The 57,671-nt window shown below is 40.0% G+C and carries 49 protein-coding genes and 1 tRNA gene (1 of these 50 running past the window's edge); 19 read left to right on the top strand and 31 right to left on the bottom strand.

The annotated features are described in order from the left end of the window. From B2O97_RS09080 to panB, 6 genes are all read right to left on the bottom strand, one after another. On the bottom strand, positions 1–504 hold the beginning of the coding sequence (locus B2O97_RS09080) for a TolC family protein (protein ID WP_070561132.1). 798 nt of this gene lie to the left of the window's left edge; only the first 504 of its 1,302 coding nucleotides appear in the window; the start codon lies at positions 502–504; its stop codon lies off the left edge, out of view. Positions 505–511: 7 nt separating this feature from the next. Further along, complete coding sequence (locus B2O97_RS09075) at positions 512–3,595, bottom strand: efflux RND transporter permease subunit (RefSeq protein WP_070561131.1); 3,084 nt, start codon at positions 3,593–3,595, stop codon at positions 512–514. Between the two features lie 6 nt (positions 3,596–3,601). After that, a complete protein-coding gene (locus B2O97_RS09070; protein ID WP_070561130.1) occupies positions 3,602–4,663 on the bottom strand; it encodes an efflux RND transporter periplasmic adaptor subunit in 1,062 nt (353 codons plus the stop codon). Positions 4,664–4,847: 184 nt separating this feature from the next. Then, positions 4,848–5,000 (bottom strand): 30S ribosomal protein THX, encoded by a 153-nt coding sequence (locus B2O97_RS09065; protein WP_070561129.1) that lies wholly within the window; start codon positions 4,998–5,000, stop codon positions 4,848–4,850. An 83-nt stretch (positions 5,001–5,083) separates the two neighbouring features. Beyond that, the gene (locus B2O97_RS09060; protein ID WP_070561128.1) at positions 5,084–5,686 is read right to left on the bottom strand and encodes a hypothetical protein; all 603 of its coding nucleotides are present in this window, start codon (positions 5,684–5,686) and stop codon (positions 5,084–5,086) included. 6 nt (positions 5,687–5,692) lie between these two features. After that, on the bottom strand, positions 5,693–6,508 hold the full coding sequence (panB, locus tag B2O97_RS09055) for a 3-methyl-2-oxobutanoate hydroxymethyltransferase (RefSeq protein ID WP_070561127.1): 816 nt from the start codon (positions 6,506–6,508) through the stop codon (positions 5,693–5,695). 83 nt (positions 6,509–6,591) lie between these two features. On the opposite strand from panB, the gene B2O97_RS09050 reads away from it, so the two are divergent. The 6 genes from B2O97_RS09050 to B2O97_RS09025 are packed head-to-tail and all read left to right on the top strand — an operon-like array spanning position 6,592 to position 12,820. Beyond that, a complete protein-coding gene (locus B2O97_RS09050; protein ID WP_070561126.1) occupies positions 6,592–7,335 on the top strand; it encodes an RluA family pseudouridine synthase in 744 nt (247 codons plus the stop codon). 15 nt (positions 7,336–7,350) lie between these two features. Then, positions 7,351–7,944 (top strand): TlpA family protein disulfide reductase, encoded by a 594-nt coding sequence (locus B2O97_RS09045; protein ID WP_070561125.1) that lies wholly within the window; start codon positions 7,351–7,353, stop codon positions 7,942–7,944. Between the two features lie 23 nt (positions 7,945–7,967). After that, positions 7,968–8,804 carry an orotidine-5'-phosphate decarboxylase gene (gene pyrF / locus B2O97_RS09040; protein ID WP_070561124.1) on the top strand — a complete coding sequence of 279 codons (837 nt, stop codon included), beginning with the start codon at positions 7,968–7,970 and terminating at the stop codon, positions 8,802–8,804. 42 nt (positions 8,805–8,846) lie between these two features. Next, a complete protein-coding gene (gene guaA / locus B2O97_RS09035; RefSeq protein WP_046672899.1) occupies positions 8,847–10,397 on the top strand; it encodes a glutamine-hydrolyzing GMP synthase in 1,551 nt (516 codons plus the stop codon). After that, complete coding sequence (locus B2O97_RS09030; RefSeq protein ID WP_083295756.1) at positions 10,354–11,637, top strand: ABC transporter substrate-binding protein; 1,284 nt, start codon at positions 10,354–10,356, stop codon at positions 11,635–11,637. Before guaA ends, B2O97_RS09030 begins: the two co-directional genes overlap by 44 nt. A 7-nt stretch (positions 11,638–11,644) precedes the next feature. Further along, a complete protein-coding gene (locus B2O97_RS09025; RefSeq protein WP_286767288.1) occupies positions 11,645–12,820 on the top strand; it encodes an RsmB/NOP family class I SAM-dependent RNA methyltransferase in 1,176 nt (391 codons plus the stop codon). Positions 12,821–12,897: 77 nt separating this feature from the next. On the opposite strand, the gene B2O97_RS09020 is transcribed toward B2O97_RS09025, so the two are convergent. Further along, the gene (locus B2O97_RS09020; RefSeq protein ID WP_046672897.1) at positions 12,898–13,371 is read right to left on the bottom strand and encodes a universal stress protein; all 474 of its coding nucleotides are present in this window, start codon (positions 13,369–13,371) and stop codon (positions 12,898–12,900) included. A gap of 73 nt (positions 13,372–13,444) precedes the next feature. Here B2O97_RS09020 and B2O97_RS09015 point away from each other — a divergent pair, with 73 nt between their 5' ends. Then, entirely contained in the window at positions 13,445–14,218 is a 774-nt protein-coding gene (locus tag B2O97_RS09015; protein ID WP_070561122.1) for a C40 family peptidase, read from the top strand. A 66-nt stretch (positions 14,219–14,284) separates the two neighbouring features. On the opposite strand, the gene B2O97_RS09010 is transcribed toward B2O97_RS09015, so the two are convergent. The 6 genes from B2O97_RS09010 to B2O97_RS08985 all read right to left on the bottom strand — a co-directional run bounded on the left by B2O97_RS09010 (position 14,285) and on the right by B2O97_RS08985 (position 19,013). Then, complete coding sequence (locus B2O97_RS09010; protein WP_046672895.1) at positions 14,285–14,872, bottom strand: porin family protein; 588 nt, start codon at positions 14,870–14,872, stop codon at positions 14,285–14,287. A gap of 314 nt (positions 14,873–15,186) precedes the next feature. Beyond that, positions 15,187–16,341 (bottom strand): molecular chaperone DnaJ, encoded by a 1,155-nt coding sequence (dnaJ, locus tag B2O97_RS09005; RefSeq protein ID WP_046672894.1) that lies wholly within the window; start codon positions 16,339–16,341, stop codon positions 15,187–15,189. Between the two features lie 10 nt (positions 16,342–16,351). Further along, the gene (locus B2O97_RS09000) at positions 16,352–16,903 is read right to left on the bottom strand and encodes a nucleotide exchange factor GrpE (protein ID WP_112376358.1); all 552 of its coding nucleotides are present in this window, start codon (positions 16,901–16,903) and stop codon (positions 16,352–16,354) included. A 151-nt stretch (positions 16,904–17,054) separates the two neighbouring features. Beyond that, positions 17,055–17,735: a cell division ATP-binding protein FtsE gene (locus B2O97_RS08995; RefSeq protein ID WP_070561120.1), complete on the bottom strand. Its 681-nt coding sequence runs from the start codon at positions 17,733–17,735 to the stop codon at positions 17,055–17,057. Between the two features lie 5 nt (positions 17,736–17,740). Then, a complete protein-coding gene (locus B2O97_RS08990; protein ID WP_070561119.1) occupies positions 17,741–17,944 on the bottom strand; it encodes a fructose-6-phosphate aldolase in 204 nt (67 codons plus the stop codon). Between the two features lie 55 nt (positions 17,945–17,999). Continuing rightward, positions 18,000–19,013, bottom strand: a complete 1,014-nt coding sequence (locus B2O97_RS08985) for an acyl-CoA reductase (protein WP_286767287.1) — start codon at positions 19,011–19,013, stop codon at positions 18,000–18,002. A gap of 156 nt (positions 19,014–19,169) precedes the next feature. Between B2O97_RS08985 and B2O97_RS08980 the strand changes: the two genes are divergently transcribed. After that, positions 19,170–19,520: a 4Fe-4S dicluster domain-containing protein gene (locus tag B2O97_RS08980; RefSeq protein ID WP_046672889.1), complete on the top strand. Its 351-nt coding sequence runs from the start codon at positions 19,170–19,172 to the stop codon at positions 19,518–19,520. A gap of 175 nt (positions 19,521–19,695) precedes the next feature. Then, positions 19,696–21,132, top strand: a complete 1,437-nt coding sequence (locus B2O97_RS08975; RefSeq protein WP_070561117.1) for a dicarboxylate/amino acid:cation symporter — start codon at positions 19,696–19,698, stop codon at positions 21,130–21,132. A gap of 203 nt (positions 21,133–21,335) precedes the next feature. Here the strand turns inward: B2O97_RS08975 and B2O97_RS08970 are convergent, their stop codons facing one another. The 12 genes from B2O97_RS08970 to B2O97_RS08915 form a co-directional block, all read right to left on the bottom strand. Next, on the bottom strand, positions 21,336–21,755 hold the full coding sequence (locus tag B2O97_RS08970; RefSeq protein ID WP_070561116.1) for a YchJ family protein: 420 nt from the start codon (positions 21,753–21,755) through the stop codon (positions 21,336–21,338). After that, positions 21,733–22,545, bottom strand: coding sequence for a methionine ABC transporter substrate-binding lipoprotein MetQ (gene metQ, locus B2O97_RS08965; protein ID WP_070561115.1), 813 nt, complete (start codon positions 22,543–22,545; stop codon positions 21,733–21,735). Before metQ ends, B2O97_RS08970 begins: the two co-directional genes overlap by 23 nt. A gap of 15 nt (positions 22,546–22,560) precedes the next feature. Then, positions 22,561–23,214, bottom strand: coding sequence for a methionine ABC transporter permease MetI (metI, locus tag B2O97_RS08960; RefSeq protein WP_286767286.1), 654 nt, complete (start codon positions 23,212–23,214; stop codon positions 22,561–22,563). Further along, complete coding sequence (locus tag B2O97_RS08955; protein WP_112376361.1) at positions 23,207–24,226, bottom strand: methionine ABC transporter ATP-binding protein; 1,020 nt, start codon at positions 24,224–24,226, stop codon at positions 23,207–23,209. The genes metI and B2O97_RS08955 overlap by 8 nt, the downstream gene beginning before the upstream one ends. 149 nt (positions 24,227–24,375) lie before the next feature. Continuing rightward, positions 24,376–25,236: a fumarylacetoacetate hydrolase family protein gene (locus tag B2O97_RS08950; protein WP_201639160.1), complete on the bottom strand. Its 861-nt coding sequence runs from the start codon at positions 25,234–25,236 to the stop codon at positions 24,376–24,378. A 58-nt stretch (positions 25,237–25,294) separates the two neighbouring features. Next, complete coding sequence (locus tag B2O97_RS08945) at positions 25,295–26,227, bottom strand: TIGR01777 family oxidoreductase (protein WP_286767285.1); 933 nt, start codon at positions 26,225–26,227, stop codon at positions 25,295–25,297. 177 nt (positions 26,228–26,404) lie between these two features. Next, on the bottom strand, positions 26,405–27,241 hold the full coding sequence (locus B2O97_RS08940; protein ID WP_070561111.1) for a DUF3347 domain-containing protein: 837 nt from the start codon (positions 27,239–27,241) through the stop codon (positions 26,405–26,407). 598 nt (positions 27,242–27,839) lie between these two features. Further along, complete coding sequence (locus tag B2O97_RS08935; protein WP_070561109.1) at positions 27,840–30,218, bottom strand: hypothetical protein; 2,379 nt, start codon at positions 30,216–30,218, stop codon at positions 27,840–27,842. Between the two features lie 47 nt (positions 30,219–30,265). Then, entirely contained in the window at positions 30,266–31,138 is an 873-nt protein-coding gene (locus B2O97_RS08930) for an SH3 domain-containing protein (RefSeq protein WP_070561108.1), read from the bottom strand. 228 nt (positions 31,139–31,366) lie between these two features. After that, positions 31,367–32,254 (bottom strand): MBL fold metallo-hydrolase, encoded by an 888-nt coding sequence (locus B2O97_RS08925; protein ID WP_286767284.1) that lies wholly within the window; start codon positions 32,252–32,254, stop codon positions 31,367–31,369. Positions 32,255–32,713: 459 nt separating this feature from the next. Next, positions 32,714–32,800 (bottom strand) — tRNA-Ser (locus B2O97_RS08920). A 127-nt stretch (positions 32,801–32,927) separates the two neighbouring features. After that, the gene (locus B2O97_RS08915) at positions 32,928–35,045 is read right to left on the bottom strand and encodes an HD family phosphohydrolase (RefSeq protein ID WP_070561106.1); all 2,118 of its coding nucleotides are present in this window, start codon (positions 35,043–35,045) and stop codon (positions 32,928–32,930) included. A gap of 151 nt (positions 35,046–35,196) precedes the next feature. Between B2O97_RS08915 and rpe the strand changes: the two genes are divergently transcribed. The 4 genes from rpe to B2O97_RS08895 all read left to right on the top strand — a co-directional run bounded on the left by rpe (position 35,197) and on the right by B2O97_RS08895 (position 42,444). Then, entirely contained in the window at positions 35,197–35,877 is a 681-nt protein-coding gene (gene rpe / locus B2O97_RS08910; RefSeq protein ID WP_070561105.1) for a ribulose-phosphate 3-epimerase, read from the top strand. Positions 35,878–36,235: 358 nt separating this feature from the next. Next, a complete protein-coding gene (locus B2O97_RS08905) occupies positions 36,236–38,998 on the top strand; it encodes a bifunctional aconitate hydratase 2/2-methylisocitrate dehydratase (protein WP_286767283.1) in 2,763 nt (920 codons plus the stop codon). 49 nt (positions 38,999–39,047) lie between these two features. Then, on the top strand, positions 39,048–41,312 hold the full coding sequence (locus tag B2O97_RS08900) for an aconitate hydratase (RefSeq protein ID WP_070561103.1): 2,265 nt from the start codon (positions 39,048–39,050) through the stop codon (positions 41,310–41,312). 259 nt (positions 41,313–41,571) lie between these two features. Next, positions 41,572–42,444, top strand: coding sequence for a hypothetical protein (locus B2O97_RS08895; protein WP_046672928.1), 873 nt, complete (start codon positions 41,572–41,574; stop codon positions 42,442–42,444). Positions 42,445–42,533: 89 nt separating this feature from the next. Here the strand turns inward: B2O97_RS08895 and B2O97_RS08890 are convergent, their stop codons facing one another. Further along, the gene (locus B2O97_RS08890; protein ID WP_286767282.1) at positions 42,534–43,370 is read right to left on the bottom strand and encodes an MBL fold metallo-hydrolase; all 837 of its coding nucleotides are present in this window, start codon (positions 43,368–43,370) and stop codon (positions 42,534–42,536) included. Between the two features lie 281 nt (positions 43,371–43,651). On the opposite strand from B2O97_RS08890, the gene pckA reads away from it, so the two are divergent. Then, on the top strand, positions 43,652–45,271 hold the full coding sequence (pckA, locus tag B2O97_RS08885; RefSeq protein ID WP_286767281.1) for a phosphoenolpyruvate carboxykinase (ATP): 1,620 nt from the start codon (positions 43,652–43,654) through the stop codon (positions 45,269–45,271). Positions 45,272–45,355: 84 nt separating this feature from the next. Here the strand turns inward: pckA and ppk2 are convergent, their stop codons facing one another. Then, positions 45,356–46,165: a polyphosphate kinase 2 gene (gene ppk2 / locus B2O97_RS08880; protein WP_286767280.1), complete on the bottom strand. Its 810-nt coding sequence runs from the start codon at positions 46,163–46,165 to the stop codon at positions 45,356–45,358. Between the two features lie 569 nt (positions 46,166–46,734). On the opposite strand from ppk2, the gene B2O97_RS08875 reads away from it, so the two are divergent. Further along, on the top strand, positions 46,735–46,884 hold the full coding sequence (locus tag B2O97_RS08875; RefSeq protein ID WP_286767279.1) for a hypothetical protein: 150 nt from the start codon (positions 46,735–46,737) through the stop codon (positions 46,882–46,884). A 154-nt stretch (positions 46,885–47,038) separates the two neighbouring features. Here the strand turns inward: B2O97_RS08875 and smc are convergent, their stop codons facing one another. Continuing rightward, positions 47,039–50,581 (bottom strand): chromosome segregation protein SMC, encoded by a 3,543-nt coding sequence (gene smc / locus B2O97_RS08870; RefSeq protein ID WP_070561101.1) that lies wholly within the window; start codon positions 50,579–50,581, stop codon positions 47,039–47,041. A 69-nt stretch (positions 50,582–50,650) separates the two neighbouring features. Continuing rightward, the gene (locus B2O97_RS08865; protein WP_286767278.1) at positions 50,651–51,355 is read right to left on the bottom strand and encodes a DsbA family oxidoreductase; all 705 of its coding nucleotides are present in this window, start codon (positions 51,353–51,355) and stop codon (positions 50,651–50,653) included. A gap of 110 nt (positions 51,356–51,465) precedes the next feature. Between B2O97_RS08865 and B2O97_RS08860 the strand changes: the two genes are divergently transcribed. Next, on the top strand, positions 51,466–52,281 hold the full coding sequence (locus B2O97_RS08860) for a patatin-like phospholipase family protein (protein WP_070561100.1): 816 nt from the start codon (positions 51,466–51,468) through the stop codon (positions 52,279–52,281). Between the two features lie 108 nt (positions 52,282–52,389). On the opposite strand, the gene B2O97_RS08855 is transcribed toward B2O97_RS08860, so the two are convergent. Beyond that, complete coding sequence (locus tag B2O97_RS08855; protein WP_070561099.1) at positions 52,390–53,304, bottom strand: glycerophosphodiester phosphodiesterase family protein; 915 nt, start codon at positions 53,302–53,304, stop codon at positions 52,390–52,392. 378 nt (positions 53,305–53,682) lie between these two features. Here B2O97_RS08855 and topA point away from each other — a divergent pair, with 378 nt between their 5' ends. From topA to cmk, 3 genes are read left to right on the top strand one after another with little or no spacing between them, the layout of a single operon-like run. Then, positions 53,683–56,082, top strand: coding sequence for a type I DNA topoisomerase (gene topA / locus B2O97_RS08850; protein ID WP_070561098.1), 2,400 nt, complete (start codon positions 53,683–53,685; stop codon positions 56,080–56,082). A 2-nt stretch (positions 56,083–56,084) separates the two neighbouring features. Next, positions 56,085–56,498, top strand: coding sequence for a hypothetical protein (locus B2O97_RS08845; RefSeq protein WP_046672862.1), 414 nt, complete (start codon positions 56,085–56,087; stop codon positions 56,496–56,498). Next, positions 56,498–57,193 (top strand): (d)CMP kinase, encoded by a 696-nt coding sequence (gene cmk, locus B2O97_RS08840; protein ID WP_070561097.1) that lies wholly within the window; start codon positions 56,498–56,500, stop codon positions 57,191–57,193. Before B2O97_RS08845 ends, cmk begins: the two co-directional genes overlap by 1 nt. Positions 57,194–57,245: 52 nt before the next feature. On the opposite strand, the gene B2O97_RS08835 is transcribed toward cmk, so the two are convergent. Continuing rightward, the gene (locus tag B2O97_RS08835) at positions 57,246–57,539 is read right to left on the bottom strand and encodes a hypothetical protein (protein WP_070561096.1); all 294 of its coding nucleotides are present in this window, start codon (positions 57,537–57,539) and stop codon (positions 57,246–57,248) included. Positions 57,540–57,671 lie beyond the last annotated feature (132 nt).

Below are 57,671 nucleotides of genomic sequence, written 5' to 3'. Positions count from 1 at the left end.
TCTCGATAAGGTAATGGTGGTATCCAGTGCGTTTATCAGGCGCTTTTGCTGCACCAGATTGTAATAGGTTGCCATGACTTCGCTGAGCTGGGTGATCACTTGATATTTGATCTCCGCTTCCCCTTGGCGTTGTATTTCTTTGAAGCGATCGCGACGGGCAAACATACCCAATCCATCGAATATCGTCCAGTTTAGGTTGACTCCATAAGACATGTTGTCGTTTTTTGCATTGGAGATCTGCTGTATTTGACCATCTGCTCTGACCTGTCTGGAGTTCTGGATGGAGTTGCTTCTGTTGAACGTTCCAGTTACTGCTGGAAGCATACCGGCGCTTCCTAAACTGGTATTCTCCATATCAATGTTATTGTCATTTTTAGCCAGGAGAATATTGAAGTTATTGCTCAACGTGGTTTTCAGTGCATCTTCCAAAGTCAGTACTTCTTGCGCCCGAGCTTGAAACATGATGGAGTAAAGTAATACTAATAGGATGAAATTTCTCTTCATGTCTTTATTATTCGTAGCTTTTAATGTTATCAAATTCAGGTCTATGCTTTTTTTGTCTTGACCACATGTAATAGATCGCCGGGATAATGAATAAGGTTAGGATAAGGGAGAATATTGTACCGCCAACGATCACAACCCCCATACCAATTCTGCTGGTCGAAGCAGCTCCAAGTGACATGGCGATCGGTAATGCACCCAAGGCGATGGCTAAACTTGTCATTAGGATCGGTCTGAGGCGTGATTCGGCAGAGTGCATAATTGCCTCAAATTTTTCCATCCCTTCTTCACGCATTTGGTTGGCAAACTCAACAATCAGGATACCATTTTTGGTCACGAGACCGATAAGCATAATTGTTCCAATTTGACTGAATATATTCCAGGTTTGATCAAATAGCCATAGACTTATTAGTGCACCGGCAACGGCCATAGGCACCGTAAGGATAATGATAAATGGGTCGAGGAAGCTCTCAAATTGGGCTGCCAAGATTAGATATATAAGCAATAAAGCAAGACCAAAAGCAAATAAGGTATTGGAGCTACTTTCAACGAAGTCACGTGATTCACCACTAAGGTCAGTGGTGAAGCTCTGGTCGAGTACCTTTTCTTTTATGCGATCCATTGCTGCAATTCCGTCGCTCATGCTCATGCCTGGCGCCAAGCCAGCTGAAACTGTAGCCGACATGTACCGGTTATTGTGGTAGAGTTGTGGTGGGCTGCTTTCTTCCCTGACGCTTACGACGTTATCTAACTGGATAAGCTGACCGATGTTATTACGTACATAAATTGAAGCAAGGTCTGTCGGCGTAGCTCTACGGTCGTTTTCAACTTGGCCAATGACCTGATATTGTTTGCCATCACGCATAAAATAGGCGAAACGTTGACCGCTTAACAACAATTGGAGGGACTGTGAAACGTCAAGTACGGAAACACCCAGACTAAGTGCTTTCAGACGATCAATTTCGACATGCAGTTCGGGCTTGTTGAACTTCAGGTTGATATCCGTTGTCGAGAATGCTGGATCGCTGTTGACCTCATTCATAAATTCGGGAATCTTTTCCTGAAGTTTTTCAAAATTTTGTGCTTGGATAATGTACTGAACAGGTAATCCACCTCTTCGATTCATGGATATCGTTGGCGTTTGAGAAACATTTACGCGTACGGCATCGTATTGTTTTGTCCATTTAGTGAGCTCCTTGGCAATATCGTCCTGTGATTTTTTGCGCTCACCAGGATCAACCAAAGTCATCCGTATACGTCCGGAGTTGACTGAGCTCGCGCCGAAACCCGGAGAGGTAATGTTTAAACTGATTTTGTTTTCAGGAATGGAGTCGTAGACCAATTTGTCCAATTCCTGCATGTAGCGATCCATGTATTCATAGGTGGCACCTTCAGGACCTGTTACATTGACGGAGATGTTACTTCTGTCATCATAAGGCGCTGTTTCCTTTTTAATGGAGGAGAAAAGGATACCAATAATGATAAAACATAGGATCAGAATTGGAAAGCTTATCCATTTGAATTTCATAAATTTTTCCAGAGCCTTGGCATAACCTTTATTCATTTTGACAAACATGGGTTCTGTCCAATCGTAAAACTTCGTCTTTTTGTGGCCACCACCTTTGATCAGATAAGCGTTGAGCATCGGTGTAAGGGTGAGGGAAACAAATGCCGAAACCAATACGGCCGAGGCGATGACGACACCAAATTCCCGGAACAGCCTTCCCACAAAGCCCTGAAGAAATATAACCGGTAAAAATACCGCTGCAAGTGTAATTGAAATGGAAATAACAGCGAAGAATATTTCCTTAGACCCTTTTAGCGCGGCTTCAATTGGAGACATTCCTTCTTCAACTTTCTTGAAGATATTTTCGGTAACAACGATCCCGTCGTCGACGACAAGCCCCGTCGCGAGTACAATAGCGAGTAGCGTCAGTACATTGATGGAAAAACCAAAAATATACATAATAAAGAATGTCGCAATCAAGGATACCGGAATATCCAATAACGGACGTAACGCTATGCCCCAGTCTCGAAAGAAAAAATAAATAATTAGAGTGACCAGTATGATCGAAATCAGGAGTGTCTCGGCGACTTCTTCAACTGATTTTTTGATGAATGTCGTATTATCAGAAGCGATGTTGAGTATAATATCCTGCGGCAGATCTTCTTTGATCTGATCGAGCATTTTATAAAAATTGTTGGCAATATCAAGGTAATTTGTCCCCGGTTGCGGAATAATGGCAATACCGACCAGCTGTTTACCATTACTCACCATTTTTGTTTCGAGATTCTCAGCGTCTATTTCGGCCCGACCAATATCGGTAAACTTGACGATACGGCTGCTGTCGGCTTTTAGAATGATGTTGTTGAATTGATCGGGGGTAGACAGATTGCCTATAGTTTTTACGGTGAGCTCGGTTGTGTTTCCGACAATTTTTCCCGAAGGTAATTCAACATTCTGATTATTTAATGCTGTACGAATATCTGAAGCCGTGATACCATAGGCAGCCATACGGTCGGGATTGAGCCATAGCCGCATGGCGTAACGTTTTTGGCCATAGATCTGTGTGCTGCTGACGCCGGGGATGGTTTGTAACCTTTCAGAAATCACATTTTCGGCGTAGTCGCTCAGCGACAGTTTGTCGCGTGTCTCACTTTGCAATGTCAACGTAATAATGGGATCGGAATCCGCATCGGCTTTGGATACCACCGGTGGAGCATCAATATCCTGTGGTAGGCTTCGGACGGCTTGGGATACTTTATCCCGGACATCATTTGCGGCTTCCTCCAGGTTCTTTTTTAAATCAAACTCGATGGTAATATTGCTGGATCCCTGGTTACTCGAAGAAGAGATGTTACGAATACCATCGATCGAGTTTATGGCCTTCTCTAGTGGCTCGGTAATCTGAGATTCAATGATATCAGGATTGGCACCGGCATAATTTGTTCTGACAGAAACAATGGCGGGGTCAATGGAGGGGTATTCGCGTACGCCCAGAAAACTAAAACCAATATAGCCAAACAAGATGATGGTAATATTGACGACAATAGTTAAAACAGGGCGTTTAATAAAAACTGCAGATAAATTCATGTACAACTAGTTAGCTAATGATACCTTAACTTTTGCTCCATCTTTTAAAGACAGAACGCCCGTGGTTAAAACGGTGTCGCCGGCACTGATGCCAGATAGAATAACGATGTCCTTGTCGGTACGTGCACCTGTTTCAACCTTCACTTCCTTGGCGAGGCCGTGCTGTAGTACAAAGACCTTCTTTCCGTCCTGTACGGGAACAATAGCTTCTGTAGGAATGGATATCGCATCGTTTTCCACTTCGATCGGCACAATAACGTTAACAAAGGATCCGACTTTCAATTTGCCCTGATCGTTCGTCGCTCTGGCGCGGACAGTGAGTGTTCTGGTGTTAAGTGATACTTGTGGTTCAATAGCGTAAATGTTTGCTGTAATGATCGTTGGGTCGTTGGCTACACTGAACTCAATGGGCATATTTATTTTAACTATATTGCTGTATTTTTCGGGCACTGCAAAAGTAACTTTGACAAGATTGTCCTTCACTAAATTTGTAATCAGGGTACTGGATGAGACAATGGCACCTACGGAAATGTTCCGAAGTCCAATCATGCCACTAAAAGGGGCGCGGATGGTTGTTTTGGATATTTGTGCCTGAATCAACTGGATCTGTGCTAAGGAGGTTTTTAAGGCTGCACTGGCAATATCAAACTCTTCCTGACTGATTGCTCCTTTTTGCAACAGCAGTTTGGCCCGACGTTCATTTTCGGCATTCAGCTGATTTGTTGTTTGCGCTTGTCTTAATTGTGCCTGCAGCTCAATATCATCGATCTTGATCAAGGGCTCGCCCTGTTTGATGCGCTGTCCTTCAGAGAAATAGATTTTGGTGATTCGACCACTTACTTCACTTCTGATTTCAACCTGCTCTTCTGCGTCAATGCTTCCCGAGAGATTAATGGATCTATCGGCGACGGAAGATTTGGCAATGATAGCCTGTGCGGGGACGGGCATATCTTTTTTTCCATTGGGCTTATCAGCTTCTTTTTTATCTTTTTTAGCAGTTATCAGAAAGTATCCACCTCCAAACACAGCACAGGCCAAAAGGAGGTAAATGATCGATTTTTTATTCATACGATATAGTCTCTTATGTACTTTTTACATTTAACAGGTAAATATAGGTTTATTATTATGCCGATATCAGTTGTCAAAAGGATTTTACAATACCACGAAAACTTTGCAAATGGACAGCGAAATGGACGAGCGCGAATGGTTGGAAATAAAAAAAGCTAGAAATAACTTTCTAGCTTCCTGTTTACTATTTCTTTGATTTTGCTTTTGGTTGGACTTCTTTTGGAGCCTCTTGTTTTACTTCCGCCTTGATTGCAGTTTTCGATACATGTGGTCTTCTTTTTCCAAAAGAACCATTCGATATTTTTCCTCTTCTGGTCTTGATGTCACCTTTTCCCATAGTGTGAAATATTTTGGTTTTAACAAATTTTATTAATTACCTAAATATACCACATTCTTTTTAGATATTCAATTTGTTCATTTTTAAATGATTGGAAAAATACGTTTTTGAACAGTTATGGTGAAATTTTGGTTAATGGTGTCGAAAAATAAATTATTGACCGGCTTGTTTTCGGCGACCAAATAGGGGATCTCTACTATTTTGTTCTTTAACTTGAGACGGTAGTAGCCGTATAATAAACCTTTGGTCGTTTGAATTGATTCGATTTTCTGAACGGCTTCTATGTCCTTAAACATGTTAAAAGCATAATTTTCTCCTTTGAGCTGTTCAATAAAAACTTCATTGGTTTTGGCATTGTACCAGATTTGCTGGCTTTTGAGCTTGCTAAAGTGGTTGTTGAACAGAAAAAGATAACCTAGCAGGAAAAAGGCTATCGGAAGCAGGAACAGGACAATTTTTATCTTCATGAACAGCAAGACGGTGATCAAAATGAGGACAACCCCCATCATGGCGTTGGAAACGCTCTTCTTTAGATTTGCCTGGATGACCGGAGATGAAGCTTCAATCAACTGAAAACCTGATTTTAAATTTCTGGACATATCCTCGGTAAACCCAAATAGATTGAATTTTTTGCGTATCACCAGATAAGCAATAAGAATAATAAGTCCAATGATCAAAAACCGCATATTTTTCTAATATTGTTCGTCTTCGTTCGGATACTGTACCGCTTTTACTTCGGCCACATAATGAGCTACTGCAGTTGTGATCTGTTCGTGCAAATTAGCGAAATGACGCATAAATTTTGGTTTGAAATCAGCATTCATACCCAGCATATCGTTAACCACAAGGACTTGTCCATCGCAATCCGGTCCAGCTCCAATACCAACTGTTGGAATCACCAATTTTTCGGTAACTGTTTTAGCTAATTTTGCAGGTATCTTTTCCAAAACAATGGCAAAACAGCCCGCCTCCTGTAAAGCGAGGGCATCGTCTATTAATTTAGCGGCTTCTTGTTCTTCTTTCGCCCGCACACCAAAATTTCCAAATTTATTGATGGATTGGGGAGTCAAGCCCAGGTGTCCACATACAGGGATGCCTCCGGCAATGATTTTTTTGATGTTTTCGATGATTTCAAGACCTCCTTCTAGTTTCAATGCGTGCGCACCTGATTCTTTCATCATACGTACGGCGGCATTGTAAGCCTCATTGGCGGAGCCCTGATAAGATCCAAATGGCAAATCTGCCAACACCATGGCACGTTCGGTACCTCTAGCAACGGCAGCGGCATGGTAGATCATATTATCTAGGGTGATAGGCAAGGTAGTTTCGTAGCCAGCGAATACGTTAGCAGCAGAATCTCCAATTAAAATAACGTCAACACCGGCTTGATCGACCATTTTGGCCATGGAGTAATCATAGCTTGTAAGCATAGAAATCTTTTCCTGACGTTCTTTCATGGCTTGCAGCATTGCTGTGCTTACTCGTTTCATTTCTTTGTTTACAGACATCTTAACTTATATTGTGTGTTCAAAAGTAAGCTTTTTATCATACATTGACCAATATTCTGCCTTGTGTTTTGTATTTTTGCAGAATGATACAAAATGAGACTCGTCTATTTAAATTCCCCAAATTTTCAGAATTAATCATCCATGAGGATGAAAATTTGATCGTTATCAATAAACCGCCGTTTGTCGCTTCGTTAGATGAACGTGAGGGAGGGGAGGTCAATATTCTTCGTTTGGCGAAGAAATATCATCCTGATGCACAGGTGTGCCACCGCCTGGATAAAGAGACCTCGGGTATTTTACTAATTGCAAAAAATCCAGAAACATACCGTACAATCTCCATTGCATTTGAAAAAAGAAAAGTGAATAAGATTTATCATGCGGTCATAGGAGGTACACATACTTTTCAGGACTTGCTTGTCGATTTACCCATCTTGAACCAGGGCAATAAAAACGTATCTATTGACCGTGCAAACGGTAAACCGGCCGAGACCATCTTCAATTCGATCAAATACTATAAGAATTATACTTTGGTGGAATGTAAACCTATTACAGGACGTATGCACCAAATCCGTATTCACCTCGCCACACAACATGCCGCTATCGTGGGGGATAACATGTATCGCGGTAAACCTGTGTATTTGTCCCAAATTAAGAAAAGGGGATATACATTGTCGAAAGATGAAGAGGAGCAGCCTATTATGAAACGTTTTGCACTCCATTCAAAACAGGTTGAATTTGAGTTGAATGGAGTTAAGATGGCTTTTGAGGCACCTTATCCAAAGGATTTTGCGACCTTATTGAAGCTGTTGGATAAGTTCGATGCTTAATACCGGGATTGCCTAATGAGTCCAAAGACAAGAAACATCATCGGAAATGTTGTATTTGTACTGCTCATCGGTTTGTTGATCTGGCCAACAAGTAGAAGTTATTTTCAGCAATTTTTAATGAAATTGGGGTTTTTCAACCCTAAACTGGAGCTTGTTTCAACTACTAAAGAATCCGACAGGCGGGCTCCAGAGACTTCATTCAATCATGTCTCCTTTGTCAATTCGCGGGGAGAAACAATCAAGGTGGCGGATCTGAAGGGAAAAGTGGTCTTTATTAATTTTTGGGCAACCTGGTGTGCTCCCTGTCGTGCCGAAATGCCTTCGATCAATGTACTCTATGAGCGGTATAAAGATGACCCAAATATAGTGTTTTTAATTGTGGAGATTGAAGGCGACAGGGCTAAGGCAGAGGCTTTCATGAAAGAACAGCAGTTAATCCTACCAATTAGTTTTCCAAATAGCGATATTCCAAAAGAATGGCTCTCGGGACCGATTCCATCAACGGTGATATTGGACAAAGCGGGTAAGATCGCGACACGGCATGAAGGTATGGCGGATTATTCAAGTCCGGATGTAGGCAAATTTATGCAAGATTTAATCAATAAATAATTTTTAAGATCTCTAAATATAGTATGACAAGAGCAGAACTTATTCATCAAATAAAAGCGAAACGCTCATTTCTATGTGTCGGACTCGATACAGACCTCACCAAAATCCCGGAGCATCTTTTAGATGATGAGGATCCGATCTATAGCTTCAATAAGGCCATCATAGATGCAACAGCTGATTTATGTGTTGCCTATAAGCCTAATATTGCGTTTTATGAATGTTATGGTATTAAAGGCTGGCAGTCGCTTCAAAGAACCTGGGCAGCGTTGCCAAAGGATTGTTTCAGTATTGCTGACGCAAAAAGGGGCGATATCGGTAATACGTCGGGACGTTATGCGATGGCATTTTTTGATGAAAAGACGTCTGGACTTGGATTTGATAGTATTACTATCGCACCTTATATGGGGAAGGACTCGGTGACACCATTTTTGGATTTTAACGATAAATGGGCAATCGTACTTGCGTTGACATCGAATGAAGGTAGCCTGGACTTTCAAAATTTTGAAAACAAAGAAGGATTGCAATTGTTCGAACAGGTGATCGATAAAGTCAATACTTGGGGTACACCTGATAATTTGATGTATGTGGTCGGAGCAACACGTGGGGAGGGCTTTATTAAAATTAGAGAACATGCACCAGATCATTTTTTATTGGTTCCAGGAGTGGGGGCTCAAGGCGGCTCGCTTGAAGATGTTTGTAAATTTGGTATGAACAAAGATTGCGGGCTTTTAGTAAACAGCACAAGGGGAATTATCTATGCCTCAAACGGACGTGATTTCGCTGAAAGGGCACGGGAGGAAGCGCTGATTCTACAGAAAGAAATGGAAGTAGAACTGTTAAAAGCAGGCATTATTTCCTGATTTGACATTTAATAATTCATTCGTAATACTTACCTTTGCAGCATGCCAGAAAAAATTATAATTCTAGACTTCGGGTCTCAATACACACAGTTAATCGCTAGACGTGTCAGAGAACTAAATGTGTATTGTGAGATACACCCGTTCAATAAATTGCCAGATTTTGACGATACCGTAAAAGGTGTTATCTTTTCGGGAAGTCCTTATTCTGTTAGACAAGAAGACGCACCGCAAATTGATTTTGTTGCTATTCAGGATCGTTTCCCACTTTTAGGAGTTTGTTACGGAGCGCAATACATTGCTCAAAAATCAGGAGGTGAAGTGTTGCCATCTGAAATTCGTGAATATGGTCGTGCAAATCTGCAGTTTGTCAATAGCGAGAATGAATTATTGGCAGGAGTACCCATTCAATCGCAGGTATGGATGTCACATGGAGACACCATCAAAGAAGTTCCTGCAAATTTTGATATTATTGCAAGTACGGATAAAGTGCGCGTTGCAGCTTATCAAGTAAAAGGCACCCGTACCTATGGTATACAATTCCATCCGGAAGTAACACACAGTACAGATGGTGCTATCTTATTAAAAAACTTTGTTGTAAACATTTGTGGTTGTGCACAGGATTGGACACCAGACGCATTTGTTGAAACAACAGTATCCGCTTTGAAAGAACAATTGGGTGACGATCACGTTATCATGGCTTTGTCAGGGGGCGTAGATTCGACAGTAGCAGCGGTATTGTTGCACCAAGCAATTGGAAAAAATTTACATTGTATTTTCGTAGATCATGGTCTGCTTCGTAAAGATGAATACGAGCAGGTATTGGATTCTTACAAAAATATGGGGTTAAATATTAAAGGAATAAATGCCAAAGATTTATTTTATGGTAGATTAGCTGGGATCTCTGAACCAGAAGAGAAACGCAAAATCATTGGTAATTCATTTATTGATGTTTTTGATGAAGCTGCAAAAGAAATCCAAAAGGAATTACCTGAGGGAATTGAAGCGAAATGGTTGGGACAAGGCACAATTTACCCCGATATTATCGAGTCGGTTTCAGTGAAAGGACCTTCAGCAACAATCAAATCACACCATAACGTTGGTGGTTTACCTGATTTTATGAAATTGAAAGTCGTAGAACCACTTAAAACGTTGTTTAAAGATGAAGTAAGAAGAGTAGGAAAAGCTTTAGAAGTGGATCAGGCAATTTTAGGCAGACATCCCTTCCCTGGACCAGGTTTGGCAATTCGTATTTTAGGTGATATTACGCCTGAGCGTGTACGTATTGTACAAGAGGCTGATGCGATCTTTATCAATAACCTGAAGGAAGCTGGCTGGTACGATAAAGTATGGCAAGCTGGTACAATTTTCTTGCCAGTGCGTTCTGTAGGCGTGATGGGTGACGAGCGTACTTACGAGCATGTTGTTAGCTTACGTGCAGTTGGTTCTCTTGATGGAATGACTGCGGATTGGATACATTTACCATATGACCTGTTGGCAAAAATTTCAAATGAAATTATCAACCATGTGAAAGGAATAAACAGAGTTGTATATGATATCAGTTCAAAACCGCCCGCTACAATTGAGTGGGAATAAAATATGGGTTGCGGCACTTGTAGCATTATGCCTTGCAAGCTGTACAACCAAAAAAAGCACAGTATTGCGTTCGCCTTCCTCTGGTCAAGGCGAACAGCAAACTGCTGTGACTAAACCGGCCGTTGACAAAGAGACGACGATTGCCAAAGTGGGCGATGTGCAAAATGTCAATGGGCACGCCGTGAAGAATAATCGAATAGCACTACTATTGCCATTTGAGTTAAGTGGTATTGCCGGTACAATTACAAAAGAAGATGTGGAGCGTTCTTCCCTGGCACTTGATTTTTATCAGGGGTTTCAGTTGGGCCTTGACAAAATTGCCAAAGAGGGCGCTTTATTTGATTTACAAGTAATTGATTCTCGAGACAATGTTGCCTATAATGCGACCTTGGGGACAGCGGTCAATGTGAAGGATGCCGTACTTGTGGTGGGCCCAGTGTATCCACGTGAGATAAAAAGCTTTGGGCAAACATTTGCAAATAAGAATGTGCTGCAAGTTTCTCCCTTGGCGGCCACTATGGCTTCTGAATTTAGCTTACCTAATTTGGTTTCCATAACACCTTCTATTCGAACACATTCCGAGACATTGGCGAAATATGTTGCTGATCAATACTATACGGGTGATCAAATATTAGTATACGATGCCGGTGACGATGAAAGCAAACAGTTTCTAGTTAATTTTGTTAGCGAAATTTCAAAAGCCAATGCACAGGCAAAAGTGAAAACGGTTTATAATCTTGCTGAACTGGATAATAGTCTTGTCTTGACCGGTTCAAATCATATTGTAAGTGGTACAGCCAATAAGAATCTTGTTAAAGCTTTATTGGATAAGATGGACGAACGCTTTTTGAATCCAGGTAATCAATTTAAGTTGTATGGACATCCAAACATGGCTAAGCTTTCGTATGAGAATTTCGAAAATATGGATTTTTATGGACTTACTATTACTTCTTCCAACTTGGTGAATGAGAGTGATAGTGATACCCGTAAATTTATTGGAAATTATAAATCGGCTTATAAAGTGGACCCGTCTGAATTTTCTTATAAAGGTTATGACGCGGCGTTGTATTTCGGTCGATTGATCCACAAATATGGCGTAGATTATGTTAGCCGAATGACGCAGGATAAGTTTTCGGGATTGAATAGCGATTACAAATTTGAATTTTATCCAAAATGGGGCTATGCCAATAGAGCTTTGGGTATGATGGTTTATCACAACAAAAAATTTGAAAGAAAATAATCTTTGAATGGCGGAATTCAGTGAAAGACGTGTTCATCAGCAAATACGTAATTTTGAGCGGGCAATGGATGGTTTTGAAGCGGATCAACCCTTTTCGCGTTATTTGACTACTTTTTTTAAGCTGAATAAGCAAATGGGATCATCCGATCGCAAGGCTACTTCCCGTTTATGTTATAATTATTTTCGTCTGGGAACGGCAGCTTCGCAGCTGTCACAACAGCGTAGATTGGTGCTTGCGGAATTCCTGTGTGAACACGAAAGCCCCTTGGTGGCTCTTTTTGAGCCTTCGTACAGCGATAAGATCCATCTACCACTGAAGGACAAAATTGCATTTCTGGAATCAGAAGGCGTTTTTAACCTGAATGACCTCTTTCCATTTACGGATCATATTTCTGATGAGATCGACATGGTACAATTTTTAGAGAGCCAGTTGATACAGCCTTATTTATATATTCGGGTGAAACGCGGAAAGACAAAAGTCGTGTGTGCTATTTTGGATAACAATCAGATTCCTTATTCCATGATTGGCGATCAGACTATTGCCTTGAATAATGGAACATCCTTGCAGCGATTTGATACGCTGGATGGAATGATAGAAGTGCAGGATCTTTCTTCACAGCGCACGTTGGATTATATGGATCCAGCTGAAAAGGAATCCTGGTGGGATGCGTGCGCAGCTTCAGGTGGCAAATCTCTCTTATTGATGGACGCTTGTCCGACTGTCAATCTTTTGGTATCCGATGTTCGCATGAGTATTCTCCGAAATCTCGATGAACGTTTTGACCGTGCTGGAATCAAGCATTACCGAAAAAAAATACTTGATCTTACTAAGGATACCTTTGCGCTTCTTGGGAGCGAAAGATTTGATGGGGTGTTATTGGATGCGCCTTGTACAGGATCGGGGACTTGGGGGCGTACACCAGAAATGATTAGACAGTTTCGGGCTGCTAAGATTGGCGAATTCAATGCACTACAAAAAAATATTGCAAGTAATGTAGTAGGACATGTTAAAGTGGGCAAGCCTTTGATTTATATATCCTGCTCCATTTTTAAAGCGGAAAATGAAGATGTTGTCAATTACATTGTGGATAATTTTGGTTTTGAAATCGAACGCATGGACTATTTGAAAGGTTATGAAGAGAAAGCGGATAGTATGTTTGTGGCGCGATTGATTAAAAGGTAATTTTCAGAAGCAATAAAAGCAAAAGGCTATTTTTTCATTGGAAAAAATAGCCTTTTATATGTAGAAATCATTTAGTATCAGTCACATTTACTGGGAATAACGAGCACAGGGCAAGTTGATTTGCGAATGACTGACTCGGATACGGAACCAGAAATGAAATGGTCAAAGCCAGTCCGTCCATTGGTCCCCATAATAATAAGATCGGCGGACCACTCGTGGGATGCCGCCAGAATTTCTTCTTTAATGGATCCGATTCGATTAAAAAGATAAACTTCGCCTGCACCTGTAAACTCGCGGCTTATTTTCTCAAGGTATTTTTGTGCATTATCCTGTTCCATTTCCGATACTTCCGGAACAATGATAGGTTGCTGACCTAATAGTGGATCCGCGCCAAAGTTGGCCGGAGAAGTAGGGGGAACAACAGTGACAAGCGCTATGGAGGCTCCAAATACTGCGGCCATTTCTTTGGCATATAGTATCGCCTTCTCTGAGCATGGTTCGTCGTCGACAGCGACGAGTATCCTTTTGAATTTTGAGTTTGTATTGTCCATTTCTACTATAATTAATTTATCTTCGTCATATAATATATAATCACATTTTTGACGATTTTGTTTTGTTTAGCACATGAAATATGGTATTTGTACACTAGCTCTCGTTCCGTTACGTTCAGAACAGGCACACCGCAGTGAAATGGTTTCTCAGGTATTGTTTGGGGAACTTTTTGAGATCCTTGATGAACAGGCCGATTGGACCTCAATACGTCTATTGGAAACGGACTATTTGGGTTGGATTCAAAACGGACAGTTTCAGGAACTAAACGACTTGGATAGGCAACATTATCTGAGTGGAAAACCTACTATCGTTGGACGGGAGGGTGGAGTTCTTTTTACCGATACAACACAATTTCAGCTCTGTCATGGTACCAAGCTTTATCTAAATACAGGGAATACCGTCAATTTATCGCCATTGACATTAACGTATCAAGGTAGTATCAATACCTTTACCAGAGAGCAATTTGAAACCGAGGTGGTGCGATTGGCCTTAAGTTATAATGACGTTCCTTATCTATGGGGTGGACGTTCACAATGGGGAATTGATTGCTCCGGTTTCTCCCAATTGATTTATCGTTGCTTTGACCTTTCCTTACCTCGCGATGCTTACCAGCAGGCGGAGATGGGGCAGACAGTGGATTTTGTTTCGGAAATACGGGTAGGGGATTTGGCTTTTTTCGATAACGCCGAAGGAAGGATTACCCATGTAGGGATTATGCTGGATCGCGATACGATTATCCACGCTTCAGCGAAAGTGCGTGTCGATCGGATGGATGCGGAGGGCATTTTTAATACTGAACAGAACCGTTACACACACAAACTCCGGATTGTTAAACGGTATACATGATCGCGAAGGACATAAAAAAAGGCTATAAGTAATTATAGCCTTTCCTATTGTTAAATTCCGTACTGACTAGAAGTGGAATTGTACACCTAAAGTTGGCGCTAATGAGTTAACATTCAGACCAAATGTATTTACTGCAACGTCATTCGTTTTATCTTTATTGTAGTTGTAATATAAACCTCTGACTTTTAGTTCGATACCGATTTTGCTTGTCGGGAAGTAAGCTAAACCTGGTGCTAGTTCCACACCATATGATTCGAATTTATTTTTTGTCTCTACGTTATTTACTTCAGTTGTGGTTGTACCCCACGCCATTGGAACTGACAATTGAGCAAAGAATCTTACAGGGCCATTTGCAGAATACTTTCTAGCGAAAGGTGATACCTGAAAAGCATCGTTTTTAACGCTATTATCTTTACTTGTTTCAGTTTTTCCCCAGTTGTAACCAATTCCAGTACCAATTGCCAAGTTGTCGCTTACAAAGTAACCAACTGTTGGGTTGATTGAGAATGAATTATTTTTATGATCAGTATCTTTCACTTTTGATGTTTCGAAGCCAAGTTGACCACCAACCATAATTTTTCCTTGTTCAGTTTGCGCTTGTGCTGCTATTGTTAAACCTGCAATGGCAGTCAATGTTAGTAAAACTTTTTTCATGTCTTTTTTATTTAAAATAGTTTGTTCTAATAAGCCAGTAAATACTTCCTGACTTTTTAAATTTGTTAGTCAAATATCGAAATCTTATTTTAATTTTTTGTCACTAGATTGTCTAGATGTTTTGCCATTATGGTAATTGATAGTAGTTCAGTGCGTTAAAATTTAGTGTATTTTTATTTTTATCGTTTCTATTTAACGATAATTATATTGGCCTGACTTTTTGCTTTTAAATGTCAATTTCAAGTAAGAAGATAAAAAAAAGCCATTTGTCAACAGCGGACAAATGGCTTTTTTTTGTATTTGAAAGACCGATTTTAATCGAAATATTCTTTGATTCGCTCGAAGAATGATTTTTCACTTTTACCTGGTTGAGGTTTAAAGTTTGGTGATTCTTTCAGTTTGTTCAATAATTCTTTTTCTTCGTTAGACACAGCTTTTGGTGTCCAGATATTAACGTATACAAGTTGGTCCCCTTTGTGATAAGAGTTGACTTCGGGAATACCTTTTCCTTTTAACCGTAAAATTTTACCGCCTTGTGTACCGGGCTCAATTTTGATCTTCGCTTTTCCATCTATTGTAGGAACTTCCACGCTAGTGCCTAAGGTCGCATCTACGAAATTAATGTATAGATCATAGATTACATTTAGTCCGTCGCGTTTTAGACTTTCGTGTGGTACTTCTTCGATCAGGATAATTAAATCTCCTGGGACGCCGCCACGCGGAGCAGCATTTCCTTTTCCACTCATGGAAAGTTGCATGCCTTCACTTACACCCGCAGGAATATTGATCGCAATTGTTTCCTCACCGCGTTCGAGTCCTTCACCTCTACAAGTTGTACATTTTGCTGTGATTTCAACACCTTCACCATTACACGTAGGGCAAGTGCTTGTTGTTTGCATTTGTCCTAAGATGGTATTTGTTACTCTTCGAACTGATCCTGATCCGCCACAGGTTTTACAGGTATGGAACGAAGATTTGTCTTTAGCACCAGATCCGTCACAAGAATGACAGACCACTTGTTTGTTGACCTTTACCTTTTTCTCGACGCCTTTGGCAATTTCTTCGAGTGTTAATTTAACTTTTATGCGTAAGTTGCTTCCGCGAGCTACCCGACGGCCGCCACGCTGGCCACCGCCACCGCCAAAGAAACTTTCAAATGGATGTCCTCCACCAAAGATATCACCAAATTGGCTGAATATGTCTTCCATATTCATACCGCCGCCACCGCCAAAACCACCACTAGCAGAATTACCGGCATGGCCAAATTGGTCATAACGTTGACGTTTTTGTGGATTGCTCAAGATATCGTATGCCTCAGCAGCTTCCTTAAACTGTTCTTCAGCTTCATGATCACCAGGATTTTTATCCGGATGGTATTTTATCGCTAATTTGCGATATGCTGATTTAATCTCCTTCTCGTCCGCTGATCGCGAGACACCAAGTATATCGTAATAATCTCTTTTTGACATCGTCTTAATATTATTGACCTATAACTACCTTTGCGTGACGGATCACCTTGTCACCTAAGTAGTACCCCTTTTCGATCACGTCAACTACTTTATTCTTTAATTCTGCTGTGGGTGCAGGAATTGCTGTGATAGCCTCTTGTAATTCAGGATCGAAGGCTTGGCCTATGGTATCCATTTCCTTTAACCCCAATTGTGACAATGTTTGTCTGAATTTGTTGTTAACAATATCCATTCCTGTTTTTACAGATTCAACATCTGTCGCTGTTTCCATGGCTGTTAACGCTCTGTCAAAATCATCTAGTGTAGGTAATAGCTTACTGATGACATCTTTTCCTGCTGATTGAATCAATTCAACACGTTCTTTGCTTGTACGTTTTCTATAATTGTCAAATTCAGCAGAAAGACGAATGTATTTATCCTTTGCCTCTGCCAATTCTGCAGCCAATTTCTCTTCAGTAGACAGTTCTTCCGCTATATTATCAGCAGGCTGTTCCTGTTGTTCAGAAGAATTTGTTTCTACTGGATCTTGACCTTCATCGTAATAATTATCTTGCTCATTCATATCTTCAATGCTAAAATTAGATTCAAAAATTTACTCTATGCTTCGTTTGTCAAAGTTTTTGCCAAACAATAAAATTCCGACAGCTTGTCAGATTTTATTAAAAAAGCCTAACAATTTGTCGGAATCTTATTTTTATATGTCAGTTTTCTGTCTAGATACTGACATTGTCCTGTAATACCCCATCAGTAGTTTTGATGATGCGGGATGGCATATTACGGATAATGGTATAATCGTGTGTTGCCATTAAAATAGCCGTTCCGGAATTGGCAATGTCACGCAATAATAAGACGATTTCTTCTGATGTCGCAGGATCTAAGTTACCGGTCGGCTCATCTGCCAGAATAATTTCAGGATTATTTAGTAATGCGCGGGCAATTACAATGCGTTGTTGCTCACCACCAGAAAGCTCATGTGGCATTTTCTTAAGTTTGGAACGAAGCCCAACTTTTTCCAATACATCCAATATCCGGCTATCGATCATTTTCTTATCTTTCCAGCCTGTTGCTTTCAGTGCAAATTCGAGGTTTTTCTCGATGCTTCTATCGGATAAAAGATGGAAGTCCTGGAATACAATACCCAATTTTCTACGCAGGTAGGGAACATCATTTTCGTGCAGCTTTTTAAGATCAAAGCCCGCAATCATTCCCTCACCATTGCCGATGTATAAATCGCCGTAAATGATTTTTAGTAAACTACTTTTTCCACTGCCGGACTGGCCGATAAGATAAATAAACTCTCCTTTACCAATGTTTAAATTGACATTGGACAATACCAAATGTTTTTGTTGGAAGATATCAACGTTTTTTAATGTAATGACTTTATTTTCAATCATGGAAGCTAAAATTCTAATTTTTTAATTTGCCCAAAAGGCATTTCTTTAACCAGTTGCATGATATATTCTGCCTTTTCTCCTAATCCAATCTTATCAAGTGATTTATCTGGGCGGTCGACTCTAAAATATGCCAGCAAGGTGAAGGCATCATCTCTTAATTGAACATAATCAGGGATTTTGGCGACACCTTTTACTTTAATGATATACATAATTTCAAAGTTAGTATTTTTAATGCAATTTATTTACTATGAATTTAAAGGAAGCTTATTGGTTTGCGAATAAAAAATCCAATGTATTCACGCCGTCAGCAAAATCATCCAAAGCAGGGCATTGGCTCTCTCCAAAACGAAATACTGGCGAGGGCACATTTAAAGCTATTTCTGATACAACACATTGGATATTTTCTTGCGCTAATTGGAGTTTATTTTCAACTTCAGCCAGTGTTTCGTATGTTTCATAATAAACTACAGCAAGGGGAGAAGCTGTGCGCTCATCCTCCTTTAGCAATAAAAATCCATTATCAAAATGCTTGTCGCCGTTGATCAGATAAATGGATTTGTTGTAGTCGTAATTGTTATTATATTTAAAATGTTCCGTCACGTTGTTAAACGCAGCGATACCTTCGAAGAAGTGTGCTATTGGATAATCTTTTGGAATGAATAACTTTGATACAGAGCGACAGCCTAACCCAAAATAATCAAAGATGTCATGTCCCAGTGATTCAAGCTGGTCGGGAGATTCTTGTCCACCGATGATGGCAACACTATTTCTATTGCGACGAATAATATGTGGTTTGGTTCCAAAATAATAGTCAAAATAACGCGAGCTATTGTTGGAACCTGTTGCTATAACCAGATCGAAATCTTTTAGTTTGTCAACAATTTCAAAGGCATCGGTAAAGGACGGGGCAATTTGTTTAAGGAGGCGGAGCACATAACTTGTCAATCCTGCGTCGTCCGATGAGACTTTGATTTTGGCTCTAAAGCCACTGATCAGTACCGATAGCATATCATGGAAGCCAACCAAGGGGATGTTGCCGGCCAGAATTAATCCTACAATTTTCGTTGAATTTAGATCTGGATAAGGAGCCAACCAGTGATTCAGCTTTTCTATTGTCAAATTGGCAGCAATGGCTTGAATGGCACGTTCAACATTTTGAGGCGTATACCAGGGGTTTTTATGTTGGGCGAATTGAATGATTTGAATCAAATCATCAGGTCGCTCTTGCAGCCGCTCGCCTAATTTTACAAATGCATTTATTCGTTGTTGCTTTGTCAAAATATTAAAATTTTAAAAGATGAATACACAAATTTGTATTATATTTGTGCTGTTAACATTAATCAACGTGAATCAACTAGCCTTATTGTTCAATCAGACTTTGTTTCATATTGATAATGCAAAAATAGTTTATTTATCATAATTGTGAGGTTATAAATGGCGATTAAAATTACAGACGAATGCATTAACTGTGGTGCTTGCGAACCGGAATGCCCAAATAATGCAATATACGATGCTGGTGTAACTTGGAAATTCTCAGATGGGACGGCTTTGGATGGGGTTATTGATTTTGGCGATGGTGTTACACTGGATGCCAACGAGTCTCAAGAAGCGATCTCTAATGAAGTCTATTATATTGTTTCAGATAAATGTACGGAATGTGTAGGTTTCCACGATGAGCCTCAATGTGCAGCGGTTTGCCCTGTAGATTGTTGTGTGGATGACGAAGATGTACGTGAATCGAACGATGAGCTATTAGCGAAAAAAGCTTGGTTACACGCGGAATAAATTTAGTGTTCCGTTAAAATATAAGGCAGGATAAGAAATTTTCCTGCCTTTTTTGTGCCTTTCTATTTTGGCGAAATCGATATTTTGTTGTGAATCTTGGCTATTTGGAATAATAATATTTGCAAAAGCATAGTATTTTTTTATTTTTGTTCTTTTGACCATTAAAATCTTTTAAATGTTAAAAACCAAAATAGGGTTGATAACCCTAATCACAGTTACATTAGCTTGTATCATTGCTGTATTATACGAATTTGATGTTGTAGGCTTTTCGCATGAATTTCTAATGGCTGTCCGTTGGATAGTTGCTACCGTTTTGGTTGTAAATGCGCTCTTTAAGAAAAATTTGACCACTTGGATTTTGACCTGTATGATTATGGGGATATTTGTCGGGTTGGATTTTCCAAATCTAGCGATTTCCCTGCAACCTTTGAGTAAAGGTTTTATCAAGTTAGTCAAGACGATTGTGGGACCGATTCTCTTTGCTACGCTTGTATATGGAATTGCAGGGCATTCTGATTTGAAACAGGTGGGACGTATGGCATGGAAATCGATGCTTTATTTCTTTTGCGCAACGACATGTGCTATTTTTATTGGTTTAGGTGCTATAAACCTGACTCGAGCAGGAGTGGGCGTTGATGTTGCACATATGCCACATGAAGAACTCCCTGCGCCGAAGGAAAGTATGGATGAGCATATCCTCAAAACCCTTCCGGACCATGTGCATCCTGTATACAAGTTCACTTCTTTTATACGCGACTTGTTTCCTGAAAATATTGTCAAATCTGTAGCGGATAACCAAGTTTTACAGATTGTTGTATTTTCAATTTTGTTCGGGATTGGCCTGGCAATGGTCGATGAGAAAAAGCGTAAACCCTTGGTTGATTTTACCGAGAGTATGTCTGAAACGATGTTTAAGTTTACGAACATGATTATGTACTTTGCGCCTATCGGGGTTGGTGCTGCCATGGCCTATACTGTGGGGCATCTCGGTGTCGATATCCTTAAGAATCTTTTCATGCTTTTAGCGACGCTGTATTTTGCTTTAGTATGCTTTTTATGCTTGGTATTGCTTCCTGTAGCTTTGTATTTAAAGATACCTGTGAAACGTTTTATAAATGCGATTAAGGAACCTGTTTCCATTGCATTTGCCACTACAAGTTCAGATGCGGCATTACCGAAAGCAATGAGCGCAATGGAGAAATTTGGTGTGCCACGTAAGATTGTTTCGTTTGTCATTCCGACAGGATATAGTTTTAACTTGGATGGTACTTCACTCTATTTATCATTGGCTGCCATCTTTGTCGCTCAGGCGGCTGGTATCCATTTGTCGTTTGGACATCAATTGATGATTGCATTTACATTGATGATTACCTCCAAAGGTGTTGCTGCTGTCCCAAGAGCTTCATTAATTATTTTGATTGCGACAGCGGATCAGTTTGGTTTACCAACATTTGTCATTGCTGCCATTTTAGGTATCGATGAACTCATGGATATGGCGCGTACCTCTGTAAATGTGATCGGAAATTGTTTGGCAACCGTTGTTGTTGCTAAATGGGAGGGTGAGTTTGATGAAGAAGCTCCTTATCGCGAAGATACTGAACAGGCGATCTAATAGAAATAACTAACGAATATTCGTTGCAGAAAAGCAGTCTTGACATCCCCGTTGAGACTGCTTTTTTATGAGCAAAAATAAGGACTTAGTTGAAACCACATTTTATTTCATAGAAGAGAATTTTTATGGAACGGAAAGCTGCTTGCAAGCTGTTGTTGATAGTCTGGTATGCTTTCCAATGGCTTGCAAGCAAACTATTTATATCAGCGCCCGTCAACGTAGTACCATAAATCACCTTGTTTTTTGAAGGTAGACTTTTCATGGTGAATATGAACTTCCATCTGTGGATCCAGATAATGTGCTTCAAACTCGACCGTATGGAGTGTAGATTTCAGGATCGCGAGTTGCATCCATTTATTGTCCCGCGCCCATTGCCCAATGGCCTGTTTATTTTGGAACCGTCGTGTTGAGGGGTGAAATGTATCGTATAGGAAATCGATCTGTTGTGTCACAAAAGCACTATAACGTGCACGCATCAATGCCTCTGCTGTGGTTGCTTTGGCATGGAAACGATGAATTTGTTGGCAGCATTCTCCAAAGGTATTGCCAGAGCCACAGGGGCATAATTGATCTGATGCTATCACTTGTATTTTAAAAATTTTACCAGCCTTTAATGGCGCCATTCTTGAAGACTTTTTTTGCGGTAGCTTCCACTTCAGGTGACTGATACGCTTGAATAAACTGCTGCACCTTTTCATCGTTTTTATTATCCGAACGGGCAACAATCAGATTAACGTAAGGTGATTCTTTGTCTTCTGTGAATAAGCCTTGTTTTTCGGGATCCAACCCAGCCTGAGCGGCGAAACTATTGTTGATGATGGCAATTGTAACCTGAGGATCATCCAGAACGCGCGGCAACTGTGGTGCCTCCATCTCAATGATTTTAACCTGCTTAGGGTTGCTTACTATATCTGTTACTTTAGGCTGTATGCCTACATTTTCTTTTAAGCCGATAATGCCCTCGCGTTGGAGAAGTAAAAGTGAGCGGCCACCATTGGTAGGATCATTGGGGATGGCAATACTGGCGCCAGGCTGTAACTCGGTGATGCTTTTTATTTTTTTAGAATAGGCAACGATCGGAAATACAAATGTGTTTCCGACGATGGTTAACTTTGTAAAACCGCGTTGTTTGGATTGTTCCTGTAAATAAGGCTGATGCTGAAATACATTTACATCGATATCTCCTTGATTTAGGGCTTCATTGGGCACAACATAGTCGTTGAAAGCTACCAACTCCACATCAAGATTGAACTTTTCTTTTGCAACCTTCTTAGCCGTTTCTGCAAGCTCCTTTTCTGGTCCGGATACCACACCGACTTTAAGGGTATTCTCTTTCTTTTCGCTGTTGTTGCATGCCACAATCGATACGAGACTGAAGGCTAAGATCGCAAATGCATAGTTCAATTTTTTCATATGATATAATTTATGTTAACGATGGTTTACTTTTTTTGAGATGTAGTCTCCTGTATACTGTAACAGGAATACGATTAAAATTAATAAAATTAGAACAGAATTCATGATAAAAGTATCATATCCGACATAACCATACTGATAACCAATCTGTCCAAGTCCACCGGCACCTACAGCGCCACCCATCGCGGAGTATCCAACAAGTGTGATCAACGTAATTGTTGCATTGTTTACCAGCGAGGGGAGAGCCTCAGGAAGTAAAACTTTTAAAATTACCTGTTGGGCATTTGCTCCCATTGCTCTTGAGGCCTCAATCAGGCCATTTGGAATTTCTAGAAGACTATTTTCCACAAGTCTTGCAATAAAGGGAGCTGCACCTATACTCAAGGGAACCAATGCTGCGGCCATACCAATAGATGTTCCGACAAGGTTGCGTGTAAACGGAATCATCCATACGATAAGTATAATAAAGGGGATAGACCTAAACACATTCACTAGCAATGAAACAAGTTGGTGCATGGCTTTGTTTTCAAGCAGTTGATGTTTGCGGGTCAAGAACAGGTAAATCCCGAGTGGAAGACCCAGTACAAAACCAAAGAAACCTGATAAGAAAGTCATGGTTAGGGTTTCTAAAGTACCCGATAGCAGAAGATTAAATACCTGATCAGACATAGCCTAAGATTTTAGTTTGTGAATGCTTTTCTTTTAAGAAAGATAGACTATGCATAACATTTTCTTTTTCACCCGATAGTTCGGCTAATATAACACCAAATTTCATTTCGCCAATATAATCTATTTGAGCGGTGATGATATTTGTCTTGACTTGAAATTGTTGTTCCAAATGTTGTATAAATGGGATGGATTCTTCATTTGAAGTTAGATAGATTTCTACGAGTGGGTTTCCAGCGCTTTTCAAGCGTTCCTGAAAACTTAGTGGAATTTCAACTTCAAGTGAAGACTGAATAAAGTTTTTGGTTGTTGTTTCCTGAGGATTGGCGAATATTGATTCTACCGGACCAGTTTCAATCAATTTTCCGTGGTCTAATACGGCAACCTGATCGCAAATACTTTTTATGACATCCATCTCGTGAGTAATCAATAATATCGTAAGATCAAGCTGCTTATTGATTTTTTTTAGCAGTTTGAGGATAGATTTTGTGGTTGCTGGGTCTAAGGCACTTGTAGCCTCATCGCAAAGTAGAATGTAAGGATCATTGGCTAATGCACGCGCGATGGCAACGCGTTGTTTTTGGCCTCCTGAAAGATTTGCAGGGTACACGTCGGCTTTGTCTTCCAACCCAACCAAACGTAATAGCTCCAACACTTTTCCGCTGATAAATTCTTTAGATTTGCCCTCAAGTTCGAGCGGGAAGGATATGTTTCCATAAACTGTTCGTGATGATAGCAAATTGAAGTGTTGGAAAATCATACCAATTTTCCTTCTTTTTAACATAAGATCACTGGCAGGCAGCGACATCAAGTCGTTGTTTTCTATAATTACCTGACCACTGTCTGGCCTTTCCAAAAGGTTGACGCAACGAATCAAAGTACTTTTACCCGCTCCGGAAGCGCCTATTACACCAAAAATTTCACCTTTTGCAATAGACAGTGAGACGTCTTTTAAAGCATCAATACGTGTCGCTTTTACCGCAAAAGATTTGGATATGTTGTTTAGTTGAATCATTGACCCTGTAGGGATTTAGCAATTTTAGTTGGACAAATGGATGATGTTGATATAAATGTACACAAATGCCGGGGATAAAATAAAATCAAGTGAAAGAAAATGGGCTCTTTCAGACTGAAAAAGAATGAAAGAACCCAGATATCTATTTTTTATAAACCTTGATAAGCTGAAATCACTTGTTTTGCCGATCCAAGTCCATCAATACCATATTCGATGACATCGCCATCTTTCAGGAATCTTTGTGGAGATTTGCCCATGCCAGATCCTGCAGGCGATCCTGTGGAAATGATATCGCCAGGAAGTAAGCTCATAAAGTGACTTAAATAAGAGATCAATTTGGGCACACGATAGATAAAATCACTTGTATTGCCGTCTTGCATGATTTCACCATTAAGTTTAAGCCATATTCTTAAGTTATCGATATCTGTGATTTCATCTTTGGTTGCTATAAACGGACCAATAGGGGCGAACGTGTCACATCCTTTACCTTTGTCCCAGGTTCCGCCACGCTCGATTTGAAATTCACGCTCTGTCACATCGTTGTGTAGCACGTAGCCAAACACATGGTCCAAAGCTTCTTCTTCAGTAACATAAGAAGCTTTTTTTCCAATTACAATGGCAAATTCGGTTTCCCAATCAGATTTTACAGAGAACTTCGGAAGGGTAATTCCATCAAAAGGGCCATTGAATGCAGATACAGATTTCATAAATACAATAGGCTCGGAAGCTTGTTGTAATTTGGTCTCTTTGACGTGATCATCGAAATTAAGTCCTACACAAAGTATTTTGGAAGGAGCTTCCAATGGTGTACCAATACGCTCGTCGTCGGCTATCTCTTTAAGCTTGTCGCCTTTTTCAATTATATATGCTTGAAGTTTTTCCAAATTTGCAATATCCGCAAAGAAATCGCGGTTATATTGAAAATTTCCTTCCGAAACATCATATTTCTTTTCGTTTAAAATGACTCCCGCTTTTTCGGAGCCCTTTGCGCCATATCTAAAAATCTTCATAAGCCGCAAATATACGGATTTTGTCCCAAAAAGGGCGGAAATTAACGCGAATTAACAATTAATCGATATGTAAATTATCTATACAATTATTGTCCAAAAGGGGATATTTAAAAGGGAATTTCTCCTGAACAATCTTTTTGTTGCTCACCCATGTCCCATTGAGTATCATTTCCTCTCCTTTTTTTCCGAGCATCAGCTTAATCATCAGTGATGGGACTGGGAGGGGTATGTAGAATGGACCGTATTGACGTTTCGCTATTCTTTTGGTAAACTCGGCAAGCGGAAGCGGTTCGGACGAGCAGGCATTATAAATCCCGGCTATGGTATTATTTTGTATACCAAATAACAGCATGCGGCAGAGATCATCCATATGGATCCAGCTGAGCATCTGTTTGCCAGAACCCAATATCGGAACTGAACGGAAGGGTAGGAAGCGTCCGATTTCTTTTAGCATTCCCTGATCCTTACTGATAACGACTCCAAAACGGAAGACAACGAGTCTTTTTCCCAGTGTTTCAATAGGTTTTACGCTTCCTTCCCAGAGGTTGCAAACCCAGGATAGAAAATTGCCCCCTTGTGGGTCTCCTTCTGTAAAAGGTCTTTTTTGGTAGGGATCGTCAGTTCCATACCAGCCTATAGCGGAGGCAGATATAACTGCTTTTACCTGATTAGGTAGTTGTTTAAGACTTTGGTAGAGCAGTTTCCCACTTTCGACCCGGCTGGCGATAATTTCTTGCTGATATGTTTTTGTCCAGCGTTTGGCATTGAGGTTTGCGCCTGCCAGGTTGATGATATAATCGGCCTCCTGAATTGATTTGGCATCTATCTCTTGCTTATAGGGATCCCATTGTACGTATCTGACATTCGGCTGTGCGGGATGGGATTTCGGATTTCTAGTAAAAATAATAACTTCATAGAAATTGGCAACCAATAGTTTTGTTAAATGAAGACCTATAGCTCCGGCACCACCTGTAATAATTACTTTTTCCATGAATCGAACCTTGTTTTATAATATACGCATATTGTCATTTAAGCGAACCTATTTCTGCTGATATTAAATATACTATTTTGGTTTATAAAAAATCGATCATTGCGGCAGCAATTACAAAAAAAGGTTTATCTCCCGACGAGATAAACCTTTTAAGAGTCGATTAACTGACGTTATTTGTTAAAGCGTTTGAATTGTGCTACCACAGGTTAGCATCTTTGCGCCATAGTAAGGATTTTTGATTTCTTTATGACGGCTTAACCAAGTGGCACCTTTACCTTTATTGAACATCGGGCACTTTTGATAATAAACAGCAGAAGATGGTTTTGAGTTTTTGGACAAACTATAGATATCTTCTGACAAAATTGCGAAGGATTCTCGTTGTTTGCTGATATCCTTGGCCTGTTGTAGGCTCTTTACAATGGCTTTGAGTGATGCTGTTTTGGTTTTCCAGACGTCCTGTTCCGCTTGCGTTAGATCAGCAGTTTTGACCTTGGCGATAGCATCGGCAAGATCGTTTGCGAGGCCTGCAGCTCGTTTACCATCCGCTGCTACAAGCGCATCTTTAAGCAGAAAATATTGGTCATAGATCTTTTGAAAATTGCTTGCGTTGCTGATGTTATCTACTGAAGCTACCGCTGCAATGGTTGCATCTTGGGGGGCGTCTGAAGCTGGAGGAGCTAAATTCCTTTCGTATTGACAGCAAGTGTGTAGCTTAGCATAGGTGTCTTCGGCAGCAAGGTATTTTTCATTGTCGTAGCCTGCTCCAGCGATACTTTTCAATACAGCATCTAAGGACGTTTTCTTTGCATCATAGGCTATTGTCGCTGTTTGGTTGTCTTCATTCCATTCAACTTTCGCCTGAGCGGCGGCTCCTGCATTTTCTATTGTTTTTTTACACATACCGCAGTTCCCGGCAATTTTAACATTGTTGTTCACGGTGTTGTTGTCTTGTGCATAGTTTGTCAAAGAGGATAGCACTAAAGCCCCTGTTATGATATAGTGTTGGATTTTCATATGATTAGATAAAAGAATATATAAAAATAAGTAATCAAAAATGATTGATAAATGATCAATACGAGAATTAACTTATTTTTGGCGGAACCCAGGGACAGAAATATCCTTCAGAAATAAATGTTGGCGCTATGGGTTTATAATTTTTTTTGATGGCTATACCGCAAAGTTCATGACCTTTTTCAAGAGGGTTGGAAATTGCCAAAATCGTACAACTATAAGCACATTGACAATTACAATTTTTACAGGCTTTATGATGTTTACAGAAAGCCTTTTTTTTGGAAGATTTAAATTTTGCACAACAATGGTCCTTTTTGTCAGTGGTAGCATCATCTTGGGTGTGACTGCTGTGTGCATTCATTTTATGGCAGGCAAAAGCGCCGGGTGCACTTAACAGAAAACCTAAGGTTAAAAAAAGTAGTATAAGTCGCTTAATTGCCATGTCAGTTCAAATATAGTCGTTTTGGGCAGAATCTGCTTCCTTTTTAACTTTTTTTGGCATTAAGGACTTTTTTATTCGCTCCATGTTATTTGGGTTCTGAGGGCCGAATAACATGGAGCGACGTTTGGAATTCTTTCTTTTTTTAAGCAAAAGAAGTACTTAAAATTTAAAACCAGAGAAGAAGCCTGGCTTTTTCCAGGTACATTTATATTCATCAGCCAGAGGAGAGTGATCCGAATAGGAAAGCACTTCATCAAGTAAGCTGTGTGCTTTTTTCAGATTCCCAGTTTTATAGTTCACATGTGCTTCTGCTAATTTAACCGATTCGACGTCATCGTCATAACCCCAATCGTGTTGGGCATAAATACCGTTGAAAACTTTGACGTATTTATCTACTTCGTTTATAGCTCCGTTTTCGGCCAAAAGTTCAATGCCGAATTTTAACCAAAGAACATAGTCATTAGGCTCCATGATCGATTGGACCCAGTTATCATGCTTTTGGAATGTTTCCTTACCTGCACTAAATTCCATAAGGTAATAATGGCTTTTAATGATGAGATAGAGTGTTTTTGCCTTGTCGAAATTGTCGATAATAAATTCCGGTTTATTTTTAAGATATTTCTGCGCAGCGATGTTCATGGCTTTGTAGTTGCTCTTTTCATTATATAGCTGCATCAACACATATTGAGGCTGAGCCTCGTGTGGATATTGTTTAGCCATTTGTTCGTAATAAGAGATGCGTTGCGCTAAATTATCCTGTTCGGTTATCTGATAGATAATATGCTCGATCCCATTCTTTGACGCTTCAAAGTCACGGTAGTGATATTCGTCTAAATTGGGATGATCAATATAGAATTTGTAAATAAACTCCAGAAGCTGTTGCGCCCGGGATTGAATGTCCGCTGTACGACCCAGTTGATATTCGACGTCGATTTGATGCATAAGCATGCGGTAACAAGGAGGAAATATGGCAGACTCCGTTTCTTCGTCCTCTTCGTCTTCTTCTGAAGTAAATTCTTGCTGCGCAAGAGTGGCTTCCAACGAGATCTGATAGGTGTCAAAGTACTGTTGAAGTACTTGCTCGAGACGTACGTAATCTTCCAAGGCTGACAAGGTATCGGCTCGGGTGAAATGAAGTTCTTCAAAGTCGGAATAGCTTAATCCTTCGGTTGCGATAGCGTAACAGGTTTCCAATTCACCGGCTTCTTTATAAGCTAAAGCTAGATTATTGCAATTCATGGCCCTATTGTGACTGCCTCCAAAATAGTCACTTTCGTATTTATTTTGTTCAAAATAGTCCTTGAAGGCATCGTAGGCTTGACGGTAAAGTCCGAGGACGAGCAATTGTAGTGCAGACTGATCGACTGCGGTTAAGTTGTCCAGGGAGTGAATGAAATCAGATAGCATAACAGCTTCATTGTAACATTCACGGGGAAGGTCATTGAAAGTAGGGACCTGATCGTAAACTGTTCCATTGGCTTTAAAAGTGCATTCAACTAGACGTCGCCAGGATGTTGCGTTCCATTTCCGTTCGCCTACCATAGTCAGATATGGAATAGCAGCAGCATACTGTCCCTCGTCATAGAGATAGGCTGCCGCAAAATGGTAACCGACGTAAGAGTCAGGATAGGCGTCGATCAATTTGAGTGCATGGAGATAATAATAGTCAAGGGGGATTCCGATTTCTTCCGAGTAATTACGCTCAATGATAAGCTGATAGTAGAAGACCTCAGGGTGCTCATACCCCTCGGCAATCAATTCTTCAAATCGAGTATGCCATTTAACCAGCTCCTGATGGATATGCACGGCTGAGTTTTCCCCTTTGATGAGCTTAAGTAAAATCTGCAATGCTAGGTCGATTGCTTTGTTTTCGTAAGCAATTTCAGCAAGATCCACATAATTCATTTCGTTGCTGCTGATGAAATGCTTAAAATCTGCTTCCATTAAAGCTAAAATATTGGATGTGTTGATCTGTTTTGTACGGTCGAGCAGATATATTTTCTTTATCCAAAAGAGGGAAAAATTATGATCAGAGGTTTCTCGTTCATCCTTGAATGTTTCTTTAACGAAATCAATACTCGCCTCCAAAGCTGGGAGCAACGCTGTATCATCCTGGAGCCCTTCGTAGATATTGGTTAAATAATTGTGACCATATCCGGACATATTCGGGGAAGCGATTAATTTTTTTGCATATTCGATAAATAAACCTTTATTGTCTTCGGTAATATGGGATTTTGGTCGACCAATTTGCGCTAGTGTTGCTTGATTGTCTAAAACATAATTCAGTATATGATATAGAGTCGTTTCATTATTAGGTTCGATGGCCAATGCTTTTTGAAAATAGGGAATCATTTTTTCCTGAATCACATCGAAAATAGCTTCGTGGCCCTCATAAAATAGCTGATCGTGGTAGGCGATGGCGAGGTGTGTCCAAAGCGTCACATCTTGATCGTTTTGTCGTAGTTGATTTTCTCCTTCAATAATAAAGAGGTCTAGTTGTCCGCTGTAGAACAAATCATATATATTCTTTTCTTCCATTTATTAATTCTTGTATGTATTCAGTATATTGAAATCTGTTTAAAATACTATTTAGCTTTCGAAAGCTTTTCAAAGCCAATACCGTTCCATAGAAATTCTTCACTCTTTTTTGTGACCCTAAAATTTGGATTTTCCGCATTATCGTCGATAACTTCTCCCTCTTCAATGTATTTATAGATAATCTGATTATTTTTTCCGTGTTCGGAAGGGAAAAGAATCTTTTCATCGTAATAGAACACACCAGCATCACTAACCGAATATCGGCTAGGAAGATCAACCAGCTGCCGTCCCGTCCAGGCCACATAGTTATATTCAGAGGGTATGCCACAAGCTTCGCCCAGAAATTCAATGCGGATGATGTGTTTGACATTTTGCAGCCCCATTGCTGGCAGCAATTTACTTTGGGAGAAGGTTTGTTCTGAATAGGCGAAAGGGAAGGTGTGTTCAGCTAGAAAATTTCCATTTGCGTCGATAAGCTTTACCCCGGTTGAGAAATGATCCTGTTCCTGTTCGTTGATACCTTTGGTGAAACGTTCAAAACCGTAAATATATTGCGAGCCGTCTGATGCGGTCTGTTTTCCGAGCGCTAATAGTCCAAGCCAAATAAATCCATTCTTTTTGCTGTTACCGTCGGAATAACTTATCTCATACCAAGGAGCATAAAAATTTTTTAGTGTATTTCCTTTGATGGGATTACTATTGATCGTAACGACATTTCCTACGGATAAAGAATCTACGATTGCTGCCTTTAGACTGGGTTGAGCACGGACGTAAGCTTTGGCTGCAAAAACAGTTGCTGACTGGCCTTTCTGTATGTTCCAAACGTTGAAATTATCGTCAAACTTTAAATTTTCCTGCGCTTTTAAGCAAAGTGGTCCGATGCTTAAAATAATAAAATAGCATCCAATTAACTTTTTCATTTTTCACTCTTCTTTCCTACAAAAATAGCTGAATTGGCCCATACCCCTTATCACTGGTTTCAGGTATTTTTTTGTATAGTACCAGAAACGATATTTTATAATCCTTGAGTCATTTGCTACAAAAAATTGGATATGATGAAAAACAAAAATTATGAAAGAGAGCATTTTGAATATTTCAGGAATTGAAGGAGATTATTTATCTGCTGTGTGTCTTTTGGAAAAGACATTTTAGTTAATGCTGTTTTTAGGAATCCACTCCAATTCTTTACCGTTGTTTTTTCTACCAATGAAGCCTATCCCCGGCCAAGGCATATGAGATGCGAGCACAAGTGTCTGTTGTTGATAACAGCGATCAAGTATTTTTATCCGTTTATCCACAGCACGATCGAAGTCAATATCCCATTGAGTTCCCCAATGAGGCTGGGAAACTAGGATCGGTGAATGTATCAGATCAACAAGATTTGTAATTGCTCTATTGTCGGATTTTATTGTATAGATGATATGTCCTGGGGTATGCCCAGCTGCTGATTCTGTATGAATGCAGGAAAATAGTTGATCGCCCGGTTCAAATAGCTGTAATTTGACCTCAATAGCAACGAGTGTTTTTCGTATTAAATCGATGCTAGCTTGAGCAATTTCTGGATTTTCGCTCTTCGAAAAATCAGGACGATCTGACATCCAGAACTCAAATTCGGGTTTAGCCATGTAGTAAGTTGCGTTTGGATAATTGGGTGAACCATCGGCATCTAATATGCCACCGATATGGTCGCGATGTGCGTGCGTAATGAGAATATCGGTTATATTATTACGGTCAATATTTGCTAAAAGCAGACTTTCCATTAAATTTCCGGCTTTGTCGGTGTCATAATGTCCCTCACCAGTATCAATGAGTATGTATCGATTCTGTTGTTTAATCAGCATGATGATGATGGGTGCTTGGTAGATCTTTGTTGAAAGTGAAAGCCTTTGCAGTTCCATTTCAACTAGTTGAGACGGTGTTTTTGGGGCAAGGGTAGGCTGTAATGTTTCTAGTGTAAAATAACCATCTGTCAGGAGCACAATTTCGAGCGTACCGAAGGGAATTTGTAGATAACCTGTTCTTTTAAGCTGTTTCATATTGCCAAAGTTGAACAAATTGCTTTTAACAATCTAATAGCGTTATGAAAATCAAACACAATGTAATAAATTGATAAAATATTTGCAATACTTATTGGGGCCTAAAGACTGTACAACGATGTTCAGGAATGTAACTTGCCTTTTGTTCGTACCTGCTTCGTACCTTATTCGGATGCGATACAGATATTGTACAAATGCTGACCTGATTCCGACCAGACTCTGTACAGGAATTATCTGGTCGGAATTAGGTCAATAATTGTCGCCAGATTGTTCATCTCCGAAGGTGGTACGAACACAATACGAACACAACCCGAGGACGTCAGCCCTGGTGTTCTTGAACTGTCTTGTTCTCATGAACCGCTTTCTGCTGGATTTTAAACAAGGTGCTGTTTTTGGTGCTGCCTTGGCGCCAGAAACAAAAAAAGCGCTTTCTGATTTCTCTGAAAGCGCTGTTGTCTGCGGAAGAGGCGGGATTCGAACCCGCGGTACCGTTTCCAGTACGACAGTTTAGCAAACTGTTCCTTTCGGCCACTCAGGCACCCTTCCTCGTTTTGACATTGCAAACATAAGGCAATTATTTGATTCTGCAAAGTCTAAATAATAAAAAAAATGCAAAAAAAATGTAATGTTGCAATAAGCGTTTGAAATTCAATTTGTTGTTTGACAATTAAAATTACATTGTTTTTTTGCTTAAATCGTAATCTACCCGAACATGGTAGATACTTTTGAGCATTGCCTTAAAAATAACTGCCGATTCGGTGATATCTTTTAGCGTAATGTTACTATTATTGAACTGTCCTCGCATCAATTTATGTTCAATAATCTTATCGACAAGATTATTGATAGATTCTTCCGATGGTTCTTTTAACGCACGGGATGCGGCTTCGACCGAATCTGCCATCATGAGTACGGCTGTTTCCTTTGAAAAAGGAATAGGGCCGGGGTAGGTAAATAAAGACTCATCCACCAGTTTGTCGGGATTGTTCTTGACAAAAACGTTATAAAAATAGTCAACACGCGTCGTTCCGTGGTGTGTGCGGATAAAATCAAGGATCACGTCGGGCAATTGATGTTTTTTGGCAATATCGACCCCTTTGATGACATGTGATATAATAATCTGCGCACTTTGTTCCGGTGAAAGCTCGTCATGCGGATTTTTTTCTGTCTTCTGATTCTCGATGAAAAATTGAGGGTTTGTCAATTTTCCGATATCGTGGTATAGGGCTCCGGCGCGGACCAACAGTGGATTCCCGCCGATTTTGTAGATAGCGGCTTCCGCTAGATTAGCCACCTGTAGGGAGTGCTGAAAGGTTCCCGGAGCTTTAAAAGAAAGTTCCCGCAATAATTTGGAATTACTATTGGTAAGTTCCATGAGTGTGAGATCAGAGACAATGCCAAACAACTTTTCGAATGCATAGATCATCGGATAAGCCAATAAGGTGATCATGACGCTTACGAAAAAGGGAAGAAGGTCAGACCAGTAAATGGTGTCTATTGATCCGTTTCTGGTGACGACCAAGCCGATATAAGCAATCCAATAGGTGCCGAGGATGATAGCCGAGGAAATGAACAGCTGCTCCCGTTTGACCAATGTTTTAATACTATAGATCGCAACGATGCCCGCCATAAATTGCAGGAAGACAAACTCAAAACTATTTGGTACAAAAAGACCCGCCAACAGCACCATCAACAGATGGATATTTAGCGCCACACGCGTATCAAATAGAATACGAATAATAATGGGGACGGCACAAAACGGCATATAATAGAGATTCGGTATCTTGATTTTAATGGCCCAGGATAGGACGCCGAGCATACCTATAATGACAATCATGATAATGACCAGCAATCTGTTGTTGAAATAGATGTCCTTGCGGAAAAGAAAAAGGAAAACCATTAGAATTGAAAGGGCGAGCGAGATGATTAGAAATTGCCCTAATGTCACATAATTTTGATTACCACTGATCTTGCCTTCATCTTCGTATACCTTCCGGAGCGATTCGAGTTTCTGGTAAGTTTCATTGGAAATTATTTTTTCTTTTTCGGCGATCAGTTCGCCTTTTTGGACTACACCCCGTGTCGCTGAAATATTAGCAATGGCATTCTGTTCCAAGGCCTCCGTCTGCTGGTCGTTATAACTATAGTTAATGGTAATATAGTTTTTTAAAGTCTCCTCGAGCCAGCTCTTTTGTTTTATTTTGGTCAATTTGGGCATGATCTCATCCATATACCCATAAGAGCTTTCGATGGTGTAACAGTCAGCCGTGTTTTTTTGACTGGCAACTTTGTCCTGGATCAGTGTGAAATTGTAATGCTTGGAAGCTGGAGATTTGTCATTGCTGCGGTTCTGAAACCGATTGTTCAATGAAAGGATGCCTTTGCCATAGAGATGGCTTAAGATGGCATTGCCGGCATTTCTATAATCCGCAATATTCTCATGTGTTGTATCCAGCTTGCTGCTTTGCCATTTTTCGGCCAGATCGGTATTGAACTGATCAATTTGCTCTTTGCTTGTCGTCGTATTGGCATTATAAATCGGTTGAATCGTGTTCAAGATACTTTTCTTGTCCGCATTCAATTCTTCCTGCGTTTTTAATATGGCAAAATTATAAGGTGATATCAGATTCTCATGATTCCATACTTTTCCCTTTTGGAATTCATAGCGAAAACGAGGCTGTTTGGGAAGGAATATACAGATCAGAATAATAGTGATAAGTATTAATCCAATTTTTCGGACGAGGTTCTCCGTTGTATTTAATTCTCTTTTGTACTTTATTTTTAGTCTTCCCACTGTGAGCTATATTTTTAATATAATGTTAATATACAAATGTAGTTATAATTTATTTTCTGCAGCTTCTGCCAATTGTCGTTTGTAGGTATTAAATCGGGTAAATGCTGTGATGAACAAAAAATACTTGTTATCTTTGCAAAAAAAATACAACATGTCAACAAAATCACATCTAATTGCACCATCCGTTCTTGCTGCAGACTTTGCAAAATTATACGATGATATTATCATGGTAAACAACAGTGAGGCAGATTGGTTTCATATTGATATTATGGACGGGGTTTTCGTTCCAAATATCTCTTTTGGATTTCCAGTTATGCAGGCTATTGCAAAACATGCTGCTAAACCTTTGGATGTACATTTGATGATTGTTGACCCCGATCGTTATCTGCAAGTATGTAAAGATTCGGGTGCTGAGATCATTACAGTGCATTACGAAGCATGTACACATTTGCATCGTACAATAGCTGCTATAAAAGAATTGGGATGTAAAGCTGGTGTCGCATTGAATCCACATACACCGGTTGCTCTATTAAAAGATGTTCTTGCAGATTTAGACTTGGTGTGTATTATGTCTGTTAATCCAGGGTTCGGTGGTCAGAAATTTATTCCGAATACCTACGCCAAGGTGCAGGAACTAAGGACGATGGCACAAGGCGTGAATGATGGACTGCTGATTGAAATCGATGGGGGAGTAACGACTGCGAATGCAGCACAGTTATTGAAAGCGGGAGCAGATGTGCTGGTGGCAGGTTCATTTGTCTTCAACGCGACAGATCCTTTGGAAACTGTGAAAGCATTAAAAGACATTGATATAACTGTAGAAAGTATATAAAAGGAAAAGGTGATTTGATAATATAAATCACCTTTTTTTTTGAAAGAAATAAATGCAAAATAGTGGATTGCAAAGAAAGATAGCGGGATTGCATAAGTTCTGTTTAGAACAATTCCAAATTGATTTAAATAAATGGAATGCATGCGTTTAAAGTTGGATTTTCACTATTTTTGTAATTAGTCATACAAGTTGATTTACGACAAATGAATCAACTTCAAAACATGAAGTGGAAGGGTTAATTTGTGATTTGTTAGGGGGACCCGATAGATGGCGTATTAGCTTAATTATATAACAGACATGGTGGCGTAGAAAGATAATGTGTTTTTATGCTGCCCATAAAATAGAAAGATAGATATCTATGAGTATTTACAACGATTACGTACAAGAGGTTGTAGAACGAGAAGGCCAAGGATTACATCCTAAGCCTATTGATGGAGCAGAATTACTAAGTGAGGTAATTGCTCAGATTAAAGATTTAAACAATGAAAATAGAGCTGAATCTTTAAGATTGTTTATTTACAACACGTTGCCGGGTACTACGCCTGCAGCGGGTGTTAAAGCACAATTTCTGAAGGAAATTATTTTGGGTCAATCAGTTGTTGCTGAAATTACACCTGATTTTGCTTTTGAATTGTTGTCACATATGAAGGGTGGTCCTTCGATCAGGGTCTTATTGGACCTGGCTTTGGGCACAGACCTAGCTATTGCAAAACAGGCGGCTGAGGTTCTTAAAACACAAGTTTTCTTATACGACGCAGATACTGCTCGTTTGAAAGAAGCTTTTGAGCAAGGCAATGAAGTTGCGAAAGATATTTTAGAAAGCTATGCAAAAGCAGAGTTTTTTACGAAACTGCCTGAGGTTGCTGAGGAAATTCAAGTGGTTACTTTTATCGCTGGTGAAGGTGATATCTCGACAGATTTATTGTCGCCAGGTAACCAGGCACACTCGCGTTCAGATCGTGAATTACATGGAAAATGTATGATCACACCTGAAGCACAGCAACAGATCGTTGAATTACAGGCGCAACACCCTGGTAAAAGCGTTATGTTAATCGCTGAGAAAGGAACAATGGGAGTGGGGTCATCTCGTATGTCGGGTGTAAACAACGTTGCACTATGGACCGGTAAACAAGCGAGCCCTTACGTTCCTTTTGTCAACATTGCACCAATTGTTGGTGGTACGAATGGTATCTCACCAATTTTCTTGACAACAGTGGACGTGACCGGAGGTATCGGTATAGACCTTAAAAACTGGGTGAAGAAAGTGGATGAAAATGGTAACGTAATCCGTAATGAGAAAAACGAGCCAATTCTTGAAGAAGCTTATTCTGTTGCTACAGGTACTGTCTTAACAATTAATACCAAGACTAAAAAATTATATAACGGCGAGCAGGAGCTAATCGATATTTCGAAAGCTTTGACTCCTCAAAAAATGGAATTTATTAAAGCAGGTGGTTCTTATGCTATTGTCTTTGGTAAAAAGATCCAAACTTTTGCAGCGGAAACTTTAGGTATTCAAGCGCCAGCAGTATTTGCCCCTTCAAAAGAAATTACAATTGAAGGCCAGGGTCTAACGGCAGTGGAGAAAATCTTCAATAAAAATGCGGTAGGTGTAACGCCAGGTAAGGTATTACATGCTGGTTCTGACGTGCGTGTGAAGGTGAATATCGTTGGCTCGCAAGATACGACAGGTTTGATGACTGCGCAGGAATTAGAAGCGATGGCTGCTACAGTAATTTCGCCTACAGTAGATGGGGCTTATCAATCAGGTTGTCATACTGCATCGGTATGGGATAAAAAAGCACAAGCCAATATTCCTAAATTGATGAAATTTATGAATGATTTTGGATTGATCACTGCACGCGACCCTCAAGGGGTGTACCATTCGATGACAGACGTTATTCATAAGGTATTAAATGATATTACCATCGATGAGTGGGCAATCATTATCGGAGGTGATTCACATACCCGTATGTCTAAAGGTGTTGCTTTTGGTGCTGACTCCGGTACGGTGGCGCTAGCTTTAGCGACAGGTGAAGCTTCTATGCCAATTCCTGAATCGGTCAAAGTTACGTTTAAAGGCAGTATGAAAGAACACATGGATTTCCGTGATGTGGTTCATGCGACACAAGCGCAGATGTTGCAACAGTTTGCCGGTGAAAATGTGTTCCAAGGTCGAATTATTGAGGTTCATATCGGTACGCTTTTAGCGGATCAGGCATTTACTTTTACAGACTGGACTGCAGAAATGAAAGCGAAAGCTTCTATTTGTATTTCACAGGATAATAAGCTGATCGAATCATTGGAAATCGCTAAAAACCGTATCCAGATTATGATCGATAAAGGCATGGAAAACAAAAACAATGTTTTGCAGGGCTTAATTGACAAAGCGAACAAACGTATTGAGGAAATTAAATCTGGTGCTAAGCCTGCTTTAACTCCAGACACCAATGCGAAGTATTACGCTGAAGTTGTTATTGATCTGGATATTATCGAAGAACCGATGATCGCCGACCCGGATGTGAATAATGCAGATGTTTCGAAACGTTATACACACGATACAATTCGCGATCTTTCTTACTATGGTGGAGACAAAAAGGTGGATTTAGGTTTCGTCGGTTCTTGTATGGTTCACAAAGACGATTTGAAGATCGTATCGAAGATGTTGAAAAACATTGAACAGCAAAAAGGTGTTGTTACGTTTGAAGCGCCTTTGGTCGTTGCAGCGCCAACATACAATATCATTGATGAGCTAAAAGCGGAAGGCGATTGGGAATTCTTACAAAAGTACTCTGGATTTGAATTTAGCGATGCTTTACCAAAAAGTACTGCGCGTACTGAATACGAGAATATTATGTATTTGGAGCGTCCTGGTTGTAACCTTTGTATGGGTAACCAGGAGAAAGCAGCTAAAGGTGACACGGTAATGGCTACGTCAACCCGTTTATTCCAAGGACGTGTCGTTGAAGACAGAGATGGTAAAAAAGGGGAGTCATTATTAGCATCAACTCCGGTTGTTGTTCTTTCAGCGATTTTGGGCCGGATTCCGAATATTGAAGAATATAAAGCTGCTGTGGAAGGCATTAACTTAACGAAGTTTGCGCCTATTCCAACAAAATAATTAGTGATAGGGTTTAGTAACTTAATTAAACAACATAAATTAGAGAGATATGGCTTTTGATATAGATATGATTAAAAAGGTCTATAGCCAATATGATGAGCGCATTTCTGCTGCTCGTCAGGTGGTTAACAAACCTTTGACTTTATCTGAGAAAATTTTGTATGCCCACCTTTGGGATGGCAATGCTACTGAGGATTACAAACGTGGCGTTTCTTACGTTGATTTTGCTCCAGATCGCGTTGCTATGCAGGATGCAACTGCACAGATGGCATTATTGCAATTTATGCAAGCTGGGCGTCCAAAGGTAGCGGTTCCTTCTACTGTACACTGTGATCACCTGATTCAGGCGAAAGAGGGTGCGGATAAAGATTTGGCTCGTGCTAAAAGCGAAAGTTCTGAAGTATTCAACTTTTTGAGTTCTGTATCCAATAAATATGGTATCGGTTTTTGGAAACCCGGAGCTGGTATTATTCACCAAGTCGTTTTGGAAAACTATGCGTTTCCAGGCGGTATGATGATCGGTACAGACTCGCATACGGTGAATGCCGGTGGTTTAGGTATGGTTGCGATCGGTGTGGGTGGTGCTGATGCGTGTGATGTGATGGCAGGTTTACCTTGGGAACTTAAATTCCCGAAACTGATCGGTGTAAAATTAACGGGTAAGTTGAGTGGATGGGCGGCAGCAAAAGATGTGATCCTCAAAGTCGCGGGTATTTTGACTGTAAAGGGTGGAACTGGTGCCATTGTCGAGTATTTTGGCGAAGGTGCGGAGTCGCTATCGTGTACAGGTAAGGGAACCATCTGTAACATGGGTGCTGAAATTGGTGCAACAACCTCAACTTTCGGTTATGACGAATCGATGGAACGTTATCTGCGCGCTACGGGTCGTGCCGAAGTAGCTGATGCGGCCAATGCTATAAAACAGCATTTGACTGCGGATGCTGAGGTCTATGCTGACCCAGAACAATATTTTGATCAGTTAATTGAAATCAATCTGTCTGAATTAGAGCCTTCTCTAAACGGTCCTTTTACGCCAGATTTGTATACTCCGGTTTCACGCATGCGTGAAGAAGCAACGAAAAATGGCTGGCCTCTGCAAGTTGAATGGGGATTGATCGGTTCATGTACAAACTCTTCCTATGAAGACTTGTCACGTGCGGCTTCTATTGCAAGACAGGCTGTTGATAAAGGGCTTATCACAAAAGCTGAATTCGGTATTAATCCAGGGTCAGAGCAAGTGCGTTTTACGGCTGATCGCGATGGTTTGCTGAAAACTTTTGAAGATCTCAATGCGACAATTTTTACAAATGCATGTGGTCCATGTATCGGTATGTGGGATCGTGTAGGGGCCGATAAACAAGAGAAAAATACAATCGTTCATTCTTTCAATCGTAACTTTGCAAAACGTGCAGATGGTAATCCAAATACCTATGCATTTGTTGCATCGCCAGAATTGGTAGCTGCAATTGCAATTTCTGGTGATTTGGGTTTCAATCCGGTAACTGATACCTTGATAAACAACAAGGGTGAACAAGTGAAGCTGGATCCACCTGTGGGGGATGAGTTGCCAACAAAGGGATTTGCGGTAGATGACCCAGGGTACCAAGCGCCAGCTGCTGATGGTAGTTCGGTGGTGGTTGATGTAGCACCTACTTCTGATCGTCTTCAATTGTTGGAGCCTTTTGCTCCATGGGAAGGTACAGATTTGAAAGGGTTGAAACTATTGATTAAGGCGAAAGGTAAATGTACTACTGACCATATTTCTATGGCTGGTCCTTGGTTGAAATACCGTGGTCACTTGGATAATATCTCAAATAACATGTTGATTGGCGCCTTGAATTTCTTCAATGAGAAGACTGATAGCGTTAAAAATCAACTTACAGGCGAATATGGTCCTGTTCCTGCAACACAGCGGGACTATAAAGCACACGGTATTGGTTCAATTGTGGTCGGTGATGAAAACTACGGTGAAGGTTCTTCCCGCGAGCATGCTGCGATGGAACCTCGTCATTTAGGTGTTCGTGCTGTTTTAGTTAAGTCTTTTGCCCGTATTCACGAAACAAACCTGAAAAAACAAGGTATGTTGGGATTAACGTTTGCAAATAAAGACGATTATAACAAGATTCAGGAGAATGATACCATTGATATTATCGGTCTGACAGAATTTGCTCCAGGTAAACCATTAACGCTTGTGTTACATCATGCTGATGGTACTTCGGAAGAGATTTTGGCGAATCATACCTACAATGCGCAACAAATCGAGTGGTTTAAAGCCGGTGGAGCTTTGAATATCATCCGCAAAAATCAAGGATAATAATTCTTTAGAAATAAAATGAAAAGCTGCTTTCCTGGAAATGGGAAGCAGCTTTTTTTTGAAAGTGTCTGATGTTATTCGACAGAAAGAACTTGCTAGTTTGCTTTAACTGCTCTCGGTGCTTGAGAAGTCAAGAAGGTTTGTTTTTTAAATCGAATGACATTTCTGTGATCTTCGTCATATTTTACCAATTTCCACTGTTTTTATTTGCTTATAAAATAGAATGCCGGTACTTTTGCCCAACGTTTTTAGCACCGATATGAGAAAAATATTTTTAACGATTGGAGCACTTGCACTAAGTGTTTCTGCCTTATTTGCCCAAGAAAATCCTGAGATAGGAAAAAGCATTTTCAAACCGAAAAATTTGAGAACAGAGAGTAACAAGGGCAAATTCTTCTTCTTTTGGGGGTACAACTTCTCTTCTTACGCGAAATCAGATATTCATTTTACGGGACCTAATTATGATTTTATTCTGCATGATGTAAAAGCGGGTGACAGGCCAACTAAATTTGGTTCAACGTATTTTGATCCAAGCAGACTGACTATTCCGCAATTTAATCTGCACTTTGGTTATTATATCAAGGATAATTATTCCATTTCATTGGGATGGGACCATATGAAATATGTGGTCGATATTCCGCAACAGGTGAAAATTTCGGGTTTTATCGGTGAAGAGATTTCTAACCCTGGTATTCCGACAGGAAATCGCGCTGGTCAATATAACGGTGAATTGATTACTGTAGACTCCGCCATGCTGACATTTGAACACACCGATGGCTATAACTTTGCCTCAGTAGGGCTAGAGCGTTATGACGACATCATCAATAACCGCAAGGGTCAACAGGTATTGACGATGGAATCGGGTGTGGATGTAGGCTTATTGATTCCTCGTTCCGACGTACATCTTTTTGGTGAAGGAGCCAACCATTTTTGGAACATTGCAGGGTATGGCGCTTCGGCAAAAGTTGGTTTGCACTACCGTTTTTATAAAGGACTCTATCTTCAGGGGAATTTCAAAACGGGCTGGACTGATTTAACAAACATTCGTACAACTGGAAGAAGAGGCGTAGATAAAGCCTCTCAACAAATATGGTTTTTTGAAAATTACTGGGCTTTGGGCTTTAGGTTTTAAAATATATTCGATACAAAAAAGGCTACTTTAAAGTAGCCTTTTTTGTATATTCTTTTTATATCCTATTTCATCTTCTATAAACGTCTCAGCTAAATGTCGCTCAGTTTGAAAATATCCTTTACCCGAATACCTTTTTCAGTACGCTGAAGTGTACAGCATTCATGTATCGGATCGTGTTCGAAAAATAAGATGTATTCATTATCGACGACCTCATTCCAATAGCTGTTGCGTTCCTCCATGGTCACGAGAGGTCTAACATCATAGCTCATAACATAAGGAATGGGGATATGTCCCACCGATGGCAATAGATCCGCCATATAGAGGATCGTTTTGCCTTTATACAGTATCTGAGGCAGCATCATCGCTTCTGTATGACCGTGTGCATAACGGATAGCAATATTGCTTCCGAAAGGATTTTGGTGATCTTCGACAAATTTTAATTGCCCACTCTCTTGTATTGGTAAAATGTTCTCTTTTAAGAAAGAAGCTTTTTCGCGTGGATTAGGATCGGTAGCCCAAGACCAATGGTCGCTATTGCTCCAAAAATGAGCATTTTTAAAAGCCGGAACGAGTTGTTCACCTTGGCGGGCGATAGCGCCACCACAATGATCGAAATGCAGGTGTGTAAGGATGACATCGGTGATATCACTTCTGTCAAACCCACTATTTTTTAATGATTTATCCAGCGTTGCATCGCCATGAAGATAATAATAGCTGAAGAATTTTTCATTTTGTTTGTCTCCCAATCCTGTATCGACCAGCATTAAACGATTACTGTCCTCGATGAGGAGCAGGCGGTTTCCCCAGGTACACATATTGTTTGAGTCGGCCGGGTTTGTTTTGTTCCAGATACTCTTGGGGACAACGCCAAACATTGCACCGCCATCAAGTTTGAAAAATCCCGTTTCTATGGCATGTAATTTCATTCGCAGATGATATGTCTTTTAATGATCTGTTTTTACCTTATTAATATTTGTAAAGCTTGGAACAATTTACGAAAAATATGTGATATTTTTTGATGGTGATAAATTGATGTGCTAAAAAAATATGCTAAAAAGTTTAATTTTTTTTACCTCTATAAGTTGCTGTTAATGAGTTTTTTGTTTTTGTGTTTTTTGTACAATAAGCTTGATTTTTAGGTAATTAAGTTTTGTTTTTAGCGAAAAATGCCTTTAAATTTGGGCACATTTTAAAACAAACAAAAAATATGAAAAAGGGTAACATTGGAAACGCGCCTGATTTGAAATATTTAAAAATTGATAGTACAAAAAATGTATTTTATCAATTGCCTGTTTCTGAATTGGTCGAACATGCCTTAGCAAATCACGAAGGTCGACTTTCTGATACGGGAGCGCTAGCTACTGATACAGGGAAATTTACTGGAAGATCGCCAAAAGATCGGTTTCTGGTCGAAGATTCTTTAACTAAAGATAGCGTTTGGTGGGGAGAGATCAATCAACGAATGTCTCCGGCTAATTTCGAAGCACTACTCTCGAAAGTAGCGGCTCACTTAAGTGATCAAATCATCTATGTAAGAGATTGTGCTGCAGGGGCTGATCCAGCTTATCAAATAGATTTACGTGTTGTTACGGAAACAGCTTATCAAAGTATATTTGCCAATAACCTGTTTCTACGGCCGGAGCCAAATCCAGATGCCCAGCCAGCCTGGTCGATTTTAGCCGCTCCGACGCTGCTTATCGATGAGCCGCATCAATATGGCATTATCAACGAAAATTTTGTCGCGATTGACTTTACAAAAAAGATAGTACTGATTGCAGGGACCGGTTACACGGGGGAGATTAAAAAGAGCATTTTTTCAATATTGAACTTTATTTTGCCATTCCAGCATAATGTGCTTTCTATGCACTGCTCGGCGAACACTTCGAAGGAAGGGGAGACAGCGTTATTTTTCGGACTTTCAGGTACAGGGAAAACGACCCTGTCGGCTGATAGAAACAGAAAGTTGATTGGTGATGATGAGCATGGATGGAGCGAAAGGGGAATATTCAATTTCGAAGGCGGCTGCTACGCCAAATGTGTAGGGTTGTCAGAAGACAAAGAACCTGAGATCTTTCACGCAATTCGTTTTGGGGCTCTCCTTGAAAATGTTGTGTTGGATGAATTTGATCGACCTGATTATAACGATATTAGCAAGACAGAGAATACGAGGGTATCCTATCCCATCGATTTTATGGAAAATGCCGAAATAAATGGAATTGGCAATGAACCAGAAAATATTTTTTTCCTTACAGCAGATGCTTTTGGTGTACTTCCTCCCATTTCATTGTTGACCACCGATCAGGCGGTATATCATTTTGTCAGTGGTTATACAGCAAAGGTTGCCGGTACAGAGGTCGGGATAAAGGAGCCTACAGCAGCATTTTCAACCTGTTTTGGACAGGCATTTTTACCGCTCCATCCTTCAAAATATGCGGCCTTGCTGCGTTCGAAACTAGAGCAAAATCGTAACATCAAAGTTTGGCTAGTGAATACAGGCTGGATTGCTGGTCCTTACGGAATAGGTAGACGTATTAAGCTGAATTATACACGATCGCTAATTCGCGCGGCCATGGACGGTTCACTACTGGAATCTCAGTTTAATAAGCATGATATTTTTGGATTGGAATATCCAACGAGCTGTGGAGAGCATGTTCCTGCACAAATTTTAGATGCACGCGGTTTATGGAACAATGATGAGGCTTATGACATGCAAGCAAAACGCTTGGCGAAGCTGTTCATTTCGAATTTTGAAAAATTCAATAATGAAATGCCGGACTCCGTGCTGGCCGCAGGACCTAAAATCGAAACTACGATACTTGTATCTTAATTCGTTTTAATATTATAAAAAAACAGGAGGAAATACTTTTCCTCCTGTTTTTTTATAATGATACCTTACCAGACCGACAGTCATTTAGTCGTGTTTTGTAACGAAAGAATCTATTTTTTCCTGCTCACTTCCAACAAGCGCATTGATAATCAGTTTGAAGGACGCTAAGCGGGCCTTTTTCTTGTTATCTTTGGTAATTTCTAACCAAGGCGATTTTTTGGTGCTTGTCTTTTTAAATAAATCTTCAATATAACCCGTATAAACATCCCATTTCTCCTGCGCCTGCTCGTCCAGCACACCGATTTTCCATTGTTTTAGGATATCTTCTTTTCGCTCTTTTAATCTTTCGGCCTGCTCTTCTTTGCTGATATTCAGGAATAATTTGATAAGGATGATGCCATCGTCGATTAACTGCTTCTCAAATTCAGGAACTTGGTTCATAAACAGCTCGTGCTGTTCCTTGGTGCAAAATCCAAATACTGGTTCAACAACAGCTCTGTTATACCAGCTGCGGTCGAAAATCACAATTTCCCCAGCATTGGGGAGCTGTTTGATATATCGTTGAAAATACCATTGTCCAGCTTCCTCCTCGCTTGGTTTAGGCAATGCAACAACGCGCACCTTTTTGGGATTCAGGTATTGGGTTACACGGCCAATTGTACCGCCTTTACCCGCAGCGTCCCTGCCTTCAAAAATAATCAGTACTCGTTTTCCTTTTTCAATGATTTCATATTGAAGTTTTAAGAGCTTGACTTGGAGCTCGTAAAGCTCCTTTTCATAATCGTAAACATCATTGAATTTTTTTATCTCCAGAATGCCATGCTGTTCCAGATAGTTTAAAACATCTTTGTTTTCGTAGATCTTCTGAAGTTCATTTAAATCGTATTCTGCCATATGCTATTGATTTATACGTTCGTTTTCCTAAAGTTACTTATTGAATTGTTAAAAAACGTCAAATTTCATATAATTCCGAATGGGATGTGTAATAATAAGCTCTTCACTTACATTTAGAATTCTAAACAGCAAAAAAGGCTGTTTGCATAAATAAGACTTTTCATAAATTTAGGTTAATAATTGGTTAGGTTAGCTCGGAGTTCCCCACTTCGAGCTTTTTTGTCGGATGGGGGATCGCTTCAAGAGTACGAAAAAATACGATTCTGTTCCCGCTTAATTGAGCTGATCCTCCGTTTATTCTAAATGTTAAAAAATGTTAAATGGCATCTATTCTTATAATGAATTCAAAAATGCGACGTTTTCATTACAAATACTTTTCATAAAATAGGTTAATATATGGCTAACGAAAGCTCAGAGTTCCCCACTCTGGGCTTTTTATTTTTCAGGTCCCATTTTCGACTTAAAGGCTTTTTTTGACTTAAGTCAATGTTAGCTTTTTGATCCGTAGCATATTTGTACTCGAAATATAGTTGTGTGGGGGGGGCAGTCATAAAAAAGTTGCATTACAGATGCGTGGTACAGCACTTGGAGCTTGTGTTGCATTGGTGGATTTGCCTCTACGAATGGCAGGGGCATTGGCGGGATTAGTAGCGGGCCCGTTTGGTTATCAGTCGGTTTATTTATTGGGGGAATCAGCTGTCTGCTCGCTATCCTTATAATGATCTGCGACATGAAATAAGCTCAGAGCAATTCACTGTTTGTTGCAGTAAAGAGTCTCATTAAAGTCGGGCGGAACTTAAATCGATATATATAAAATAAGACGGACCAGATGTACATCCGGTCCGCCTTATTTATTGTGTATTTTGCTGCGCTCTAGGCAACTTCTCTTAGATCTACTGCTACTACACGGGATACACCTTGTTCCACCATGGTTACTCCATAGATGATGTCTGTACTTGCAATCGTTTTCTTATTGTGTGAGACTACGATAAATTGTGAATTTTTCGAAAAATCCCGGATAATATTGTTGAACTTATCAATATTCGTATCATCTAAAGGAGCGTCCACCTCATCGAAGATACAAAATGGTGCCGGTTTAGAAAGATAGAGTGAGAATAAGAGAGCTGTTGAAGTCAAGGTCTTTTCACCACCCGAAAGCTGATTGATAGACAGCGGCCTTTTCCCTTTGGGTCTTGCAATAATGTCGATATCTGAATCCAACGGATTGCTCGGGTCTGTGAGTACCAGGTCACAGCTGTCTTCTTCGTTAAATAGCGAACGGAATACTTTAACGAAGTTATTCCTCACGGCATCAAATGTAAACATAAACTGAACCTGAGCGGTATCGTCAATTTCTTTTATTGTTGCCATCAAGGATCCTTTTGCTTCAATTAAATCAGCTTTCTCTTTGTTAATGAAATCATAGCGTTCGTTCATCTCGTCGAAAGCCTCTTTTGCCATCAGATTGATCGTTCCAAATTCATCAAGCTGTTTCTTGAGTTTGCTACATTTGGTTGCCAATGTCGCTTGATCTTCTGTGATCTCAGGCGCATCTTCACGGTCAATTAGATCTTTCAATTCAATGTTGAATTCAACGGAAAGGCGTTCTTTTAAGGCATTGAGGTCGATCTGCAGACCTGTTTTTTTATCTTTGATCTCTGAAATAAGAAAGTCACTCTGCTCTTTTGAACGACGCTGCTGTGTCAGGGCGTCTTCGAGATTATTGATTTTCTGCTTATCTGCATAGTAGTTGTCTTCCAATTCTTTAAGACCATCTTCTAAAGCAATCTTCTGCTCATACATGGCAATAAGATCCCGATCTTCTTCATCTTCAAATGGAATGGTTGTTCTTAACGCTTCTTGCACTTCAACTAATTCTGCACTGTTTCGCTCCAGACGGAGTTCGTGGTCATCCTTCTGCGTCTCTCTAAATTCGAGATCTTTCGTGATATTGGAAACTTTGTTTAACTGTTGATGATAAGCGATATTCTCTTGATTGTATGCGGTCGATTTTTCGTTAAGTATTTCAGCTATTTCATGGAACTGGTCCTGTAAAGTCGATAATTCGGCGATACTCTGTTCTTTTTCCTGGCGCAGCTCCTGAAGCTGTGGCTCGGCAATCCTTAAATCTGATTCTATACTTTCAATTTTCTCCTGAATATCTTTTTTACGGGCCTGGGAGTTATTGATGAAGGCTTGATATTGCTCTTGCTTTGTTTTGACAGTAATTAATTCATTATTCAGTCTATTGAGCTGAAAACGAAGCTCATCGATTAACTCTTTCTGCGAATTGCCGCGTAGTACATCCAAGCGAGCTGTTTCGGCGGTTATTTTATCTTCAAGTTTTGCTATTTCCTGATTTAAGGTTTTGATCTCTTGGGATAACACTTCGAGGTTTTTCGCTCTTCCGATACGTTTGCCCTCAAATAATCCCACGGAACCACCAGAAAGACCCAAATGATGTTTCGAATAACGTCCATTTTTTTGCAGAATCACCTGTCCCAGAGCAGGTAGCTTTTCATCCAGTTCTTTTTCATTGTCATGTTTAAGAATAAAGACCTGCTGGAGCAGCATCGTACATAAAGCCTTGTACTTTTCGTCTACTGTAATCACATCCAACGCAGACATCAAATTGTCATTTGGTGCAGGGGCAGCGCTTGGCGAGTGTGTTATGGCATCTAAAACAAAGAAATTAGCTCTTCCTTTTGCGGCATCGCTCAATAGCTGAATTGCTTGAACAGCATCTTGTTGTGTTTCGACAACATAGTGATTCATTATAGGCTCTAGATAGTTCTCAATAGCCACGCGATAATCTTCCTGACAGAAAAGGACATCTGATAGGAGCGGAGGTTGCTTTTTCCATCCTGCATTTTTCTTGAGGAACCGAATGGAATCGGGGAAACCTTCTAAATTATCAACAAGAGATTTCGTGAGGTTGTATTCGTTTTGTTTGGCATCTACCAGACGGAGGTCTTTGGCAAGCTGGGCCTTAAGTTCTTCTAGGTTTGCCTGGCACTGACTGATCTGTCCTTGGAGCTCTTCTTCCAGCTGGTTTGCTGAGTCATACTGTAACTGCTGTGCTTCCACACGGCCTTCCAGTTCAGTAACAGCAGAATTAAACTGCTGCAATTCGGCTTCTTTTGCTTCTGTATCTACACTATTGCGAACAGATTCTTGGAGGAGGGCTTCTTTCTGAATGGTAAATACGGCAAGATCTTTTTCTAATTTGTAGATTTTTGCCTGTAATTCAGCATTACTCTTATTAAAAAGATCAAGCTTTCCCTTTGCCGATTGTTGCTGTCCCCTCAGTTCGTCGACTTCGGATTTATCCGATTCAAGATTCGTTTTTAACGAATCGAGTTTATTTTGTTCATCAAACAATTCTTCATTCAGTCGTTTGATGGTGTAGAGTACATGATTAAGCTGTTGTTTATCACTGTTGATATCGAGGTTCAACCGGTTCTCTTTATCTTGAAGATTTTTGACCTTTTCGTTTTTGATCTTCTTTTCCGATTCATGACCTCGGATTTTATTGACAAATTCCTGCGTTGTTTTTTGCTGTACCGAAAGGTTTTTTTCTTGTTCCAAATTTGTCTGGCGGAGTGATTGGAGTTCCGTTTCCGCATTCAGAATATTTTGATGTGCATTGGCAGCATCTTTCTGAACCTTGGATTCTTGTGTTTGAAGTCTTTCCAATTCAGTCGAGAAATCTGCTATTTTATAATAAGCCAAATCTATACTGCTTTGGCGGTATTCTGCTTTAAGTGAGGTATATTTTTCAGCTTTTTTAGCTTGATTTTCTAATGATTTGAGGTTCTTTGTGATTTCGTAAAGCAAGTCATCTACACGGCTAAGATCGGCCTCAGTATCTCTCAGCTTTGCCAAAGTCTGTTTTTTACGAACTTTATACTTAGAGATTCCAGATGCTTCTTCGAAGAGGTTGCGACGTGAATTATCTTTATTATTGATAATTTCATCAATCATTTTCAATTCGATGATCGAATAGCTGTCCGCACCAACTCCGGTATCCAGGAACAGATCTGTGATATCTTTTAAACGACATTTGACATCATTCAATCGATATTCACTATCGCCGTTGCGAAACAGCTTCCGCGTGACGGTTACTGTCGAGAATTCCGTTGGCAAAATATTATTGTTGTTGTTGAAGGTCAGCGAGACCTCTGCAAGGTTTGCCGGTTTTCTATTTTTCGTTCCATTGAAGATAATATTTTCCATCTTATCGGAGCGAAGCATCTTTGTGCTCTGCTCTCCCAGCACCCAGCGTATGGCGTCGACCACATTGGACTTCCCACATCCATTGGGGCCAACAATCGCTGTGACACCATCATTGAAGTTGATCGTGATCTTGTCTCCGAAACTTTTAAATCCTTTAATTTCTAGTTTGGTTAACTGCATTTATACCAAATTTGTTTGTCGTTATAAGCTTGCGAAAATAGTAAAATTAAACAATAATTTTTCCTTTCTTTATTCACATTTTCCTGCTTCAGGATCACATGAAGGGCCTTCTTCGCCTCTGCGTTCAAGCGGTGTTGGCTGACTGGCCAAGCATTCATTTATGGTGTTGTGAAAGACTTCCATGGGCTGTGCTCCGGGGATAGCATATTTTCTGTCAAATACAAAGAAAGGGACACCTCGGAGTCCTAAGCTGACACCTTCTTGAATATCCTGTGCAACATCATAAGCATATTCATCAGATTCCAATAAGTTTTTTACCTCCTGAGCGGAAAGATGCTCTTGCGCAGCAATCGTGCTGAGCACCTCGTTGTTATTTACATCAAGACCATCCGTAAAATGAGCTTTAAATAAGGCTTTCTTGATCTGAGTGTCTTTTTGTTGCGCTTGGGCAAAATGTATCAGACGATGTGCTTTTTTTGTATTTACAACGATTGCTTTTTCAAAGTTCAGATCAATACCCAGCTCTTTTCCTTGTGCACTGAGCTGTGAGGTCATCGCAACGACATCGTCCATACTCATGCCTTTCGTTTGAACGAGGTAATCGTAGGTTGGAATTGCTGGAGCATCTTCGGGATAATCAGGGTTAAGCTGATACGATTTCCAGATGATTTTAGCGGATGGCTTACTTGTGGACTCCTGAAGAGCTAGTTCAAGCTTTGTCAGACCAATATAACAAAAAGGACAAATGATGTCCGACCAAATTTCTATTTTCATATTTCTTTTTTTACTGCGTATATTGTAATCAAAAATACATATAATAACGATGATTATCTGTTTACATTGTTGCATGGATGTAAACAAGTGTTTCAAGTATTTGTATAACTATGGTGGAGAAAGCTTTTTTAAATCGTAAAGTTACCCTTGTTCTGGGCGGGGGTGGTGCAAGAGGCCTGGTGCATATTGGTATTATTCGACGTCTTGAAGAGCTGGGCTACGAAATCGATGAGGTGGTAGGTTGTTCAATAGGAGCGCTTGTCGGTGGTATCTATGCACAGGGGAAGATGGATGTTCTGGAAGAATGGATGCAGCGCCTGACGAAGAAATCGGTCTTTAATATGATGGATTTTAGCTGGAAGGGACTGGGGATGATGAAGGGGATCAAGGTGTTTAACGCCTTGAAATCTGTGATTCCGGATGCTAATATTGAGACTTTCCCTATTTTGTTTAAAGCCGTTGCGACAGATCTAAACTACGAAAAGGAGGTTGTGCTGGACTTTGGAAGTATGTATGATGCCATTCGGGCGTCGATTGCCATTCCCGCGGTGTTTACAGCTGTAGAAGACGACAATCATGTCTATGTTGATGGCGGGGTACTCAATCCATTGCCTATAAATCATGTCACCAAGAAAGAGAACCTAATCATAGCGGTTAATCTGGAATCTAAACCGGATAAACAATATTCTGTTATCAAAAAACTGGATACAAGGACTTCGAATTCGTTGGATATACTCCAAGCGTCATACTATGTGATGCGCAGGAAAATGAGCCGTATGATTGTTGATTTATACCGGCCCGATGTGGTGGTGGACATTCCCTATAATATCTGTAACCTTTGGGATTATCACCGCTCTGAATTTTTGGTCCAGAAGGGGCGGGAATATATTGACAAAGCATTAAAAAACAAAGCCAAAGCAAAGTAGTTTAGGACGATCAAGGGACTACTTTGCTTTGGCTGTACATGGTTTCTCTGGCATTGAGATACACTGAAACTGATATTTTTATTCTAAGCGAACCATGCGAAGTATTTGTTAAAACAAATTGGGGTAATCGCTAATAATGCCATCAACTTTCACGGCTTTTAGTTGCTCGATTTCTTCTTTCGTATTGACTGTCCAAGGAATGACCTTGATACCAGCTTTGTGACACTGCTTGACATAATCGCTTGTTACTATTTTATGATGCGGACTTATAATAAAAGGCGTAAAACCCAAAGCTGCAATTGTTTGCTCAATACTTTTTGTATGGTTTGCATCAATAAGATAAGAAACTTTGATTTGAGGATATGCTTTGTGCAGATAGTTAATGGCTCTGCTATCAAACGATTGAATAACGGTTCGCGCAGCAATTTTTTTATCGGTGATTACCTGTACCATAAGATCCACAAATTCTTCAACCCTTGGATGGAAAATACCATCTTTATCTTCCTTACTTTTCACTTCGATATTGTAAAACATCGGCGCTTTCCTTTTTAGATTTGCGTAGGCTTCAGTACTATCAATAAGGTCTGCTAGTTTTGCTATACGTGTAACCTGTTTTTTTTGTTCAGGAAACTCTTTGTAAAATTTCGATCCGATATCGTACTTAACCAGATCTTTATAAAGCATATCGTAAATTCTCAACGGTTTGTCCTTGTCAGAAATTTCGGTGCCATTGGGTTTCAATACAAACTTCGGGTTAAGGTAATCGTCGTGAAAGACAACAACCTTACGGTCTTTGGTAATATGACAATCCATTTCCAGTGTTGTCACCTTTGCAAAATCTATTGCATTTTTCATGGCAGCGATAGATTCTTCAGGGTATAGGCCGCGGCCACCACGATGCGCTTCCAAGCTAAGTTTAGGGAAATTGTCTGAAGTTGATTTTGCTGAATCTTTCATAACTGAACAAGATGCAAATGGTAATAACGTGCCCCAAAAGGCAATTCTGAGAAGACTTCTTTTCATTATTAAAATATTTAAACAAAATAGCGGAGTTGTTATATATTGCCCTTTTGAATAAGCGAATATACATATATATTTTGCTTTTACGTATTTTAACTGTTTCGAATACTTGATTTTGCAACTTTATGAAGGTGAATTCGAAACCGAATAAAGTTAAATGAATTTGTTTTGGTTTGAAATTGAGGGGCACAAAGTAGTTCGATGGGCAAATTACCTTGATCTGACAGCGTTTCTATGCCAACCATGAGCTCGTTACCTGCTTCTTGATTGTAGGATAAATTTCTTAATTGTCGACATGAAATCTATTTTTTTTGTCTTTTTTGTAAGAAATTATTGTCATTCCTTTCAGAATTCCCTTTATTTGCACAAATCTCAAATTAGATGGCGAAAAATTTATTGATAGTTGAGTCTCCGGCGAAAGCGAAAACGATAGAAGGGTATTTAGGAAAGGATTTTTTGGTCAAGTCAAGTTATGGACATATTCGCGACTTGGTGAAAACCGATGATGCAATTGATACCGAAAAGAATTTTGAACAAAAGTATGAAGTTCCATCCGACAAAAAGGCGGTTGTAAGTGAACTGAAGAAATTGGCTAAAGCTGCAGAAACCGTTTGGTTAGCGTCCGATGAGGACCGCGAAGGAGAGGCTATTTCATGGCATTTATTTGAGACTTTGGGATTAAAAGATGAAAGCACAAAAAGAATTGTGTTTCATGAGATTACAAAGCCAGCTATTTTGAAGGCTATTGACAACCCGCGTAAAATAGATTATAACCTCGTAAATGCACAACAAGCGCGAAGGGTGTTAGATCGATTAGTCGGATTTGAATTGTCTCCGGTTCTATGGAAAAAGGTGAAACCTTCTTTATCTGCCGGACGCGTGCAGTCAGTTGCGGTTCGTCTGATTGTAGATCGTGAGCGTGAAATCAATAAATTTGAACCCGAAGCGGCTTTTAAGATCGTTGCTTTTTTTCATACGGGAAAAGTTAAGGATAGTTTTAAAGCCGAGCTTCCGCAGCGTTTTGCGACAGAGGCAGAGGCGACCAAATTTTTGGAGGATTGTAAAGCAGCGCTTTTTTCTGTAAAAAATCTCGAAACAAAACCTGCGAAGCGTTCACCGGCAGCGCCATTTACTACATCAACATTACAGCAGGAAGCAAGCCGGAAACTTGGATTTTCGGTTGCCCGCACCATGCAGGTGGCTCAAAGGCTGTATGAATCAGGACGAATTACCTATATGCGTACCGATTCTGTTAATTTGAGTGATACGGCGATTGAGGCTGCTGAAAAGGAAATCAAATCGGCTTATGGTAACCAGTACCATAAAGTCAGAAAATATAAAACAAAGACATCGGGTGCACAAGAGGCGCACGAAGCTATTCGTCCTACTTATTTCTCTGAGCACACCATCGATGGCGATGCATCCGAAAAAAGATTATACGAGCTTATTTGGAAAAGAGCAATTGCTTCTCAAATGAGTGAAGCGGAGTTTGAACGTACATTGGCAAAAATCGACATATCAACTCGTACTGAAGATTTGAATGCTTCAGGAGAGGTGATGAAATTTGATGGATTCTTGAAAGTTTACATGGAATCCTTGGATGACGATCAAGACAACGCGATGGACGAAGATAGTGACAATGCTATTCTTCCACCATTAGCTGTTGGTATGCCATTAACGTTGAAAAACATGTCGGCGACGGAGCGTTTTACACGACCTCCAGCACGTTATACGGAAGCTGCTTTGGTGAAAAAATTAGAGGAATTGGGAATTGGCCGTCCTTCAACCTACGCCCCTACGATTTCAACGATTCAAAACCGCGGGTATGTCATAAAGGAAGAGCGTGAAGGTAAATCGCGCGATTACCGTGTACTGACATTAAAGGATGCCGAATTAACAGCGGTAACAAAAACCGAAATCACTGGTGCCGAAAAAGGAAAAATGTTTCCAACAGATATCGGTGTTGTCGTGAATGACTTTTTGGTTGAACACTTCAACGGTATTGTGGATTTTCATTTTACGGCCAACGTAGAAAAAGAATTTGATGATATTGCGCATGGACTGACCGAATGGACAAAAATGCTGCATGATTTCTATGGGCCTTTTCATTCTGAGGTAGAAGATACTTTAGTCAATGCAGATCGTGCGAATAATGAGCGTGAGCTCGGTGTCGATCCGGTTTCCGGTAAGCCTGTTTCGGTTCGCATTGGTAAGTTCGGCCCATTGGTACAGATTGGTTCTCCTGACGATGAAGAGAAACCTCGTTTTGCTTCCTTGAGAAAGGGACAGATGATCGAAACCATTACTTTTGATGATGCCATGGAATTGTTCAAATTACCGAAAAAAGTTGGTTTATTTGAAGATAAGGAAATGACGGTTGCTGTTGGGCGATTTGGACCTTATATCCGTCACAATTCGGCGTTTTACTCACTACCAAAAGGTGTTGACCCATTGGATGTGACAGAAGAAGAGGCGATACAGATTATCAAAGACAAACGTCAGAAAGATATCGAAAAAGTGATTCGGGTTTTTGATGAAAATCCGGATGCTCAGATTGAACAGGGACGCTGGGGGCCATTTATTCGTTTTGGCAAGCAGAATCTGAAGATTCCTAAGGGAACGGAAATTGAAAAAATTACTTATGAAGATGTGTTAAAATGGGCTGAGGCGGATGCGCCAAAAGGAAAAGCAACTAAAACAAAAACAACAGAAAAGAAAACTGTAGCAAAAAAGACTACCGCTAAGAAGGCTCCAGCTAAAAAAACTACAAAGTCTAAATAAGCATGAAAGCAGATTTGCCTGAAAATATAGTCAAAGACATTATGATCGCCGTCGTTTTGGAAGGTGAGACGGTGGAGACAAAAAATTGGACTGTCTATGTTATCAACGACAAGAATATTGCTATTCAGAACGTGCTGATTAGCTCAAAAGGTTATGGCGAAAAGGATGGCCGACAAGTAACAACAACGACTTTGCGTCATTTTATTGGTAATATAGAAGCTAAATCTTTCGATCGTGTTGAAGCGATTGATGAACAGGTATTCGGGCTTACAAATGAATATTGGTTGAGTTTTTATATTGATAACATTATTTACGATAAAAAATATATCTTTTTACCTGAAAGCATTGTGGATGGTAACCTGACTAAGGTTCCTTTGGTCAATCGCCCAGGTGTAATCATAGGAGGAAACGAATAATGAGTGGACGTCACAATTTTATTATTGCCATAGATGGTTTTTCCTCCTGCGGTAAGAGTACACTGGCAAAAGCTTTGGCAAAAAAACTGAAGTTTGCCTTTATTGATAGCGGAGCCATGTATAGGGCTGTCACACTCTATTTTATCCGGCATAAAATAGCGCTGGATGATCAAGAAGCGATCGAAAGCGCACTAAAAGATATCCATATTGATTTTATCCCAAATGCAATAAAGACGGAGATCCATCTAAATGATGAGGATATTTCGGAAGAGATCCGTCAGATGTATATTTCTGATAAAGTTAGTGATGTGAGTGCAATTAAAGCTGTCCGGGTTGCCATGGTTGCCCAGCAGCAAAAATTGGGTAGCAGACGAAATATTATTATGGATGGCCGTGATATCGGTACTACTGTTTTTCCAGATGCTGATCTGAAGATTTTTATGACGGCCGATCCTAAAGTACGTGCTGCGCGACGTTATTTGGAGTTGACGGAAAAAGGGGAGGATGTGACGTTGGAAGAAGTCGTGGAAAATCTTGCAACACGTGACCGTATCGACAGTACCCGTGCGGAAAGTCCATTACGACAAGCGGAAGACGCGATTGTTTTGGATAATTCTAATCTGACACCAGAACAACAGCTCCATTTTGTTGAAGAAGAGTATTTGAAAGCTAAGGCTGCAAAAGTCCAATTATAAAACACAAAGAAGGCCGATTATTTAATCGACCTTCTTTGTGTTTGGAATATCATTATTTTATACTGTTAATTTGTTGTTGTTCCAATAATTTTCCAACATTGTTCTTTTCTCCAAACTCTGCTGTCTCATCTTGAAAAGATTCCAGAAGAGCTTTAATAGCATCTGAATTATCTGCTGTACGTTGATAGATATCGGGAATTGTTTTTTCGATATTTTTATCGCCGAGTTCAATGTTATCAACTTCGATTTTGCCTATTTTTTCCAAAACAGCTTGCTGGCTATTTCTGACATCTTCTAATTCTCTCGCTATTTTTTCCATCAATTGGAATTTCTTCAATTTATCCATATGAAATCGCTTTTGTTACTATTAGAAGAACAAGATGCTTCAAAACTTTGTTTTGTTTTTTTTTAAAAAGAAATAGAATTGGGGTTTATGGGAAGGAACCATGAAAAAAGAAAAAGAGGCTGTCTCAAAAAG

It is taken from the genome of Sphingobacterium sp. UBA865 (assembly GCF_002295765.1).
In the GTDB taxonomy this organism is placed as follows: Bacteria; Bacteroidota; Bacteroidia; order Sphingobacteriales; family Sphingobacteriaceae; genus Sphingobacterium; species Sphingobacterium multivorum.
Note: the sequence above shows the minus strand (reverse complement) of the source record. Positions and strands in the feature narration are given on the sequence as shown.

Excerpts from the sequence above, each read along its gene's own strand:
- B2O97_RS09075 (WP_070561131.1), bottom strand. The coding sequence starts at position 3,595 with ATGAATTTATCTGCAGTTTTTATTAAACGCCCTGTTTTAACTATTGTC.
- B2O97_RS09070 (WP_070561130.1), bottom strand. The coding sequence starts at position 4,663 with ATGAATAAAAAATCGATCATTTACCTCCTTTTGGCCTGTGCTGTGTTT.
- B2O97_RS09065 (WP_070561129.1), bottom strand. The coding sequence starts at position 5,000 with ATGGGAAAAGGTGACATCAAGACCAGAAGAGGAAAAATATCGAATGGT.
- B2O97_RS09060 (WP_070561128.1), bottom strand. The coding sequence starts at position 5,686 with ATGCGGTTTTTGATCATTGGACTTATTATTCTTATTGCTTATCTGGTG.
- panB (WP_070561127.1), bottom strand. The coding sequence starts at position 6,508 with ATGTCTGTAAACAAAGAAATGAAACGAGTAAGCACAGCAATGCTGCAA.
- B2O97_RS09050 (WP_070561126.1), top strand. The coding sequence starts at position 6,592 with ATGATACAAAATGAGACTCGTCTATTTAAATTCCCCAAATTTTCAGAA.
- B2O97_RS09045 (WP_070561125.1), top strand. The coding sequence starts at position 7,351 with ATGAGTCCAAAGACAAGAAACATCATCGGAAATGTTGTATTTGTACTG.
- pyrF (WP_070561124.1), top strand. The coding sequence starts at position 7,968 with ATGACAAGAGCAGAACTTATTCATCAAATAAAAGCGAAACGCTCATTT.
- guaA (WP_046672899.1), top strand. The coding sequence starts at position 8,847 with ATGCCAGAAAAAATTATAATTCTAGACTTCGGGTCTCAATACACACAG.
- B2O97_RS09030 (WP_083295756.1), top strand. The coding sequence starts at position 10,354 with ATGATATCAGTTCAAAACCGCCCGCTACAATTGAGTGGGAATAAAATA.
- B2O97_RS09025 (WP_286767288.1), top strand. The coding sequence starts at position 11,645 with ATGGCGGAATTCAGTGAAAGACGTGTTCATCAGCAAATACGTAATTTT.
- B2O97_RS09020 (WP_046672897.1), bottom strand. The coding sequence starts at position 13,371 with ATGGACAATACAAACTCAAAATTCAAAAGGATACTCGTCGCTGTCGAC.
- B2O97_RS09015 (WP_070561122.1), top strand. The coding sequence starts at position 13,445 with ATGAAATATGGTATTTGTACACTAGCTCTCGTTCCGTTACGTTCAGAA.
- B2O97_RS09010 (WP_046672895.1), bottom strand. The coding sequence starts at position 14,872 with ATGAAAAAAGTTTTACTAACATTGACTGCCATTGCAGGTTTAACAATA.
- dnaJ (WP_046672894.1), bottom strand. The coding sequence starts at position 16,341 with ATGTCAAAAAGAGATTATTACGATATACTTGGTGTCTCGCGATCAGCG.
- B2O97_RS09000 (WP_112376358.1), bottom strand. The coding sequence starts at position 16,903 with ATGAATGAGCAAGATAATTATTACGATGAAGGTCAAGATCCAGTAGAA.
- B2O97_RS08995 (WP_070561120.1), bottom strand. The coding sequence starts at position 17,735 with ATGATTGAAAATAAAGTCATTACATTAAAAAACGTTGATATCTTCCAA.
- B2O97_RS08990 (WP_070561119.1), bottom strand. The coding sequence starts at position 17,944 with ATGTATATCATTAAAGTAAAAGGTGTCGCCAAAATCCCTGATTATGTT.
- B2O97_RS08980 (WP_046672889.1), top strand. The coding sequence starts at position 19,170 with ATGGCGATTAAAATTACAGACGAATGCATTAACTGTGGTGCTTGCGAA.
- B2O97_RS08975 (WP_070561117.1), top strand. The coding sequence starts at position 19,696 with ATGTTAAAAACCAAAATAGGGTTGATAACCCTAATCACAGTTACATTA.
- B2O97_RS08970 (WP_070561116.1), bottom strand. The coding sequence starts at position 21,755 with ATGGCGCCATTAAAGGCTGGTAAAATTTTTAAAATACAAGTGATAGCA.
- metQ (WP_070561115.1), bottom strand. The coding sequence starts at position 22,545 with ATGAAAAAATTGAACTATGCATTTGCGATCTTAGCCTTCAGTCTCGTA.
- metI (WP_286767286.1), bottom strand. The coding sequence starts at position 23,214 with ATGTCTGATCAGGTATTTAATCTTCTGCTATCGGGTACTTTAGAAACC.
- B2O97_RS08955 (WP_112376361.1), bottom strand. The coding sequence starts at position 24,226 with ATGATTCAACTAAACAACATATCCAAATCTTTTGCGGTAAAAGCGACA.
- B2O97_RS08950 (WP_201639160.1), bottom strand. The coding sequence starts at position 25,236 with ATGAAGATTTTTAGATATGGCGCAAAGGGCTCCGAAAAAGCGGGAGTC.
- B2O97_RS08945 (WP_286767285.1), bottom strand. The coding sequence starts at position 26,227 with ATGGAAAAAGTAATTATTACAGGTGGTGCCGGAGCTATAGGTCTTCAT.
- B2O97_RS08940 (WP_070561111.1), bottom strand. The coding sequence starts at position 27,241 with ATGAAAATCCAACACTATATCATAACAGGGGCTTTAGTGCTATCCTCT.
- B2O97_RS08935 (WP_070561109.1), bottom strand. The coding sequence starts at position 30,218 with ATGGAAGAAAAGAATATATATGATTTGTTCTACAGCGGACAACTAGAC.
- B2O97_RS08930 (WP_070561108.1), bottom strand. The coding sequence starts at position 31,138 with ATGAAAAAGTTAATTGGATGCTATTTTATTATTTTAAGCATCGGACCA.
- B2O97_RS08925 (WP_286767284.1), bottom strand. The coding sequence starts at position 32,254 with ATGAAACAGCTTAAAAGAACAGGTTATCTACAAATTCCCTTCGGTACG.
- rpe (WP_070561105.1), top strand. The coding sequence starts at position 35,197 with ATGTCAACAAAATCACATCTAATTGCACCATCCGTTCTTGCTGCAGAC.
- B2O97_RS08905 (WP_286767283.1), top strand. The coding sequence starts at position 36,236 with ATGAGTATTTACAACGATTACGTACAAGAGGTTGTAGAACGAGAAGGC.
- B2O97_RS08900 (WP_070561103.1), top strand. The coding sequence starts at position 39,048 with ATGGCTTTTGATATAGATATGATTAAAAAGGTCTATAGCCAATATGAT.
- B2O97_RS08895 (WP_046672928.1), top strand. The coding sequence starts at position 41,572 with ATGAGAAAAATATTTTTAACGATTGGAGCACTTGCACTAAGTGTTTCT.
- B2O97_RS08890 (WP_286767282.1), bottom strand. The coding sequence starts at position 43,370 with ATGAAATTACATGCCATAGAAACGGGATTTTTCAAACTTGATGGCGGT.
- pckA (WP_286767281.1), top strand. The coding sequence starts at position 43,652 with ATGAAAAAGGGTAACATTGGAAACGCGCCTGATTTGAAATATTTAAAA.
- ppk2 (WP_286767280.1), bottom strand. The coding sequence starts at position 46,165 with ATGGCAGAATACGATTTAAATGAACTTCAGAAGATCTACGAAAACAAA.
- B2O97_RS08875 (WP_286767279.1), top strand. The coding sequence starts at position 46,735 with ATGCGTGGTACAGCACTTGGAGCTTGTGTTGCATTGGTGGATTTGCCT.
- smc (WP_070561101.1), bottom strand. The coding sequence starts at position 50,581 with ATGCAGTTAACCAAACTAGAAATTAAAGGATTTAAAAGTTTCGGAGAC.
- B2O97_RS08865 (WP_286767278.1), bottom strand. The coding sequence starts at position 51,355 with ATGAAAATAGAAATTTGGTCGGACATCATTTGTCCTTTTTGTTATATT.
- B2O97_RS08860 (WP_070561100.1), top strand. The coding sequence starts at position 51,466 with ATGGTGGAGAAAGCTTTTTTAAATCGTAAAGTTACCCTTGTTCTGGGC.
- B2O97_RS08855 (WP_070561099.1), bottom strand. The coding sequence starts at position 53,304 with ATGAAAAGAAGTCTTCTCAGAATTGCCTTTTGGGGCACGTTATTACCA.
- topA (WP_070561098.1), top strand. The coding sequence starts at position 53,683 with ATGGCGAAAAATTTATTGATAGTTGAGTCTCCGGCGAAAGCGAAAACG.
- B2O97_RS08845 (WP_046672862.1), top strand. The coding sequence starts at position 56,085 with ATGAAAGCAGATTTGCCTGAAAATATAGTCAAAGACATTATGATCGCC.
- cmk (WP_070561097.1), top strand. The coding sequence starts at position 56,498 with ATGAGTGGACGTCACAATTTTATTATTGCCATAGATGGTTTTTCCTCC.
- B2O97_RS08835 (WP_070561096.1), bottom strand. The coding sequence starts at position 57,539 with ATGGATAAATTGAAGAAATTCCAATTGATGGAAAAAATAGCGAGAGAA.